We start from the raw sequence: 57,098 nt of genomic DNA, 5'->3' as shown, positions 1-57,098 counted from the left end.
AACCAAGTGATCGCCAGTCCTACCCGATCCGCGCACCGGCCGCCAGGAGGCGTTTGACGTTCGAACACATCACATGTTCAGATGAACACCATGGATGTTGCAACGCGCCACGAGCTGATCCTCCAGCGGCTGCGCGGCGGCGAACGGGTCGCCGTCGGCGCGCTCGCGGAACTGGTCGGCGCGTCGGAGATGACCGTGCGCCGCGACCTGGACGCGCTGGAGCGCGACGGGCTGCTGCGCCGGGTGCGCGGGGCCGCGGTCAGCATGCTGACCGGCGAGGAGACCCCGTACGCGGCGCGGTCCCGGCAGCGCCTGGAGGCCAAGCGGCGCATCGGCGAGGCGGTCGCGGACCTGCTCGACGACGGCGAGACCGTGGTGCTCGACGGCGGCAGCACCACCCTGGAGGTCGCGCGGCGGCTCACCGACCGGCGGCTCACCGTGCTCCCGCTGTCCCTGCACGCCGCCGACGCGCTGCGCGGCGCCGAGAACGTGCGCATGGTCCTGCCCGGCGGCGACATCCGCCCCGGTGAGCTGGCGTTCGTCGGCCCGCTGACCGAGTACGCGTTCAAGGTCATGCGGTTCGACACGATGGTGCTCGGCAGTTGCGGCCTCAGCGCCCGCGACGGCGTCTCCGCCCACGACCTCGCCGAGGGCGCGGTGAAGAAGGCCGCCGTGGACGCCTCCGCCCGCATCGTCGCCGCCGTGGACAGCTCCAAGTTCGGGCGCACCGCGTTCGGCCGGGTGTGCGGCGCCGACGAGATCGACGTCCTGGTCACCGACCGGGACGCCCCGCGGGACGAGGTCGAGCGGCTGCGCGAGGCCGGCGTGGAGGTCCGCCTTGTCTGACACCGCCCTCGACGCTCCGCGCCGCGCACGGGTCGCCACGGCGCTCGTGTTCGCCCTGCACGCGGCCGTCTTCGCCGCGTGGACCCCGCACATCCCCGCGGTGAAGGAGGAGTTGGGCCTCAACGACGGCACCCTCGGCCTGACGCTGCTGGGCGCGCCCGTCGGGTCCGTCGTCGCGATGCTCCTGGTGGGCAACGCCGTCGCCAAGTGGGGCAGCCGGCGGGTCGTCCTGCTGATGTTCCTGGGCTACGGCCTGACCTCGCCGCTGCTGGGCATCGCGTGGACGGCGTGGGCGCTGTTCGTGGCGCTGGCGCTGTGGGGCGCGTTCCAGGGCGCGCTGGACGTGGCGATGAACTCGCAGGGCATCGCCGTGGAGAACGCCTACGGCCGCCCGATCCTGTCCAGCTTCCACGCCTGGTGGAGCTTCGGCGGGTTCATCGGCGTCGGCCTGGGCGCGGTCGCCATCAGCTTCGGCGTGGACCTGACCGGCCAGATGGTCGCCGTCACGGTCCTGGTCGCGCTGGTCGCGTGGCCGCTGTCGCGGGCCATGCTCGGCGACGACCACGCGGTGGACGAGCACAAGCTCGGCCTGCCGTGGCGGGACAAGCGCGTGCTGGTGCTCGGCGCGATCATGTTCGCCGGCCTGCTGTGCGAGGGCGCGGTCGGCGACTGGGCGGCGCTGTACCTCAAGGAGACCGTCGGGGTGTCGGCGGAGGCGGCGGGCTGGGGCTACGCGGTGTTCGCGATGCTGATGTTCGTCGGCCGGGTCATGGGCGACCGGTGGGTGCTGCGCTTCGGGCCCGCCCGCGTGGTGGCGTCCCTGGCCGCCGTCGGCGCGGTGGGTCTGGGCGTGGCCCTGGTGGTCGGCCAGTTCGGCGTGGCGCTGGTCGGGTTCGGCCTGTTCGGGCTGGGCCTGGCGTGCATCGTGCCGGTGGCGTTCAGCTCGGCCGCGGCCCAGTCCGACGCCCACGCCGCGCAGGCCATCGCCGGGGTCGCCACGGCCGGCTGGGCGGGCTTCCTGCTGGGTCCGCCGCTGATCGGCCTGCTGGCCCACGCCACGTCGCAGAGCCTGGCCCTGGGCATCCTGCCCGTGCTGTGCCTGGGGGTGGTCCTCAGCGCCCGTGCGCTCAAACGGTGACGAGCCGAAGCCGACACCCGAGGGCAACCGCCTCAACGGCTGGTGCACGGATCACGGCAGGTCCTCGGGCCGGTCCACGTCGCGGCCGTCCGCCACGTCGTCGCACGGCACGGCCACCGCCCCGTGCGCCTTGAGGTAGTCCCGGGCCCCGGCGTCACCGGTCGCGCAGTCCGACACACCGCGCCAGTGGTCCCTGCCGATGAGCACCGGGTGGCCCGGCGCGCCGCCGTACTCCGCGCGGGCCAGCGCGGACGGGGTGGCGCGCGCGGCGAAACGGCGCACCGCCGCGACCGTGACGCCCGGGGTGTCCACCGGCAGCACGACGACCGCGTCCGCCGAAGCGTCCAAGGCCGCCAGGCCGACCCGGAGGGACGACCCCATGCCGGACGCCCAGTCGTCGTTCACGACCACGTCCGCACCGTCCAGCACGGCCCTCGCGCGCACCTCCTCGGAACGCGCCCCGAGCACCACGACCACCGGCGCGCACCCCGCGTCGCGCAGCACCGCCAAGGTCGAGTCGACCCACAGCGCACCGGCGTGCGACACCAGGGCCTTGGGCCGGCCGAACCTGCGCCCGCCGCCCGCGGCCAGCAACAACCCCGCGACCCGCATGGGGTCACACTAGGGCTTGGTGCCCCTTCAGCTCGGCCCGGCTGGAGACGGCCAGCTTGCGGTACACCCGCGTCAGGTGCTGTTCCACGGTGCTCACGGTGATGTGCAGGCGCATCGCGATAGCCCGGTTGCTGTGGCCACACGCGGCGAGGGTCGCGACCCTGCGCTCCGAGTAGGTCAACTCCGTCATACGCCAGAACACGTGCCACGCCGGGGGCGCGGTTCAACGATCACGGACAAATCACGAAAGATGCTCCAGCAGCAGGGCCGTCAACGCCTCGGGCACCTGCTCCGGCACCCAGTGCGACACGTCCTCCAGCATCTCGAACCGGTACGGCCCCTTGACCCACTTGCCGGTGTCCAGCGCGGCGGTCGAGCCGAACGCCACGTCCTCCGTGCTCCACACGTACATCGTGGGCACCGTGACGTGCTCGATCCGCCCGCCCGGACGGCCCGCGCGGTACCAGTTGAGCGCCGCGGTCAGCGCGCCCGGCTCGGACAGCCGCCGCACGTACTCGTCCACCCGCGACGGCGGCACCTTCCACTCGAACATCCGGCGCAGCGCGTCCGCGTTGTCGGCCAGCATCCGCTTCTCGGTGGTCGAGGAGCGCCACTCGGTCATGTACGCCGAGCGCATGTGCTGGTCCTCGTCGGTCTTCATGGCGTCCGCCAGCGCACGCGGGTGCGGCGTCGAGACCGCGGTCAGCGTCCGCAGCCGCTCCGGGTGCTCGTAGGCCGTCCACCACGCCACCGCGCCGCCCCAGTCGTGCCCGACCAGGTCGAACCGGCCGAACCCGAGCGCGTCCGCGACCGCGAGCACGTCGCCGACCAGCGAGTCCACGCCGTACTCCGCGGGCCGCTCGGGCCGCACGCCGGGGGAGTAGCCGCGCTGGTCGAACGCCACCGCCCGGTACCCGTTGCGCCCGAGCACGTGCACCGGGTGCTCCCAGGCCACCGCCGCCTGCGGGAAGCCGTGCAGCAGCAGCACCGGCCGCCCGTCCGCCGGTCCGGCCGCGATCGCGTCGAAGACGCCCTCGCCCGTCTCCACCGCAAGCTGTTCGATCACTGTGATCCAGGTCCCATCCGTGATCCGGTCGTGGTCCTCGCCCGAACATTCAACCGTGCCGCCCGCGCTCCACGCCCTCGCGCCCGCCGGACCCGTCCGCGCCGCCGTCCTGGTGCTGCACGGCGGTCGGGCCAACGGTTACGGCCCGGTGCACCGCGCCCGGCTCACGTACCTGCGGATGCTGCCGTTCGCCAAGGCCCTGCGCCGTGACGGCGTCGCCGTCCACGTCCTGCGCTACCGCTACCAGGGCTGGAACGCGCCGCACCTGCACCCCGTGGAGGACGCACGGTGGGCGTTGTCGCAAATGCCCGATGTTCCCACGGCTCTCGTGGGCCACTCCATGGGCGGCCGAACCGCACTACGCGTGGCCGACGACCCTCAAGTGGTCGCCGTGTGCGCACTCGCGCCGTGGATCGAGCCGGGTGAACCCGTGGCACAGCTCGCCGGACGGTCACTCCTGATCGCACACGGCGACCGTGAGCGCTACACCGACCCCGCGAAGTCCTACCGGTACGCCGTGCGCGCCCGTGGCGTCACGGAACGCGTGGCGCGCTTCGCCGTGCACGGCGACGGCCACGCCATGCTGCGCCGCGCCGCCGACTGGACCCGTCTGGTCAAGGACTACGTCTTCGGCGAACTGAATGTCGAACCGGTCGCCCCGTACATCACGAACGCCATGTGCTCGTCGGAGGGTCTCGACGTCCCACTAGGAGGAACACGTGGTGCAAACCGGTGAACGACCGCGCGTGGCGGTCGTCGGCAGCGGGGTGGCCGGGCTGACCGCCGCCTACCTGTTGGCGCGCCGCTACGAGGTGGTGCTGTTCGAACAGGACGACCGGCTCGGCGGTCACGCGCACACCCACGAGCTGCCCACCGAGGACGGCGGCACCACCCACGTGGACAGCGGGTTCATCGTCCACAACGAACGCACCTACCCGAACCTGGTCCGCCTGTTCCGTGAACTGGGCGTGTCCACTCAGGACTCCGAGATGTCCATGAGCGTGCGGTGCGACGGGTGCGGCCTGGAGTACGCCGGGGCCCGCAAGCTCGCCGGGCTGTTCGCGCAGCCCGCCAACCTCGCCCGACCCGCCTACCTGCGCATGCTCGCCGAGGTGGCCCGGTTCCACCGGCACGCCAAGCGCCTGCTCGCCCTCGGCGACGACCACGACACCACGCTCGGCGCGTTCCTGGCCATCGGCGGCTACTCGCGGTACTTCGTGGACCACTTCGTCCTGCCGCTGGTGTCGGCCGTGTGGTCGGCCGGTCCCGACGTCAGCCGGCGCTACCCCGCGCGGTACCTGTTCGAGTTCCTGGCCAACCACGGAATGCTGTCCGTCGGTGGCTCGCCGCAGTGGAAGACGGTGGTCGGCGGGTCGCGCGCGTACGTGGAGAAGGTCGTGAAGGACCTGACCGCCGTGCACGTGTCCACCCCGATCCGGGCCGTGAACCGCACCGCCGACGGCGTGGAGCTGCGCGACGACGCCGGTCAGCGGCACCGCGCCGACAAGGTCGTCATCGCCACGCACCCCGACCAGGCCCTGGCCCTGCTCGCCGACCCGACCCCCGACGAACGCGCGGTGCTCGGCGCGTTCCGCTACTCGCGCAACGAGACCTGGCTGCACCACGACGCCCGCGTCCTGCCCGCGTCGGCCGGCGCGAAGGCCTCCTGGAACGTGCGCAAACCCGCCTGCCACGAACGCGGCGGGCCCGTCCTGGTCAGCTACCACATGAACCGGCTCATGCGCCTGGCCGAGCCCCTTGACTACGTGGTGACACTGAACGCGACCGATCTTGTCGACCAAGGCTCGGTGATCGCCCGGATGGTGTACGAACACCCCGTCTACACGCCGGAATCCCTTGCGGCCCAAAGACGGCTGCCCTCCCTGGACACCGCGGTGACAACCTACGCCGGCGCCTACCACGGGTGGGGTTTCCACGAGGACGGGTGCGCGTCGGGGGTGCGCGCGGCGGGCGTCTTCGGAGCGGCCTGGTGAACCTGTACGAGGTCGAGATCGGCCACGTGCGCCGGGAACGCCTGAACCGCTCGTTCACCCACCGCGCCTACGTGTGGCTGGTGGACCTGGACGCGCTACCCCGCCTGCCGTTCTGGCTGCGGCCGTTCGCGCGGTTCGACGCCCGTGACCACCTGGGGTCGCCGGAGCGGTCCATCAAGGAGAACGTGAACGCCTGGCTCGCCGCACGGGGCATCGACCTCGCGGGCGGGCGCGTGCTCATGCTCGCCAACGCGCGCCTGCTGGGACATGTGTTCAACCCGCTGTCCCTCTACTGGTGCTACAACGCGTTGGGCGCGCTTGAGTGCGTCATCGCCGAGGTACACAACACTTATGGCCAACGGCACGCGTACCTGGTGCGCCCGGACGACGCCGGCCGCGCACGGGTCGAAAAGGACTTCTACGTGTCGCCGTTCCTGGAGCTGTCCGGCGAGTACGTGATGCGCCTGCCCGAGCCGGACGAAGAACTCTCCGTGACCATCGCCCTGCGCCAGGGCGGCCACACGCCCTTCAGTGCCACGATGAAGGGGCACAGGCGGCCCGCGACACCGCGGGAGCTGGTCCGGCTGCTGGTCCGCCGACCGCTGGTGACCCACCGGGTGTCCGGGTTGATCCGCCGTCACGGCATCGCGTTGTGGGCGCGACGCGTGCCGATCGTCCCGAGGAGTGGCCGATGAGCACCATCGACGTACCCCGCCCGAACCAGGGCGTGTGGCCCGGACTGCACACCCCGCCCCGCTCGCCGTGGCGGGCCCGCCTCGCCGAGGCCCTGTTCCGCAACGCCGTGCGCGCCCTGCCCGTGCGGGTAGTGCTGCCCGGCGGCGCGCGGCTGGGCGCGGGCGGCCCCGACGCGCCGGTCATGCGCCTGCACCGGCCGGAGGCGTTCTTCCACCGGCTCGGCGTGGACGCCAAGATCGGGTTCGGCGAGGCGTACATGGTCGGCGACTGGACCTCCCACCGCCTGGCCGACCTGCTCACCGCGTTCGCCGCCCGCCTGACCACGCTCGTCCCGCCGAAGCTGCAACTGCTGCGCCGCTGGGCCGAGCGCCGCCACCCCGCGTCGGACAGCAACGACCTCACCGGGTCCCGGAGCAACATCCACCGGCACTACGACCTGTCCAACGACCTGTTCGCGGTGTTCCTCGACGAGACCATGACCTACTCGTCGGCCTGGTTCGAGCGCCGCGACCAGCCGCTGGAGGACGCCCAGCTGCGCAAGATCGACGGCGTGCTGGACTACGCGGGCGTGCGGTCGGGCTCGAACGTCCTGGAGATCGGCACCGGCTGGGGCGCCCTGGCCGTCCACGCCGCCCGGCGCGGCGCGACCGTCACCTCGCTGACCCTGTCCGCCGAGCAGAAGGCGCTGGCCGAGAAGCGGGTGGCGGCGGCCGGCGTGGGCGACCGGGTCACCGTGCACCTGCGCGACTACCGCGAGGAGACCGGCCGGTACGACGCCGTGGTCAGCGTGGAGATGATCGAGGCCGTGGGCGGCGAGTACTGGCCGGCCTACTTCTCCATGGTCGACCGGTCACTCGTGCCCGGCGGGCGGTTCGGGCTCCAGGCCATCACCATGCCGCACGACCGGATGCTGGCCAGCGCCGCCAGCTACTCGTGGATCCACAAGTACATCTTCCCCGGCGGCCTCATCCCGTCGGTGCGGTCGATCGAGGAGGCCGTGCGCGACCACACCGCGCTGCGCGTCGAGGCCTCCCGCGAGTTCGGCCCGGACTACGCCGAGACGCTGCGGCGGTGGCGCGAGCGGTTCCTGGACCGGTGGGACGAGGTGGCCGCCCTCGGGTTCGACGACACCTTCCGGCGGATGTGGGAGTTCTACCTGGCCTACTCCGAAGCGGGCTTCCGTGTCGGCTATCTGGGTGTCAGGCAGTTCGCCCTGGTGAAGTAGCGGCGCGGCTCATTGGGCCGAACGGTTCATTCCATCCCTCGCTCGGGTGCTGTTCCCACCACGTGGACCCCGTTCGTGGTCAGCTTTGGCGAATCCCGTATCAGGGGCCGCCCAGCGTCCTCCTCATCAATGAGCCGGGATGAGCCGGGAGGGAAGACGAGCGTGAGGAGGTCGCCGGATGGTGCAGCACGCATCCGTGCGAGCTGACGTCGAGATCGAGGTCGCCCCCGCGGCGCCCGGCCGCCCCGAGGTCACGCTGCTGGCCGGCGGGGCGTCGGTCCGGTCCGTGCGCTGGACCGCCGAGGTCGAGCTGGCCGACCTGGTCGACGCCGCCCTGGCGGGCGAGCCGCGCGCGGTGGAACACCTCCTCGCCCGCGTCCAGCCGCTGGTCCTGCGCTACTGCCGCGCCCGCGTGGGCACGCGCGAGCGCACGCTGGTGTCCGCGGAGGACATCGCGCAGGAGGTCTGCCTGGCCGTCGTCTCGGCGCTGGGCAAGTACAAGTACGAGCCCGGGTCGTTCCTGGCGTTCGTGTACGGCATCGCCGCGCACAAGGTCGCCGACGCGCGAAGACGCGCCGTGCGCAGCCGCAGCGAGGTCGTGCCCGAGCTGCCCGACACGCCGGCGCTGGAGGACGGGCCGGAGCAGCGGGCGATGAACGGCGAGATGATCGAGGCCGTCACCCAGCTGCTGCGCAAGCTGCCCGAGCGGCAGCGGGAGATCCTGGTGCTGCGGGTCGCGGTGGGGCTGTCGGCCGAGGAGACCGCGGCGGCCGTCGGCTCGACCCCCGGCGCGGTGCGCGTGGCCCAGCACCGGGCGCTGGCGCGGATGCGGGAGATGTTCGCGGCCGTGGAGGGCTGACCCTGGCATCGTGGGGGGATGACGACCGCCGACGAGCCCGCGTTCGACGTGCTGTTGTCCGGCACGGTGTTCCTGGACATCATCTTCACCGGCCTGCCCCGGCCGCCCGCGCCGGGCACCGAGGTGTGGGCCGAGGGCCTGGGCTCGTGCCCGGGCGGCATCGCCAACCTCGCCGTCGCGCTGTCGCGGTTGCAGCTGCGGACGGCGCTGTCCGCCGCGTTCGGGGAGGACGCGTACGGCGACTTCTGCTGGGAGGTGCTGGCGGAGCAGGAGGGCGTGGACCTCTCGTACTGCCGGCGGTTCTACGGGTGGCACACGCCGGTGACCGTGTCCATGGCGATGGACCGCGACCGGTCCATGGTCACCCACGGGCACCGGCCGCCGGTGTCCGCCGACGAGATGCTCGACCCGCCGCCGCGCACGCGCGCCTGCTTCGTGCACATCCAGCCGGAGGAGGAGCAGTGGGTGCGCACGGCGAAGGCCGCGGGGGCGCTGCTGTTCGCCGACATCGGGTGGGACCGGACCGGGGTGTGGGCGCCGGACCTGCTGCGCCGGCTGGACGGGTACGACGTGTTCCTGCCCAACGACGTCGAGGCGATGCGGTACACGCGGACCGAGTCCGCTCTTGATGCGGCGCGTGCGCTGTCCTCTCATGTGCCTGTGGTGGTGGTCACCCGCGGCGGTGGGGGAGCGGTGGCCGTGGACGCCTCGACCGGCGAGGTGGTGGACGTGCCCGGGTTGAACGTGGCGCCGCTGGACTCGACGGGGGCGGGGGACGTGTTCGGCGCCGGGTTCGTGCTGGGGACCCTGTCGGGGTGGTCGCTGGGGGACCGGGTGCGGTTCGCGAACCTGTGCGCGGCGCTGTCGGTTCAGCACTTCGGCGGGTCGCTGTCGGCTCCGGGGTGGATGGACATCGCGACCTGGTGGCGCACCGTGAACCGGCGGGTGGACGTGGACCCGGACTTGCGCGCGTACCGGTTCCTTGAGGACGTCGTGCCGCACCACGCGGGCGTCGAAGTGCGTCGGGCGAGCGCGACGATCAGGCTGCGCTCCTCCCGATGATCACCCGATCGTGATCTTGCGCTGATCGAACACCTGTTCGATCATGGGACCTGTACGGCCGCGAGCCGTGCGGCGCAGGGGGTTTCGCGGTCGCCCGAAAGGGGCAGGAGTAATTTCGGGTCCGCAAGCAACCTGAGGCGGTCGCCGCGCGACTCTATGTCCAGGGGGCTTTTCTTCGAGGGGATCCGGAAGGGGTTGTTCAGTGTTCGCCGCGCGTGCGACGGGTCTGGTGAAGTTGGCGGGGTTGTGCCTCATGGCGGGGGTCCTGGTGGCCGCCCTGCTGTTCCCGGTCGTGGGCGGGCTGGGCCTGGCGTCCAACCGCGCGGCGGACACGGTGGACCAGACCTCGGGTGAGCTGACCAAGGCGGAGCTGCCGCTGGTCACCACCGTGCTCGACATGAACAAGCAGCCGATCGCGTACCTGTACGACCAGTACCGCATCCCGGTGCCGTCCGAGGGCATCGCCGACACCATGAAGGCCGCGATCATCGCGATCGAGGACAAGCGGTTCTTCGAGCACAAGGGCGTCGACTGGCAGGGCATCGCGCGGGCGGCGGCCAAGGCCGGCGTCGAGGGCGAGACCTCGCAGGGCGCGTCCACGCTGACCCAGCAGTACGTCAAGAACTACCTGGCGTTCGTGGTCGGCAAGGGCGAGAAGGAGGCCTACGCGAAGGCCACCGAGGCCACCATCGGCCGCAAGATCAGCGAGGCGCGCATCGCCACGCAGCTCGAACAGAAGATGACCAAGGACGAGATCCTCACCGGGTACCTCAACATCGTCCCGTTCGGCAACGGCACCTACGGCGTCGGCGCGGCGGCCAAAACCTACTTCGGCACCACGCCCGACAAGCTGACCGTGCCGCAGGCGGCGATGCTGGCGGGCCTGGTCAACGAGCCGAGCCGGCTCAACCCGGGCGCGGCGGTGGAGCCCGCGATCAAGCGGCGCAACACCGTGATCGACAAGATGCGGGAGAACGGGGCGTTCGGCGCGGACCCGAAGGTGGCCGAGGAGAAGGCGGCGGAGTACAAGGCCGAGGGCATCGGCGTGGTGCCGGACCTGAAGCTGCTGCCCAACGGCTGCGTGGGCGCCGGCGACGGCCCGGTGTACGGGTTCTTCTGCCGGTACCTGATCGACTACCTGGAGAAGGCCGGGCTGTCGGCGGACGAGCTCAAGCGCGGCGGCTACACCATCCACACCACGATGGACCCGGTCGCCACCCGCCTGGCCAAGCAGGCGGCGGAGGACCAGGTGCCCAAGACCCAGGACGGCATCGCCAACGCGATGGCGATCGTGGAGCCGGGCGCCGAGAAGCACCGCGTCCGGGCGCTGGCGGCCAACCGCGACTTCGGCAACAACGCCGAAGCCGGGCAGAGCGCCTACCCGCTGCCGTCCGAGGTGACCAAGTTCGGCACGGGCTCGACGTACAAGGTGTTCACGGCGGCGGCGGCGCTGGAGGCCGGCGTGGCCCGCCTCGACAAGCAGATCGACACCCCGGCCACGTACACGTCCCGGATCTACAAGGGCGACCGCGGCGGGTACACCGTCAAGAACGCGAACACCGGCTACAAGGACAAGATGACGCTGACCGAGGCGCTCGCCACGTCGCCGAACACGGGCTTCGTCATCCTGGAGGAGCAGGTCGGCCTGGACAAGGTGGTCGACATGGCCTCGCGGCTGGGCCTGCGCGAGTCGATGAACGGCGTGACCACCAAGGGCGAGCCGGTGAAGCCGGGCGAGCGGTCGCAGGGCGAGACGATCAAGGCGGAGAACCGCGGCTCGTTCACCCTCGGCGTCGGCCCGACCAGCATCCTGGAGCTGGCGAACGTGGCGGCGACGATCATGAGCGCCGGCAAGTGGTGCCCGCCGACCCCGGTCGAGGGCGTGACCGACCGCAACGGCCGGCCGGTGGCGCTGAAGGAAGCGCCGTGCGACCAGGCTGTCGCTCCCGAGGTGGCGAACGCGCTGGCGAACGGCTTGGGCGCCGACACCAAGACCGGCGGCACCGCGGCGGGCGCCGCGGGCCGGGCCGGCTGGGACCGCCCGATGATCGGCAAGACGGGGACCACGGAAGACCACTGGTCGGTGGCCTTCATGGGCGCGACGGCGCACTACGCGGGCGCGGTGATGACCTTCACCGACGGCGTGGCCCCGCAGGTCATCTGCAACAGCACCCCGCCGAGGCTGTGCGGCAACGCCCCCGGCACGACGGGTGTCTTCGGCGGTTCGGTGGCGGCCCCGACGTGGTTCAACGCGATGAAACCCCTCCACGAGGGCAAGGACCCGACGCCGCTACCCCCGGTCGACCCCCGCTACCGCTAGCAGCCCACCCACCCCAGTCCCCCAGAGCCGTGGCCCCCACCCGGGAGCCACGGCTCTTCCTCACTCCCACACCTCTCGACCCACACCCACCACCCGCTCCGCTCCCCACCACCCACCCGCCGCGCCGCTTCGCGCCGCCCGCTTCGCGCCGCGCCGCTTCGCGCCGCCCGCTTCGCGCCGCCCGCTTCGCGCCGCCCGCTTCGCGCCGAACCCTCGCCCACGCCGCGCCCCTCGACCGAGCCCGCCAACCGCGCGTCCGCCGCCCGCCTCGCGCCGCGCGATCCCGCGCCCGCCCCGGCCCCGCCACCCCCACCCGCCGATCACAGCCGCCGAGCCCGCGCCGCGCCGAGCCTGGCCGCGCCGACCCGGCCGCGCCGAACCTGGCCGCCGAGGCGTGCTGACCGCGCGCCCGCCGACTCGCGCCGCCCCCACCGAGCCCGCGCCACCCCCGTCGAGCCCGCGCCGTCCCGCCGAGCCCGCGCCGCCCGCACCGAGCCCGCGCCGCGCCCTTGCCGACCGCGCGCCCGCCGACCCGCGCCCACACACACCGCGCGCCCGCACACCGCGCCCGCGCAGCCCCTCACATCCCCACCCAGGCCGCCAACGAGCCGCTCCATCTACCCGACTACCGCCCCGACCAAACCCAACTTGCTCGATCCAGTCCCCACCCACCCCAGAACCCACCACTGGTACCGCACCCGACCAGCCCAAACCCCCACCCTGACACCACTCCGACCCCCGCCACCCACCCTCACCCGCACCGCACCCAAACCCCGACCCGGTTACTCCGGCACCACCCCGCTGACCAGGCATTTATAACGACGCATTGCGGAACGCGCGCGTACTACATCACGCACAGTGACGATCAGTGGGTTATCTCACCAAATCGCGCTAGTCGCGGCCCGATGGGTTGCCTTCGCTCATCACCACGGGTTACGTTCCCCGCCGCATGTCACGGTTCGGTCACCAAAGGGACACGGCGTCGCTCCCCGAAAGCGCCGCCTCCTGGATCCCCCGCCAGGCGTCCCGACCGGGCTCCCCGATGCAAGGAAGGCATACCTTTGGCACGGCATACCAAGGCCCGTGGTCGCAGCGTGTTCAGCACGCGCCCGAGCGCCACCGGCAAGCGTGGTGCGCACCGCGCGGAGGATGAGAAGAAGCCGGTTTCCGGCAAGGTCGCGGCCGTCGTGGCGCTCGGCGCCCTGGCCAGTGTGGGCGCTTCCAGCGGCGGCACCGAGATCACGCCGTTGGCCGCCAGCACCGACCTGGCCGCGGCGATCGCGGTGTCCGGCGCTCCCGAGGCGGCGCACACCACGATCCTGACCCGGCACGAGATCGAGCCCGGCCTGGAGGCCGCGAAGCTCATGCGCTCCGAGGGCCTGATCGCCCGGCAGCACGTCGGCCAGGCCATCCAGCACGCCTCCAACGGCTACACGGCCCGCCAGGCGGAGCTCAAGCGCCAGCAGGAGGCCGCCGCGGCCGAGGCGGCGCGCGTCGCCGCCGAACAGGCCGCCCAGAAGGCCGCCGAGGAGGCCGCCCGCCGGCCCAAGGTGGCCAAGCCCGCCGAGGGCTCGTTCACCTCCGGCTTCGGCGCGCGGTGGGGCACCACGCACTACGGCGTGGACATCGCCAACTCCATCGGCACCCCGATCCTGTCCGCGATGGACGGCGTGGTCATCGAGGCCGGTCCGGCCAGCGGCTTCGGGCTGTGGGTCCGGGTCCAGCACGGCGACGGCACGGTCACCATCTACGGCCACGTCAACGAGATCCTGGTCAGCCAGGGCCAGCAGGTCGCCGCCGGCCAGCAGATCGCCACCATGGGCAACCGCGGTCAGTCCACCGGCCCGCACCTGCACTTCGAGGTGTGGCTGAACGGCTCGCAGAAGATCGACCCGGTCGGCTGGCTGAGCGAGCGCGGCATCTCCCTCTGACCACATACCGACTGGTCGGTACCTGAGGTACGGTGGGCCCCGTCACCCGAAGTGGACGGAGGCGAACCGTGAGCCGTTGGGGAATCACGCTGCCGTTGGTCGGCGTTCCCGTGCTCGACCACCGCGAGCTCGTGGCCGAGCTCGGCGACCTCGGCTACACCGACATCTGGTCGGCCGAGACGGCGGGCACCGACGCGTTCACCCCGCTGGCCCTGGCCGCGCAGTGGTCGGACCTGCGCCTGGGCACCGCGATCGCCCCCGTCTACACGCGGGGCCCCGCGACGCTCGCCATGACGGCGGCGACCCTGGCCGAGGTGTCGGGCAACCGGTTCGTGCTCGGCATCGGGTCGTCGTCGCCGGCGATCGTCCAGCGCTGGAACGCGGTCGAGTTCACCGAGCCGTTCAAGCGGACGCGGGACACGCTGCGCTTCCTCAAGGCGGCGCTCGCGGGCGAGAAGGTCACCGAGCAGTACGACACGTTCGCCGTGCGCGGGTTCCGGCTGGAACGCGTGCCGGAGCAGCGCGTGCCGATCATGCTCGCCGCCCTGCGCCCGAACATGCTCCGCCTCGCCGGCCGCGAGGCCGACGGCGCCATCACCAACTGGCTCGGCGCCGCCGACGTGCCGAAGGTCCGCGCCGAGCTGGGCGACGGCGAACTCGCGGCCCGCGTCTTCGTCTGCCCGACCGAGAACGCCGAAGCCGCGCGCGGTCTGGGCCGGATGCTCATCAGCACCTACCTCACCGTTCCCGCGTACGCCGCGTTCCACGACTGGCTCGGGCGCGGCGAGCTGCTGCGGCCCATGCACGAGGCGTGGCAGGCGGGCGACCGCCGCAAGGCCGCCGAGGTGATCCCCGACGAGGTGGTGGACGACCTGGTCGTGCACGGCAGCGTCGACCACTGCCGGGCGCGGGTCGCCGAGTACGCGGCCAACGGCGTGGACACGCCGGTCATCGCCGTGCTGCCCACGGGCGCCGACCAGCTCGACCTGGTGCGGGCCTTGGCGCCGGGAGCCTGACGTGGCCCGGAGGACGACGCCCGAGCGGATCGTCGACGCGGCGGTCCGCCTGTTCGCCGCGAAGGGGTTCGACGCGACCACCGTGCAGGAGGTGGTCGCGGCGGCCTCGGTGACCAAGGGCGCGCTCTACCACTACTTCGGCTCCAAGGACGACCTGCTGTTCGAGATCTACCGGTCGCTGATCGGCCGGCAGATGGCCGACCTGGACCGGATCGTCGCGGCGGGCGAGGACGCGGCGACGACCGTGCGGCGGATCATCGTGAGCCTGGTGGAGACCACGGCGGAGAGCGTGGACGAGACCGCCGTGTTCGTGCGCGAGATGCACCGGCTCGACGCCGAGCGGATGGCGGCTTTCCGGGCCGAACGCCGCCGTTACCACGAGACTTTCCGCGCGGTGGTCGAGAAAGCACAGGCGGACGGCAGTTTCAGTTCCCGCGTGCCCGCCGACACGGCGGTGTTGATCGCGTTGGGTGTGGTGAACCAATTGCCCACCTGGTACCGGCCGGACGGTCCGAAGTCGCCGGAGCGACTGGCCACCGAAATCGCCGAATTCGTGTTGGCGGGCCTGCGTCCTTGATGCTGCCGGATTTCTCGAACAGGGGTGCCGGATGAGCGTGAAGCGCGGGCCGGAACATTTGTCGCGGCAACGCGCCCTGGCCGAAGGGGCCGGGCTGGACCTTTCGGCGCCGGTCGCGGTGACGCAGTTCTTCTCGTCGCCGGGGCGGCACCCGGAGGCGATCGTGCGCGGGTTGAGCGACCTCGGGCTCGACGACGTCGTGGTGGACGAAGAGGTGACGGGCGACGGGTTCTGGCACGTCGCCGCGTTCACCGAGTACCGGCTGACGGCGGCCGACGTCGGCGCCGCCGAGTCGGAGATGCAGCGGATCGCCTCGGATGCGGGCGGGCGTTATGACGGCTGGAAGCTCACCTGGGTGCGGTGAGCTTCCAGCCCGGGAGATTCAGTCCTTGACGTGCGCCCGCAGGGTGGCCAGGGCTTTGTCCGCGTGGGCGGCCATGGCGAATTCGGACTTGATGACGTCCAGGACCGTGCGGTCGGTGTCGATGACGAAAGTGTGGCGCTTGAGCGGGAGCGGGCCGAACCGGCGTTTCACGCCGAAGTGTTCGGCCACCGTCCCGTCCTCGTCCGACAGGAGCGGGTAGTCGAACGTGTGCCGGGTCGCGAATTCCTTCTGCTTCGCCACCGGGTCGCGGCTGATGCCCACGCGTTGGGCGCCCACCTCCGCGAATTCCGCCGCCAGGTCGCGGAAGTGGCAGCTCTCCGCCGTGCAGCCCGCCGTCATCGCGGCCGGGTAGAAGAACAGGACCACCGGGCCGGACGAGAGCAGGTCGCCCAGGCTCGTCGGGGTGCCGTCCTGGTCCGGCAGGGTGAAGTCGGGCGCGGTGTCGCCTGGTCGCATGCTCGGTCCTTCCCGCGGGGTGTCGATCACGTTCCTCAGGGTGTTCGCCCGCGGTCCACCGTACGGTTCTCGCTAGGCTCGTAGCCAGGCCGGGAGGTGTGAGTTGACCAGCATGTCCGACGTGGCGCGGGCCGCCGGGGTGTCCGCGGCGACCGTGTCGCGGGCGTTGCGGGGCGAGCCCGGGGTGTCCGAGGCGACCCGCCGCTACGTCACCGAGGTGGCCAAGCGGATGCGGTACGCCATCGCGCGCGACGCCTCCAGCCTCGCCGGCGGGCGCAGGTACGCGGTCGCCGTGCTCACCGCCGACGTCGGGCGCGGGGACCTGCTGGCCGGGGCCGAGGGCGCGCTGCGCGCGGCCGGGTACGACGTCCTGCTCTACGTGCTGCGCGACGCCGAGGCGCGGGCGCGGTTCTTCGAGGAACTGCCGCCGCTCGGGCGTCGGGTGGACGGCGTGCTGGCGCTGTCGGTCACACTGACCGACGAAGAATCAGACGCGATCGGGGCACTGGACCTGCCGCTGGTCGCGGTGCGTGACGACGATCTGCGGGAGGCGCTGCGCCTGGCCGCCGGGCACGTGCTGGAGCTGGGCCACCGGGACGTCGCGCTGGTGCTGCCCGAGGACGTGGACGAGTCCTACGACGAGCTGCTGGTGGCCGAAGGGCTCAGCGTGCGTCCGGAGTGGACGTTGTGGTCGTCCTCGACGGTCGCGGGCGGTGAGCAGGTGGTGGACGTGCTGCTGGACGGCGACCGGCTGCCCACCGCCGTGGTGTGCGGGAGCGGGCAGGTGGCGCTGGGCGTGTTCCTGCGGCTGCGCCGCGACGGGCGGGACGTGCCCGGCGACGTGTCGATCGTCAGCCTGGACGGGCCGGACCTGGTCAGCGCCGTCGGCATCACCGCCGTCGAGGGCGCGTGGCGGGAACGCGGCGAGCACGCCGTCGGGCAGCTGCTGGCCGCGCTGCGCGGCGAGGCCGACGACGCGAAGCCGCCGTCGGTGCACCTGGTGGTCCGGGAATCGACCGCCCCGAGGTGAACCGCCTGCGACCATCGGGTGACCAGCCCCACCCCGCCTGGCCGGCGCGCACCGGGTGCGACGAAGCTGTCCCACGTGGACGACCAGCTTGCGGCACTGGCCGACGCGCACGGCGTGGCGACTTGGTACGAGGACGCGGAGCAGAAGCGGGCGGACGTCGATCCCGACGTCGTGGTGGCGGTGCTCGCCCAACTGGGTGTCGACGCCTCGACCCCGGAAGCGGTCCGAGCCGCCCTCGACGCGCCCAGACCCGCGCCGAAGACGGTCGTGCTGCGCGAAGGCGACCGCCTGGACGAGCCGGGCACCCTCACCCTGGAGGACGGCGGCACGCTCGACCTGCCCGCCGTACCCCCGTCGGGTTACCACCGACTGGGTGACCGCACGGTGATCGTCGCGCCGCGCGCCCTGCCGCCGGCGCCGAAGACGTGGGGCTGGATGCTCCAGCTCTACGCCATGCGCTCGGACGAGTCGTGGGGCATGGGCGACTTCGCCGACCTGGCCACCATCGCCCGCCGCAGCGCCGCCGAACTCGGCGCGGGCGTGCTGCTGGTCAACCCGGTGCAGGCGGTCAGCCCGACCGTCCCGGTGGAACGGTCGCCGTACTCGCCGTCGAGCCGCCGCTACGCCAACCCGCTCTACCTGCGGATCGCCGACACCGACGCCTACCGACGGGCCGACGAGGAGACCCGACGCCGCGTCGACGCCCTGCGCCCGGACAACGACACCGACCTGATCGACTACGACGCGGTGTGGACGGCGAAGAAGGCCGCCCTGGAGCTGCTGTGGGAGAGCCTGTCGCCCCTGGATGGGACACTGAGCCCCAGGGGCGGCTCAGGCGGGATGTCGCACCGGGATGGGACAATGAGCCCCGGGGGCGGCTCAGGGGAAATGTCGTACCCGGATGGGACAATGGAGACGGGGGCCGGAGGCCGCGAGCTGCGCGACTTCGCCCGGTTCTGCGCGTTGGCCGAGAAGCACGGCCCCGACTGGCGCACCTGGCCCGAGCAGGACCGCGACCCCGCCACCGCGCGGGCCGACCTCGACCGGGTCGCCTTCCACGCCTGGCTCCAGCACCTCTGCGAAGCCCAGCTCACCACCGCCCGCGAAGCCGCCGGCGACATGGCCGTCGGCATCGTCCACGACCTCCCCGTCGGCGTGCACCCCGGCGGCGCGGACACGTGGGCCGTCCGCGACGCCTTCGCCCCCGACGTCCGCGTCGGCGCGCCGCCGGACGCGTTCAGCCAGTTGGGCCAGGACTGGAACCTCCCGCCGTGGCGGCCCGACCGGCTCGCCGAGCAGGGCTACGAGCCGTTCCGCGCGGTCCTGCGCAGCGTGCTCAGGCACGGCGACGGCATCCGCATCGACCACGTCGCCGGCCTGTGGCGGCTCTGGTGGATCCCGCCCGGCGAACCGCCCAAGCGCGGCACCTACGTGCGCTACGACGCCGAGGCGATGCTGGCCGTCCTCACGCTCGAAGCGCACCGGGCGGGCGCCGTCGTCGTGGGGGAGGACCTCGGCACGGTCGAGCCCAAGGTCACCGAGCAGTTGCACGCGCACGGCATGCTCAGCTCCGCCGTCCTGTGGTTCCAGCGCGACTACAAGCAGCCCGGCCACCCGCTCAAGCCGCCGCGCACCTGGACCCCGACCGCGATGGCGAGCGTCTCCACCCACGACCTCCCCACGGCCGCCGGTTTCCTGCGCGCCGAACACGTTCGGGTGCGAGCCGAACTGGGGCAGTTTGAAGGTGACGTCGAGCGGGAATACCGGGCTGCCGCCGCCGAGCGCGCCGAACTCGAAGAACTGCTCAAGCGGGAGGGTGTCCCTGCCGATGACCTGGTTACCGCGCTCCACGCCCTACTAGCGAAGGCACCGTCCCTGCTGCTGCTCACATCGCCCCAGGACGCACTCGGCGAGGTCCGCCAGCCGAACCTCCCGGGCACCGTCGACCAGTACCCGAACTGGCGCATCCCGCTGCCGGTCCGGGTCGCCGGCCTGTTCACCGACGCGCGTGTCCTCCGGGTCGCGGAGGCGCTGCGCCGATGACCGGAAACACTCTCGTCACCGCGGTTCCCGCGACCGCGGGGTATCGTCAAGCCGTCACCCGCGCAACGGTTGGAGGTGGCATTCACCCGTGAACACCGAGCTGGTGTCCCGCACCGGGCTGGTGCCCGAACAGATGATCTCCCCGGCCCCCGCCGACGTCCTCGAACTCGCCGTCGAGCGCGTCCTGGCGGCCGTCCGCCCCTCGCACCTCACCGACCCGCTGGCCGGCGCCCACGCCGCCGAGAAATCCCTCCGCGAAGCCCTTCGGACGGTCGACGGCGCCAGCGCCGACGACGCCTACGGCAGGGCCGTGGCCTGCGCCGAGGCCGCCTGCGAGCACCTGCGGTACGCGGAGTTGCAGGAGGCGAGACTCCTGCTGGTCGCGGCCCGCGGTCAGCTCGTCCGGTCGCACTCCGGCAGGGCATGATCTAGAACGGTAGGGGTTGACCCGTTCGTCCCGGAGGAGCACCTGTGCGACCCTGGCCCGGAACGCCCTACCCGCTCGGCGCGGCCTACGACGGCGTCGGCACCAACTTCACCCTGTTCTCCGAGGTGGCGGAGTACGTCGAGCTGTGCCTGTTCGACGACGACGGCACCGAGGAGCGCGTGCGGCTGCCGGAGGTGGACGGCTTCGTCCACCACGGCTACCTGCTCGGCGTCGGCCCCGGCCAGCGCTACGGCTTCCGCGTGCACGGCCCGTACGACCCGGAGCAGGGGCTGCGGTGCAACCCGAACAAGCTGCTCATCGACCCCTACGCCAAGGCCATCACCGGCGGCGTCGACTGGCACGAGTCGCTGTTCGGCTACCCGTTCGGCGAGCCCGACGAGCGCAACGACCTCGACTCCGCCGGGCACGTCCCGCTGTCGGTCGTGGTCAACCCGTTCTTCGACTGGGCCAACGACCGGCCGCCCAAGACGCCGTACAACGAGTCGGTCATCTACGAGACCCACGTGCGCGGCCTGACCATGCTGCACCCCGAGGTGCCCGAACGGCTGCGCGGCACCTACGCGGGCCTCGCGCACCCGGCGGTGATCGAGCACCTGAAGTCGCTCGGCGTGACCGCGGTCGAACTGATGCCGGTGCACCAGTTCATCACCGACCACGGGCTGTCCGAGAAGGGACTGCGCAACTACTGGGGTTACAACACGATCGGGTTCTTCGCGCCGCACGCCGGTTACGCGGCGCTACCCGACCAGGCCGGCCAGGTGCAGGAGTTCAAGGGCATGGTCCGCGCCCTGCACGAGGCGGGCATCGAGGTCATCCTCGACGTGGTCTACAACCACACCGCCGAGGGCAACCACCTCGGTCCGACGATCTCCATGCGCGGCATCGACAACCAGGCCTACTACCGGCTGGTGGACGACGAGCCGAAGTACTACATGGACTACACCGGCACCGGCAACTCGCTCAACGTCCGCAGCCCGCACACCCTCCAGCTGATCATGGACAGCTTGCGCTACTGGGTGACCGAGATGCGCGTGGACGGGTTCCGGTTCGACCTCGCCGCCACCCTGGCCCGCGAGTTCTACGACGTGGACCGGCTGTCCACGTTCTTCGACCTGGTGCAGCAGGACCCGGTGGTCAGCCAGGTCAAGCTGATCGCCGAGCCGTGGGACGTCGGACCCGGCGGCTACCAGGTCGGCAACTTCCCGCCGTTGTGGACGGAGTGGAACGGCAAGTACCGCGACACCGTCCGCGACTTCTGGCGCGGCGAACCGGCGACGCTGGGCGAGTTCGCCTCGCGCGTCACCGGCTCGTCGGACCTGTACCAGGACGACGGCCGCCGCCCGTACGCGTCGGTCAACTTCGTCACCGCGCACGACGGGTTCACCCTCACCGACCTGGTGTCCTACAACCGCAAGCACAACGACGCCAACGGCGAGGACGGCCGCGACGGCGCGGACGACAACCGGTCGTGGAACTGCGGCGTCGAGGGGCCCACCGACGACCCCGAGGTGCTCGACCTGCGCGCCCGGCAGCGGCGCAACCTGCTCGCCACGCTGCTGCTGTCGCAGGGCGTCCCGATGATCCTGCACGGCGACGAGCTGGGCCGCACCCAGCAGGGCAACAACAACGCCTACTGCCAGGACAACGAGCTGTCCTGGGTCGACTGGACGCTGGTCGAGAAGAACAAGGACCTGGTCGACTTCACCTCCGCGCTCACCGCGTTCCGCCGGGCCCACCCGGTGCTGCGCCGGCGGCGGTTCTTCCAGGGCAAGCCCATCCGCAAGGGCGACGAGCTGCGCGACATCGCGTGGTTCACACCTTCGGGCGAAGAGATGACCGAGCAGAACTGGGAGGACGACTTCGGCCGCTGCGTCGTCGTCTTCCTCAACGGCGAGGGCATCCCGGACCTGGACCCGCGCGGCATGCGCGTGCTCGACGACTCGTTCCTGCTCGTGTTCAACGCCCACCACGGAGACATCGAAATCACTCTTCCGGATGACAGTTACGGTCCGCAGTGGACGGTCGTGGTGGACACCTTCGCCGGGGTGGTGCGCGAACCGGACACCGGCGAGCCGGTGCCCGCGGGCGGCACGGTGACCGTGCCCGCGCGGTCCCTGCTGGTGCTCCAGCGGACGGGCGTCGAATGACCGCCCCGGACCGGGGAGCGCCCGCCTCGACCTACCGCATCCAGTTCACCCCCGACTTCACCTTCGCCGACGCCGAGGCCGTCGTGGACTACCTCGACGCGCTCGGCGTGGGCGCGCTCTACGCGTCGCCGCTGCTGGAGGCCGTGCCGGGCTCGACGCACGGCTACGACGTGGTGGACCCGACCAGGGCGCGCGAGGAGTTCGGCGGCGAGGCCGGCCGGCAGGCGCTGGGCAAGGCGCTGCGGCGCGCCGGGCTCGGGCTGGTGGTGGACATCGTGCCCAACCACATGGCCACCGGACCGGAGAACCCGTGGTGGTCCGACCTGCTCGCCCGCGGGCGGGAGTCGAGGTACGCGAAGTACTTCGACGTGGACTGGTCCTCCGGCAAGCTGCTGCTGCCCTTCGCGGGCTCGCCCGAGGAGGAAGAGGAGCACGAGCACTACCGGCTGGTGTTCTGGCGGCGCGGCAACGCCGCGCTGAACTACCGGCGGTTCTTCGACATCACCACGCTGGCGGCCGTGCGGGTGGAGGACCCGGAGGTCTTCGAGGCCACGCACGGCGAGGTGCTGCGCTGGGTCGCGGCGGGCGAGGTCACCGGCCTGCGCGTGGACCACCCCGACGGGCTGGCCGACCCCGGCGCGTACATGCGGCTGCTCAAGCAGCGCGCCGGGTGCTGGGTGGTCGTGGAGAAGATCCTGGGCGTGGACGAGGCGCTGCCCGCGTCCTGGCCCGTCGAGGGCACCACCGGCTACGACGCGCTGCGCGAGGTGTGCGGGCTGTTCGTGGACCCGGCGGGCGAAGCCGCGCTCACCGCGCTGGCGGCCGAGTCGGGCGTGGCGACGGACTTCGCGGCCGTCGAGCACGAGTGCCGGGACCTGGTGGCGCGCGGCATCCTGCGCGCCGAGGTCAAGCGGATCGCCGCGCTGGTGGACCACCCGGACCGGGCGCTGGCCGAGGAGGCCGTGGCCCAGCTGATGGTCGCCTTCCCGGTCTACCGGTCCTACCTGCCGGAGGGGCGCGACGCGTGGGACGCGGCGGTGGCCGCGTGCACCTGCCCCGCGGTGCGGGCGTTGGACGAGCAGGTCCGGGCCGACCCGCACGGCGAGCTGGCGACGCGCATCCAGCAGACCTCCGGCATGGTCGTCGCCAAGGGCACCGAGGACACCGCGTTCTACCGGTACAGCCGGTTCGTGGCGCTCAACGAGGTCGGCGGCGCGCCGGACCGGTTCGGCGTGCCGGTCGAGGAGTTCCACCGGCGGGCGGCGGCGCGCGAGGCCGGGTCGCCGGCGGCGATGACCGCGCTGTCCACGCACGACACCAAGCGGTCGGAGGACGTGCGGGCGCGGCTCGCGGTGCTGGCCGAGATCCCCGACGAGTTCGCCGACGCGGTGCGCCGGTGGACCGCCGAGTGCGGCATCGACGAACCCGCGCTGAACATGCTGGCCTGGCAGTCGCTGGTGGGCGCGTGGCCGATCACCGCCGACCGGATGGCCGCCTACCTGGACAAGGCGGCCAAGGAGTCCAAGGTCCGCACCACGTGGATCGACCACGACGAGGAGTTCGAGGCGGCGGTCGCGGCCTGGCCGGCGCGGGTGCTGGACAGCCCGCTGGGCGGGGACGTGGCGGCGTTCGCCGAGCGGGTCGTCGCGCCGGGCTGGTCCAACGCGCTGGGCCAGAAGCTGGTGCAGCTGGTCGCGCCGGGTGTGCCGGACGTCTACCAGGGCTCGGAGCTGTGGGACCTGTCCCTGGTCGATCCCGACAACCGGCGGCCGGTGGACTACGAGGTGCGGCGGCGGTTGCTCGCGCGCATCCGGGACGGGTGGCTGCCCGCGGTGGACGACTCGGGCGCGGCCAAGCTGCTGGTGGTGCACCGGGCGTTGACCCTGCGGCGGGAGCGGCCGGAGCTGTTCCGCGGCTACCGGCCGTTGCGGGCCTCCGGGCCCGCGGCGAAGCACGTCGTGGCGTTCGAACGGACCGGGCTGGTCGCGGTGGCGACGCGGTTGCCGGTGGGACTGGCCGCGGGCGGCGGGTGGCGCGACACCGTGCTGCCGCTGCCGCCCGGCGACTGGACCGACGTGCTGACGTCCCGGCCCGTGCGCGGGCCCCTGGGCGAGATGCTGGACCACTACCCCGTGGCACTGCTGGTGCGAGGAGATTCGTGACGTTCTCGGTGTGGGCGCCTGCTCGTGATCGTGTTCAGGTGCGGGTGGACGGGCAGGACCACGAGATGACCGCCGGGGACGGGGGGTGGTGGTTCTCGGACGTCGAGGGCACGGACTACGCGTTCGTGCTCGACGGCGAGGCGCTGCCCGACCCCCGGTCGCGGTGGCAGCCCAACGGGGTGCACGAGGCGTCCCGCGTCTACGACCACTCGGCCTTCGAGTGGACGGACTCGGCGTGGACCGGCCGGCCGTTGCAGGGCGCGGTGATCTACGAGCTGCACATCGGCACGTTCACCCCGGGCGGCACGTTCGACTCGGCGCTGGAGAAGCTCGACCACCTGGTGGACCTGGGCGTCACGCACGTCGAGGTGATGCCGGTGAACGCGTTCGACGGCACGGCCGGGTGGGGCTACGACGGCGTCCTGTGGGGCGCGGTGCACGAGCCGTACGGCGGGCCGGACGGGTTCAAGCGGTTCGTGGACGCCTGCCACGGGCGCGGGTTGGCCGTGCTGCTGGACGTGGTCTACAACCACCTGGGGCCGTCGGGCGCGTACCTCGACCGGTTCGGGCCGTACTTCGCGGGCCGCAACGACTGGGGTCCGGGGTTGAACCTCGACGGGCCCGACTCCGACGAGGTGCGCCGGTACGTCGTGGACAACGCGGTGAGCTGGTTGCGCGACTACCACGTGGACGGGTTGCGGCTGGACGCCGTGCACGCGTTGGTGGACCGCAGCGCCGTGCACGTGCTGGAGCAGCTGGCGTCCGAGGTGGACGCGCTGTCGGCCGGGCTGGGCCGGCCGTTGACGTTGATCGCCGAGTCGGACCTCAACGACGCGCGGCTGGTGACGGCGCGCGAGGCGGGCGGGTACGGGCTGGACGCCCAGTGGGCCGACGACCTGCACCACGCGCTGCACGTGGCGTTGAGCGGCGAGACGTTCGGGTACTACCCGGACTTCGAGGGCCGCTTGGCGCAGACCCTGGAGGGCGTCTTCCTGCACGCGGGCACGTGGTCGTCGTTCCGGCACCGCCACCACGGGCGGCCGGTGGACAAGCGGCTGCCCGGCTACCGGTTCCTGGCCTACCTGCAGAACCACGACCAGATCGGCAACCGGGCGGTCGGGGACCGGCTGTCCGCGTCGGTGTCGCCGGGGCGGCTCGCGGTGGGCGCGGCGCTGGTGTTCTGCTCGCCGTTCACGCCGATGCTGTTCATGGGGGAGGAGTGGGCGGCGGGCACGCCGTGGCAGTTCTTCGCGTCCTTCCCCGACCCGGAGCTGGCCGAGGCGGTGCGGACGGGCCGGCGGCGGGAGTTCGCGCGGCACGGGTGGGGCGAGTCGGAGGTGCCCGACCCGATGGACCCGGCCACCGTCGAGCGGTCCACCCTGCGGTGGGAGGAACTCGGGGTTGACCAGCACCGGCGGGTGTTGGAGCTGTACCGGTCGCTGATCGCGCTGCGCCGGTCCCGGCCGGAGCTGGCGGACCCCCGGTTGGACCGCTTCCGGGTCGACGTCGTCGGCGACGCGCTGGTCCTGCACCGGGGGTCGTTGCGCGTGGTGGGCAACCTCGGCGGCGCCGCGGAGGTCGAGCTGCCCGCACCGGGCGAGGTGCTGCTCGCCTCGGCCGAGGCGAAGGTCGTCGGGCAGGTCGCGCACCTGCCCGCCGAGTCGTTCGCGGTGGTTCAGTTGTCCGGTTGACGCGTGCGGTGTTCCGGGAGCCAGCCGACCTCGGCCAGTTTCTCCGCGAGCAGCCGGCCGGCCAGGCTGACCTGGTCGGCCAGGTGTCTTCGCACCTCCGGCAACGGCGCCACCGCGTCGTTCGCGGCGTCGTAGGCCGCGACGAGGCTCCGCGCGGCCTGCACCACCTCCTCCACCCCGGGCCACTCGGAGTGCTCGGGCTGCCCGTTCGGCAACGCGGTCCGGTGCACCGCCCGGACCGCCCGACGCGCGCCCAGTTCGGCGGCCAGGTCGATCAACTGCACGGCGATGGTGTGCAACTTGACGTTGTGGTGTTGCGACATGCTGACCAGCAGTCGGAAGCCCTCCTGGGGCGTGCACCCCTGGACGGCCGCGATCAGGCCCGTGGCCTGTCCGATCACGGTGCGGGTCTGCACGGCTCGGCGCAGTCCCGCCACTTCCGCTTCCAGGCTGGCGATCCGCGCGGCGAGCGTGTTGTCCAGTCCGTCGTCCCCGACCACGGTCGGGCTCCTCTCGCACGTCGAAACTCGTGGTCAGCGCGTGCGACGGACATGCGGTGCCAGCCCCGCAAGCCCACAGCTGTAACGCTGACCAGGCGCCTCGGGGGTGCCGGGCGCCGGTTGGCTTGCGGCTGGCTTTTCAACCGCGTAGACGATCACCGTAGTAGAGGCCGGGCTTACGCGAAAACCGGAGGGTCCTCCTTCACTTTGACCTGCGGTTTTTCAACGCTCCGCTGGTCTCTGATGCTCTCCGCTCTCTCTAGCAGGACGCGCTTCGCTCTCTCGGGCATGACGCGCTTCGCGCTCTCGGGCGTTGCGCGCTGACGCGCTCTCAAGATCAAAAGCGCCTCGCCGGCGGGCAGGCCCCCGGGGGTGGAAGGGCGTCGGTTCGTTCCCCGCACGGCCTGCCGGAGGCAACCACCCTTCACCCTTCTTGGCAACCGGTGAAGCGTGGTTGCCAAGAAGGGTGAAGCGCGGTTGGGCTGCGCCCAGGCCGTACGGGGAACGAACCGAGGCCCTTCCTTGGCTTGGCAGCCCGAGCGAGCCGCGCTTCGCGCGGATAAGCAGTGTGGTGGGGGGTGGGGTGAGCGGGGCCAGCGAGCTGGCGAGCGGTGGGCGGCGGGGGCGGGGCTGGCGAGCGGTGGGCGGCGGGGCGCTGGCGAGCGGTGGGCGCGGGCGAGCCGGGCGGGCGAGTGGGGGCGGGCGAGTGGGGCGGGCGAGCCGGGCGGGCGAGTGCGGGAGGGCGAGTGGGGGAGGGCGAGCGGCGGGGGCTGTGGTGTCGCGGGGCTGTGGCGCGGGGAGTTTCGGCCAGTTGGCCCGGCCCACCCCGGCCCGGTCCGGCCCACCCCGGCCCGGTCCGGCCCGGTCGGTCCAACTCGGCCCGGTGCGGGTCCGCTTTCCGCGCCGCAGGCGCGCCCATTGGGCTATCAGCCACAGGAAGGGCCTCGGTTCGTTCCCCGTACGGCCTGGGCGCAGCCCAACCGCGCTTCGTCCTTCTCCGCAACCACGCTTCACCGGTTGCGGAGAAGGACGAAGGGTGGTTGCCTCCGGCAGGCCGTGCGGGGGACGGACCGACGCCCTTCCACCCCCGGGGGCCTGCCCGCCGGCGAGGCGCTTTTGATCTTGAGAGCGCGCCAGCGCGTCATGCCCGAGAGAGCGAGAGCGTCGTCCGAACCCAGCGGGAAGCGAGTGGAAGAAAGCAACTAGCGAGGAGGAAGAACACAAAACTCGTTGCCGGCGGGGTCGGCGAGAACGACCCAAGGCAACTCGGGGTCATCGGCGACGACGGTGGCGCCGAAGCCGACCAACCTCGCCACCTCGGCATCGCGGTCCCGGTCGGCCACCACGTCCAGGTGCAGCCGGTTCTTCCCCTTCTTGGGCTCGGTCACCGGCTGGAGCAGCAGCATCGGCCCGTCACCGGTCAGTTCCGTGTACTCCAGGCCCTTGGCGTCGGTCCACGTCCTGGTCTCCCGGTAGCCCAGCGCCGCGCACCAGAAGGCGCGCAGGTCCGCGTGGTCGGGTGGGGTGTCGATGGCCACGGCGAGGATGCGGCTCGTCATGGTGTCGGTTTTCCCGGTCGCCGCCCCGGGTATGCGTGGGGTGGACCTGATGTCGATCGAAAGGGACCGTCATGGGTGCCGACGACAAGCTCAACAACAAGGCCGAGGAGATGAAGGGTCGGGCCAAGGAGGCCCTCGGCGACGCCACCGACAACGAGCAGTGGCAGGCGGAGGGCAAGGCCGAGCGGGCCAAGGGCGCGCTCAAGGAAGCCGGCGAGAAGGTCAAGGACGCCTTCCGGCCCAACGACCGCTGACGCTCCGTCCGCTGTCGCCGTGATGGCCGCGCGCAGTGCCGCCCCGTTCGTGCCGGAAGGCGCGGACCTGGCGGCGCTGCGCGCTGCCGCGCGCGGGTGCGAGGGGTGCGACCTCTACCGGCCCGCCACCCAGACGGTGTTCGGCGCCGGGCCGCCCGACGCGCGGCTGGTGCTGGTCGGTGAGCAGCCCGGCGACCAGGAGGACCGCGCGGGGGAGCCGTTCGTCGGGCCCGCCGGGAAGCTGCTGGACCGGGCGCTCGCCGAGGCGGACCTGCTGCGCGAGGGCGTCTACGTGACCAACGCGGTGAAGCACTTCAAGTTCGTCCCGGCCGAGCGGGGGAAGCGGCGCATCCACAAGTCGCCCGCGCGGGGCGAGGTCGTGGCCTGCCTGCCGTGGTTGCACGCCGAGCTGGCGGAGGTGCGGCCGGACCTGGTCGTGTGCCTGGGCGCGACGGCCGCCAAGGCGATCATGGGCACCGACTACAAGGTCACCGAGCGGCGGGGCCGGGTCGAGCAGGCCGCGGACTTCCGCGTCATCAGCACGGTGCACCCCTCGGCGGTCCTGCGGGCGCCCGACCGGGACGAGGCGTACGCGGCGTTCGTGGCCGACCTGCGCACGGTCCGCGACCACCTCTAGATCACCGTGCGTGACCAGCCGTGGAGGTGGAGCGGCCCCCTGACCGCTTCCCGCGTGCGGGCCGAGCTGGACTGGGCTCGGAGTCAGGGGGCCGGGTGGCCGCCTGGTTTTCGCCAGGCCCACCCCTGAAGACGGGTAGGTCCTAGCGGACGGTCACCTCACGACGAGTCCTACAGCTACACAACTTCGGACCACCTCCTTCCTCGTGTACGGCGAACTTATGTCGTCCCCGGGAGGCCTCGCAACGGATTTCTTGATCCGCGAACGCGGTGTCCGTTTGCCGCCGGACTTCCGCCGCGGCGGTCGCCAAGATCGTTGTCATGAACATGGAAGGCAAGGTCGCTCTGGTCACTGGTGGTAGCCGCGGCATCGGGGCGGCGGTGGCGCTCCGGCTCGCGCGGGAGGGCGCGGACGTCGCGCTGACCTACCGGAACGACGCGGGCGACGTGGTGGAGCGGATCAAGGAGACGGGTCGCCGCGTGGTGGCGGTCCGGGCGGACAGCGGGGACGCCGCGGCGGTGGCCGCCGCCGTGGACGAGGCGGCGGGGACGCTGGGTCGGTTGGACGTCCTGGTGAACAACGTGGGCGAGTTCATCGTGGGACCGGTGGAGGAACTGGACGTCGAGGCGTTCGACCGGACGTTCGCGGTGAACGTGCGGGCCCCGTTCGTGGCGGTCCGGGCGGCGCTGCCGCACATGGGCGACGGCGGGCGGATCATCAGCATCGGCAGCAACGTCGCCGTGCGCGCGGTGTTCCCCGGCTTCTCGCTGTACTCGGCGAGCAAGTCGGCGCTGGTCGGCCTGACCAAGGCGCTGGGCCGGGAACTCGGGCCGCGCGGGATCACGGTCAACCTGGTGCACCCCGGACCCACCGACACCGACGCGAACCCGGCGGAGGGCCCGATGGCCGAGGCGATCAACGGGTTCACGGCGTTGGGCCGCTACGGCACGCCCGACGAGGTGGCCTCGGCGGTGGCCTACCTGGCTTCGGAAGAGGCCCGGTACGTGACCGGCGCGCAGTGGCACGTGGACGGCGGTTTCACCATCTAGGAGCGGGGGTGGGGCCGTGCCCACAGGTTCGGCACGGCCCCACTTGGCCCGCTCTCAGCCGACGTTGACGTCGATGCAGGCGTAGAACGCGTTGGCGGTGTCGCCGATGTTCCAGATCGCCAGCACCTTCTGGCGGCCGGTCGCACCCAGGTTCACGGTGTGCGAGACGGTCGAGGGCGGTTGCACGTTGCCCCCGTCGAAGTAGCCCACGCGGCGGCTGCCGACGTAGTACTCGTAGCTGGCGGTGCGGTGCCGGGCGGTGAAGACCCAGTTGAACGTGACGGTCTGCCCGACGCTGGTGACCTTCCAACCCTTGCTGTCGTTGTTGAGCTCGGCGAACCGCGCCACGCCGCCGTGGCAGCTGCGCAGGCCCTTGGGACCTTCGACGCTCTGCGGTTCGTACTTGATGTCACCGCACTGCACGAGACCCCGGGCGCACTGGGCCTGCCGGCTGGGCGGTGACGACACGTAGCCGTGGGCGAACGCCTGTGCCGTCGGCAGGGCGACGACGACCAGCGGCGCGGCGAGGACGCCGGCCGCCAAAGCGGCGATCCTGCGGCGAAGTGCCATGGTCAGCTCCTTTCGGGTGGGGCGGAGACGTCGTTGGGCACGCCTACCCGGGAGCAGCCTTCGCCGCTTCGGGCTGACGTTCACCCAACGCGGCGGCAGGTCTAGACCATACTCTCTGTGATTGCCCCGTGACAACCGTCCGTCGGTCCGGGCTTCGCGGTTTCGGGGCGGAGATCCGGATGGGGCAGCACCAACGCACACGTCTACATCCGGATCGGGTCGTCTCGGAGGGCGCATAGGGTGGCCACCATGAGCGAGATCGAGTTCTCCACGCCGCCGACGTTGCCCCAGCCCAACGGGTACAGCCACGTGGCCTCCGTCGGCGCGGGCCGCCGGCTGGTCTGGACCTCGGGTCAGGTGCCCATCGCCGCGGACGGCACGGTCGCCCCCGCCGGCGACTGGGAAGCCCAGACCCGCCAGGTGATGCACAACGTCGGCGCCGCCCTCGCCGCCGCCGGCGCGACCTGGCGGGACGTCTTCAAGCTGACCTTCTACGTCGTGGACACCTCGGCGCTGGCGACCGTCCGGGCGGTGCGGGACGAGTTCATCGACGTCGAGCGCCCACCGACCAGTTCGCTGGTCCAGGTGGCCGGACTGTTCCGGCCGGACCTGTTGATCGAGGTCGAGGCGGTCGCCGCGGTCGCCTGAAAAGGCCGGTGCCCCGCCGCGAGGACGACGGGGCACCGGACCAACCTCTAAGGCTCCGGAGTCCGGGAACCGCCCGTTCGCTCCCGGCGGTCCCGCCGCAACCAGTGCTCGAACATCGTCGGCACCACGAGCAACTCCACGATCAGGGTGACCAGGAAAGCGTCACCGTCGACCACGAACCGCACCGCGATGGCGATCAGGACCGCCACAGCCACCATGAGAGCGGCGCGGACGAGCCATCGGACGAGCATCGGCTGCAACTCCTTCACGCGCGTTGCCACCACCCTACTTCCACTTCACCCACCAACCCCTGCGGGTCTTGGGGCGCAACGCGTGCTTGCCGGCCGCCTTCCGCACGTTGACCCGCCAGCCCGAGCGCAGGTTGCCCACGAAGCGCGAGGCGCCCTGCCGCAGACCACCCGCCGCCGCGGCGATCGCGAGGTCCCGTCGGCGGTACTGCGGGGTGTTGCCCCTGGCCACCGCGTAACCCACCGCGCCGCCCACCGCGCCGACCGCGACCGCGCACACGACGCTCAGCGTGCACGCGGCGGCGGCGACCACGGCGAACCCGATCGCCACGCCGAAGCCCAACATCTCCCGCGAGATGCCGATCCGGCGGCTGACCCGCTCGGCCTGGCGGCCGATCCAGTGCGCGCCGCGGTCCACCTGCTTGCCGACCCACGAGCACAGGCCCCACAGGCAACGCCCGTCGAGGTCGGTGTTGTTGACCGGGTCGCCGATGACGTAGTCGTAGTCGTTGGCGCTGCCGCCCTCGACCGGGTCGACGGACAGGAACCGGCCGAACAGCGGGCTGTACGGGCGTGCGCCCATCTGGACGACCGACAACGCCCCGGCGTGCTCGTACGGGCGCTGGTGCTGCCCGAGCCAACCGTGGTCCATCTGGCCGGGCTGGTTGTCCGGGACGTTGTCCGCGTCCACCGCGCCCGCCGCCGTCAACGGTTCGCCGAACGGCGTGAACGTGCGCAGCGCCCCCACCTGCTTGCCGTCCGCACCCGTGGTCAGGACCAGGTCCCCGCGCACGGAGGCGTGGTCGAAGGTGCTCTGGCCGGCCGCGGGCCGCCACGTGTGCAGGACGCCGCCGGGAAGGCTGATGCTGCGGGTGAGCACCTTGTTGTCCGCGTCCAGCGCGATGTCGGAGGTGTCGCCGCTGCCGGTGTAGCCGTAGCGCACCTCGCTCACGCCGTCGCCCGCGGCGGCGTGCCGGCGGATGATCCGGTCGGTCGCGTCGCGGACGTAGGACACGTCGGCCGGGTCGGACCCGGTGGTGCGCAGGGCGATGTTGCGGTCCGCCCCGTCCCACGACAGGTGCGTCGTGGCACCACCGGCGGTGTACTGGGTGGTGTTGCCGTTGGCGTCGTAGCGCACGTCGGTCACCGCGTTCGCGCCGACGGTGCCCAGCAACCGGTCCGCGGCGTCGTAGCAGTACGCCGTCTGCGCCACGCCCGCGGCGGTCTCGTCCAGCAGTCGCACCCGGTTGGTGTTCAGCCCCGCGTTGGCCTGGGTGCCCGTCGGGCACGCCGCGTCCGCAGCCGAGGTGAAGTCGTAGGTGTAGTGGTGCCCCACCACCCACGCCTCGGTCAACCGGCCCGCCGGGTCGTAGACGTAGTTCGCCGCCGACGGCCGCGCGTCCACACCGCCCAGGGCCTCGTCGACGATGGTGCCCGACCGCGTGCGGCCCACCGTCGCGTCCACCGCGACGCCGTCACCGGTCCGCCACGAGTGCCGGACCACCCGGCCCGCCGCGTCCCGGCCGACCGAGGTCAGCGCGCTGCCGTTGGCGTAGTCCGCCGACGCCAGCTCACCCGCCGCGTCGTACCCGACCGTGGCCAGCGCCGTGCCGTCCAGCGACACGGTCCGCACGCGCCCGGCGTCGTCGTAGGTGTAGGTCGTGACCTGCGCCGGGTCGGCGGGCGGCGTCACCTTCTCCGACAGCACCCGGCCGGCCAGGTCGTAGCCGGTCTCGGTGCGCACGCCGGTGGCGTCGGTGAACTCCACCACGCGCCCGAGGAGGTCCACCCGGGTCGTGACGGTGCCGTTGTTGTCGGACACCGAGGTGACCAGCGGGTCGCCGTTCACGGCGTAGTTCGTCGTGACGGTCCGCTCCGCCGCCGACGCGGTGGCCGGGTACTTCACCGCGGTCGGCCGGTCGCGGTCGTCGTAGGTCGTGCAGGTCCACGAACCGCCGGCGCCCTTGGCCACGACCCGCCCGGAGGCGTCGTAGACCTGCTCGTCCTCCCGGGCCTGGCCGGAGGCCGGCACGGGCAGCCGGGTCAGCTTCGCCAGACCCGCCTGGTTGACCGACTCGGTCGCGGCGGTGCACGGGTTGTCCCGCGCCTCCGTGTCCCCGTAGTAGACCGTGGTCGTCTGCGCGCCGGTCGGCATGGTCTTGCCGGTTTTGCGCAAGTATCCGCTGCCGACCGGCTCGTAGGCCACGCGCGTGGTCATGCCGCCGGTGGTGGTGGACGTGGCCAGGCCGTACGTCGCGTCCACGCCGCCGTCGGTGAAGCTGGTGGTGTTGACGGAGTTCGGCACGCCGTCGGACTCGTGGTTCACCGTGGACGTGGCCAGGCCGTAGTTCGGCTTGAGGTATTGCCCGGGGATCGGCTCGTACACGCCGTCGGGGGCGCGTCGCCAGTTCAGGTGCAGTTGGCCCGGCCCCTGGCCGTTGTAGTAGTCGATGCGGATGCGGTGGACGGACCCGGCGACGGTGTTGTTGTAGTCGCCCTTGGCCGGCCGCGGTCCGCCGTCGGACCAGTGGTCGATGACGAGCTTGTCGTCGATCCACAGCCGAGCGCCGTCGTCGACGTGCGTCTCCAGGTTGTAGTTGCCCGCGTTGGGGAAGGTGATCTCGCCGGTGAGCCGGATCGAGAAGCGCCCGGCGGGCACGCCGGGGGCGGGCGAGGCGGTGTCGGTCCAGTCCGACCGCACGGTGCCGTCGGTCGAGCCCAGGCCGGTCCGCGAGACCTTCGGCGTGCCGGACAGCGTCGCGTTGTCGTAGATCGCCGCCGCCAGCCCTTGCAGGCCTTCGTCGTAGTTGGTGCGCGTGTGCGGCACCGTGCCGGCGCACGCCGCCGTCGGCACCTGGCCCGCGAAGCAGCTCGCCGGCGCCGGCCCGTACTTGTCGGTGGGCCGGTCGTTGTGGTCGTAGACCGTGGTGGACACCCGCCCGGCGGCGTCGGTGCCGGTCAGCTGGAGGTCCTTGCTGTTCCAGGTGGTCGACGTGGTCCGGCCGGTGGCGTCGGTCGAGGTGAGCTGCCGGTCGGCGTCGTCGTAGGTCACCTTCACCGCGTGGCCGGAGACCGGGCTCAGCCCGGCCACGTCCACGAAGGTCTGCCGGTTGGCCTGGTCGTAGCGGTAGGCGTGCCACGGCCGCTGCGCGCCGGCCTGGCCGTTGGGCGCCGGGGCCAGCACGTTCACCGCGCCCCGCCGGGCGCCCACGTCGCCGTAGTTCACGACGGTGTAGGTCTCGGCGGTGTTGCGGTTGGCCGGGTCCTGGGTCGCCCAGTCCACCGCGAGGCTGTCGCGGACGCCGGCGAGGGTGCCGTCGGCGTTGAACCCGTAGTCGGTGTTCGCGCCGCCGGGGTTCTCGACGCGCGCGATGACCCCGTTGCGGTACCACAGGTAGGTCTGCGAGCCGTCCCAGTACTGGACGCGGCACAGCATCTGCGACGGGGGCAGCGCGTCCGACCCCGCCGAGGGCGTGCGGCCCCCGTAGCAGTCGTCACCGGCGCGGTTGTAGAACAACCGGTGCGAGCGCTGGGAGACCGGGTCGGTGATCTGCGCCAGCCGCGACGGCGACCCGCTCCACGACATGACGTTCGCCGCGGGCTTGCGGCTGTCGAGGACCGAGGACTCCGAGGCGAGCGTGCCGTCGGCGTTGAACGTGTAGACCTCGCTGCCCTCGTGCAGGGTGATCTTGCCGCCGGTGTCCAGGCCGAGCACGCCGGTCTCGCCCGCGGGCGGCGTGTACGTGCCGGTCGCGGACTTGGTCCAGGTGTGCTTGGCGCCCGTGGCGTCGGTGAGCACGATGGACTGGTCCTGCACCTGCGCCTTGGTGTAGGACGCGCCGTCACCGGTCAGGTTGGCGTTGAGCTGCCAACCGGTCGGCAGCGCGGGCAGGTCCTGCGTGTAGAGCCACGACGCCGGGACGACCTGCGGCGGCACGGCCTTGCTCCCGGCCTCGTTGGTCTGGACGAACAGCTTCATCCGCGCCGGACCGGTGGAGTGGTACAGCTCGGCCTTGATCGGCACCCGCTGCCCCGCGGTCAGGGCGATCTCGGTGACCGGGCCGTTCTGGCCCGTCAGCGCGAAGTTGACGTCGGAGGCGTTGGGGTTGTTGTAGACCAACGTGTTGTTGACCCAGATCTTCGCGCCGTTCGCGTGGACGCCGGCGAAGTGGTACGTGCCGGTGGCCGGGACCTGGAAGTAGCCCTCCCAGCGGCCCACGAACCAGTCCGCGCCCAGCGCGGGGCCGAAGACCGACTCCGCGCCCCAGTCGGCGTTGACCTGCGACTCGTTGCGCACCAGCACGGGGTTCGCGTCGGGCGTGCCGGAGCGGGTGGTGTCGTTGAAGTACGACGCGCGCAACCCGAAGGGCTCCTTGGCCTGCGAGTTGTAGCTGAACGCCAGGCCCGACGAGCCGCCGACGGTGGTGAAGGTCGGACCGGCGACCTGCGTGTGGACGTTGCCGTTGGCCAGGTTCACCGTGACCGGCCCGACCGTGTCCTTGGGCGCGGGGCCGGTGTCGCCGATGCGCTGGTCCACCTTGAAGCGGCCCACCCAGCCCGGGTTCGTGGTCGTCACGCCGCCGCTGAGCGCGGTCAGCACCGTCCACGTGTAGCTCGTGCCGTCGGTGAGCACCCCCGGCGGGACGGTCCAGGACGTGCCGGTGATGCAGCCGGAGTCGACCACGATGCCGGACAGCGCGTCCGGGCCGGTGGCGACCTTGAAGCAGTACAGCGTGCCGTCACCGGACGGGTTGGCCACCGGGCTGACCGACAGCGTCGGCGTCAGGTTGGTGACGACGCTCCCGGTCGCCGGGCTCACCAGCGACGTCGCGGGCGGCGCGCTGCCGTGGTCGACGATCAGGTTGATCTGCATGTTCTTGTAGGACCAGGCGTCGGTCTCGCCGCCGGTCACCATGAACCAGGCGCTGTTGTCCCGGGCCGCCACGCGGGCGGCGATGAAGTCGGTGAACTCCTTGGACTGCATGGAGCCGCGGTCGCCGATCGGCGCGGACGCCAGGTGCTGGCCGACGCCGTTGAAGTCCAGCGCGGTCGCGTGGAACAGGTGCGAGTCCCACGACAGCATGGAGCCGGTCTGGGCGTTGCGCCAGAAGTCCAGCCGCGCGCCGACGACGTTCTTGCCGAACAGCGGCGTGTAGTCGTACCGGAAAGCCGTGCGCCAGAACGTGTTGGCGCCGCCGGCGCCCGAGCGCGAGTTGCCCACCGCGACGCCGCAGTTGGTGCACTGGTAGCCGTCGGACTTGTAGGCCCTCGACTCGTCGTCGTTGTTGAACCCGTAGGTGTAGGTCGGGTCCACGACGACCGGGTACACGCGCGCCTTGTCGTCCAGCCACGCCTTGTCCACGGAGACGGTGAGCAGCCAGGACTTCCCGTCCTGCGCCAGGCCGTAGGCGCCGCCGGTCTGCGCGGGCGGCTCGTTCTTCTCCGCGCTGCCCGCGGAGTCCCACGCCACGATCGGCGGCAGCGCCGCGACGACCGCGCCCGACGGGTCCTTGACCACGACCCCGTCGTCCTTGAGCTCCGGCGTGAGCTTGCCCAGGTCCATCCGGAAGACCCAGCTGCCCTTGGCCGCCGAAGCCTTCTTGACGACGATGGACTCCTTGACGCCGCCCGGTTCGACCTCGTACTCCAGGTCGGTGTCCGGCAGCACGTCCACGTAGGTCGCCTTGGAGTCCTTGACCTGCCGCGACGCGCGGCGCGCGCCCTCCAGCCCGACCGCGATGCGGGAGCCGGCGCGGTCCAGCGTCACCAGGCCCGGGTCGTCGGCGGACGCCGCGAACTCCGGCCGCAGCCCGTGCGCCTCGACCTTGGCCCGCTTGGACCCCTTGTCCTCCGACAACCGGGTGTCCACGGGCTTCCACGCGCCCTTGTCGTCCCGCACGCTCAAGGGAACCCTCGACAGCACGGTGGACCGGCTGCCGTCGGGGTTGACGTAGTCGACCGACTTCTCCGCCCGCGCGACCTCGCGCGAGGACTTCGCGTCGAACTTCGAGCTCACCCGGCCGGCCTCGGCGCCCATCAGCGGCCGGAAGTCACCGGCGGCCGTCGGCGAGGCGTGCTCGCGCCCCTGCTGCGGCGGGCTCGGCCACGACGACAGGGACCGCGAGTCCCGCGCCGCGGCCGGTTCGGCGGCCGCCACCGCGGGCGCCGCCTCCATCAGGGAGGCGACGAGTGCCGCGGTCAGCACCACGGCGACCGGCGATCTCCCGCGAGTTCTCCGCGCGGGTCTGTCCCGCCTGGCACCAGACAGTTCCATGCAAAACTCCCGGACACGTGAAATGACACGACACATCGGCTCATTGCCGACGGCAAGGGGCCGTGAGCCGGCATGAACGGACGTCGAACAATGGTCGACGCCTGTTCGTCGCGCAGGCACACGGAAAAGACCCGAGGAGAATCCACGGGTGAAAGGGTGGGATCAGGTGGTCAGCCGGACACCGGGACCGGTGTGGGCGTGAACGCCTCGACTACGCCTCGGCGGGCAAAACCCCCACCATTGATCGGCCAAGCGGGCTCAAGACACGCAACACGACATGCCCCCTCACATCGCCGCCGGGTGGTGACCACGCCCCCCGTGATCATCCGACTACCCGACGTACGCAGGGGGAACGCTAACCAACGGCCACCACACACCACAGACGCCGAACGGAGCAATTGAAAGGCACCGGACCCCGGCCCGGCCGGTTGCCGATTTTCCGGCCGCGGATCGTGGTTTCGGCCGGCGGCTCAATTCGACTCGCGGGCGGCGGCGGCTCGGGCGGCGCGTTCGACTTCGGTTCGCCGGTTCGCCCAGAAAGTCGCGTCCTGGCCGCGGCGGGCCAGGGTCGCCGGGTCCATTTCCACCGCGCCGTCCAGTTGCTCGCGCAGGATGTCGGCGTGGCCCGCGTGACGGCTCGTTCCGGTGAGCACGTGGACCACCGCGTGGACCCGGACCCGTTGGTAGCGGGCGGTGATCTCGGCGCGGGACTCGTGCTCGGTCGCCCACATGTCCTTGCCGCGCTGCGCCAGGTCAGGGCGGATGTCGTGTTCGGACAGTCCGTCGAGCTTGCGCAGCACCGCCTCGCGGGCCTCCCGCAGATCGGTGTGCAGGTACCGCTTCGCGAAGTCGTCGATCAACCCACCAGCGTGCCCGAAACCGGCCCAAGATCACCTTCGCGGCGCGTGAGCGGGCGGTTGTGCCAGCATGGGGCGCATGCCTGTCACTCCCGAGAGCACGACCGAGGTCGTGGCCAACGACTACGACTCCTTCGGCGAGGCGTACGCGGTCGAGAACGAGACCAGCCTCCTCAACGCCTACTACACCCGGCCCGCGGTCCTCGCCCTGGCCGGGGACGTCGCGGGGCGGCGGGTCCTCGACGCGGGCTGCGGTTCCGGCACGATCTTCGAGCCGCTGCGCGACCGGGGCGCGCTCGTGACGGGCTTCGACTCCAGCGCCACGATGGTGGAGGTGGCCCGGCGCAGGCTCGGTCCCGACGCCGACCTCCGGGTCGCCGACCTCGGCGCCCCGCTCCCGTTCGCGGACAACGCCTTCGACGACGTGGTCGCCGCGCTGGTGCTGCACTACCTGGAGGACTGGTCCGCGCCGCTGGCCGAACTGCGCCGCGTGCTGCGGCCGGGCGGACGGCTGATCCTCGCCGTGAACCACCCGATCCTCTACAAGATGATGAACCCCGCGGGCGACTACTTCGCGACCGTCAAGTGGTCCGCGGAGCACGACTTCGCCGGCCGGAAGGCCGTGCTGGAGTACTGGCACCGGCCGCTGCACGCGATGACCGACGCCTTCACCGCCGCCGGCTTCCGCACCGCCGTCGTCAGCGAGCCGCCGCCCGCGCCCGAGGCCCGGGAACTGTTCGCCGACGAGCTGGCCCGGTACCCCTCCGGATCGTTCCTGAGCTTCCTGTTCTTCGTCCTGGAGGCCGTCTAAGTGCAGGCGCGGATCGACGTGTCGCGCCTGCCCGCGGAACTCGTGGCGCTGATCGACCGCCTCCGTCCCGGTGACGAACTGGTCCTCACGCGCGACGGCCACGACATCGCGACGATCTCCGGCACGGGCGGCGCGCCCGAGGACGTCGTCCCCACCGCGACGGACGACGACTACGGCGGCGTCACGGTCGTCGCCACGGCGATGAAGCTGTCCGCGTCGGCCCGGTCGGCGTTGTCCGCCCAGCTCGGCCCGGACTACATCGTCCTGGACATGCACAAGGCGCCGAGGACGGCGGACGTGCTGCTGGTGCCGCCGTCCAGCCCGCAGCTGATCGGGAGCCTGCGCGGCCTGTACCCCAAGGCGCGCGTGGTGATCGCCGAGATCGAGGACCGCGAGCTGGGGATCAGCTACCAGGGCCCGATCCGGCGCATGCTGGCGGCCGGCGCGGAGACCTACCTGATGTCGAGCACCATCCCCGTGCTGGCCCGGCAGCTCGAAGCCGTCACGCGGCAGACCGAGCTGACCGGCGGCACGACCACGCGCCTGGTGATCGAGGCCGGGCCGGCGGAGGACTGACCGGGCCGTCAGGTCCCGACCACGGCCAGGCACCCGGTGACCGGCTCGCCGTCCGGCCCGTCCGGGCGCCACGTCCCGACGACCACGCCGGCGGCGTCCGGCGGCGGTCCGGGCGTCAGCACGCGCACGACCTCCACCCCGTCGGCCGGCAGGGGACGCCGGGCGACCCCGCGCGCCTCCGCCGGGCCGACGCCGGACCGGTCGGCGGGGTCGGACACGCCGCCCGTGCGGACCAGGTCCAGGACGCGGGCCCGGAAGGTCGGGTCGTGCTGCCCGTCGTAGATCCAGCGCGTGCCCAGGACGCTGTGCTCCGGCGTGGCCAGGAGGGCCTCGGGCGGGACGTCGGGCAGGGCAGCGCCCCGGTAGGTGAGGGGCACGTGGTAGAGGTCCGAGCCGTCGGAGACCAGGTGCGCCTCCATGCCGACCTCGCCGTCCGGGTCTTCCAGGCGGTAGAAGCCGATCGGGCGCAGCGCGGGGACTCCGGCGCCCCGGTACCAGGGCTGTCGTGCCACCCACTGCGGGAGGAACTCGCGGAAACCGGGGATCAGCGTCGCGCCGCGGTGGATCTTCGCCATTCGCCGCACGCTACCGCGCCGGACCCGCCGACGTGACCCGTTCGCCGCGGCGGCACGGGAACCCGTTCGCCAGAGGGGCGCGGCGGGCGGATTGGCCCTAGGCTCGGGTGATGGAGCTGCCCAGGGGACTGGTGGTGCTGCTGGGGATGGCCGCCGCGGTCGTCACCGGAGCCGGGATCATGGCCTTGTCGTGGTTCATCGGGCCGGTGTTCCTGGCCCTGGTGCTGGTGATCGCCGTCAGTCCGGTGCACTCCTGGTTGCGCCGCAAGGGATTGCCGACCTGGGTGGCCGCCACCGCGCTCATCCTCGGTGTGTACGCGATCCTGTTGTCGCTGGTGGTCGTCCTGGTCGTGTCGGTGGCGCAACTGGCCACCCAGCTGCCCCAGTACGCCGGCCGCGCCCGCGCTCTCGCCGACACCGTGGTGGGGCAGCTCGCCGGGTTCGGGGTCGGGGTGGACGAGCTGCGGCGGGTCGCGGAGGGGCTGGACCTCGGGCGCGTCGCCGGGGTGCTCGGCACGGTGCTGAGCAGCGTGGGCGGACTGGCGTCCAACATCGTGTTCCTGTTGTCGCTGCTGGTGTTCCTGTCCGTGGACGCGGGCAGCGCGGGCGCGCGGATGGCCATCATCGCCAAGGACCGGCCGGACGTGGCCGCGGCGTTGGGGCGGTTCGCCTCGGCCACCCGCAAGTACCTCGTCGTGTCCACGGTGTTCGGGTTGATCGTGGCGGTGCTCGACGGCGTCGCGTTGGCGATCATGGGCATCCCGCTGCCGATCCTGTGGGCGCTGCTGGCGTTCATCACCAACTACATCCCCAACGTCGGGTTCGTCCTGGGCCTGGTGCCCCCGGTGCTGCTGGCCCTGCTGGAGAGCGGGTGGGAACTGGCGTTGTGGGTGGTCGTCGTCTACAGCGTGCTGAACTTCGTGGTGCAGACGCTGATCCAGCCCCGGTTCGTCGGCGACTCGGTCGGCCTGTCCACCACGGTGACCTTCCTGACGCTGCTGTTCTGGGCGTGGCTGATCGGACCGCTGGGCGCGATCCTCGCCATCCCGCTCACCCTGCTGGCCAAGCTGCTGCTGGTGGACGTCGACCCACGCGCGCGGTGGGCCGACGCCTTCCTCACCTCGACACCGAAACCGGCGAAACCCGCGAAACCGCCGAAATCCGCGGAATTGGCGGAACCCGGGTCATAGCTCCACACCGGTCAGCACCAGCACGTGCTGCTCGGTCAGGTCGTCCATCGCCGCCCGCACGCCCTCGCGACCGGTGCCGGACTCCTTCACGCCGCCGTAGGGCATCTGGTCGGCGCGGAAGCTCGGGACGTCGCCGACGATCACCCCGCCCACCGCCAACCGCGCGGACGCCTTGAACGCCAGCCGCACGTCGTGGGTGAACAGCCCCGCCTGCAACCCGAACCGGGACGCGTTGACCTTGTCGAACGCCTCCTCCACCGAGTCCACCGGCGCGAGGACGACGACCGGCCCGAAGACCTCCTCCGCCACCACCTTGCACCCCTCCGGCACGTCGGCCAGCACGGTCGGCGCGTACACCGCGCCCTCGCGCGTCCCGCCGGTCAGCACCCGCGCCCCGGCCTCGACGGCCTCGGCCACCCACGCCTCGACCCGTTCCGCCGCCGCCTCGTTGATCAGCGGGCCGACGTCGGTGGCCGGGTCCCGCGGCACGCCCGTCCCCAACTTGCGAACGTGCGCCACAACAGCGTCGGCGACGGCGTCGTACACGTCCCGGTGCACGTAAACGCGCTGCACGGAGATGCACGACTGCCCGCCCTGGTACATGGCGAACGTCGCGATCCGCTGCGCCGCCCAGTCCAGGTCCGTCCAATCAGGACAGACGATGGCCGCCGCGTTGCCGCCCAGCTCCAGCACGACGTGCTTGCGAGGCACCGTCTCCAGGATCGAGTACCCGACCGGGCCGGACCCGGTGAACGACACGACCGGCAGCTGCGGGTCGGCGACCAGGCCGCCCGCCGCCGAGTTGGGCACCGGCAGCACCGACCACGACCCGGCGGGCAGGTCGGTCTCCGCCAGCAGGGAACCCAGCAGCAGCGCCACCAACGGCGTCGCCGGCGCGGGCTTGACGATGATCGGCGCGCCCACCGCGATCGCCGGCGCGACCTTGTGCGCCACCAGGTTCAGCGGGAAGTTGAACGGCGAGATGCCCAGCACCGGTCCGCGCGGCGCGCGGCGCACCAGGGCCAGCCGGCCGGTCGCGCCCGGGTCGGTGTCCAGGCGCTGGAGGTCGCCGGAGAACCGCCGCGCCTCCTCCGCCGCCCACCGGAACGTCGACACGGCCCGGTTGACCTCGATGCGCGACCACTTCACCGGCTTGCCGGACTCGGCGGTGATCAGCGCGGCCACCTCGTCGGCGCGCTCGGCCAGCCGCCGCGACACGTGGTCCAGCGCCGCCGCGCGGGCGTGCGCGGGCAGCACGGCGAACTCCGGCGCGACCGCGTGCGCCGCCGCCACCGCGCGCTCCACGTCCTGCGGCGTGGCCCAGGAGGTGGTGCCGGCGAGCGCCCCGTCGTGGGGCGACCGCACCTCCACCACGTCCCCGCTCGACGCGGCCTGCCCGGCTACCCAGTAGTTCATCGTGCGACTCCTTCGGTTATGGCCCGCTCCAGCACGGCGACCCCCTCGGCCAGCAGGTCGTCCGGGATGACCAGGGGTGGCAGCAGGCGCAGGACGTTGCCGGACGTCCCGCACGTCAGCACCACCACGCCCGCCGCGTGGCACGCCGCCGCCACCCGCCCCGCCACGGCGGGGGTGCGCTCGGCGAACTCCACGGCCAGCATCGCGCCCCGCCCGCGCACCTCGCCGCGCCCGCCCAGCGCGGCCCGCAGCCGGGGCGCGGCGAACTCCTCGATGCGCCGAGCGGCGGCGTTCAAGTCCTTGTCCACCATGGTGTCGATCGCGCCCAGCGCGGCGGCGCACGCGACCGGGTTCCCGCCGTACGTGCCGCCCAGCCCGCCGACGTGCACGGCGTCCATCAGGTCCGCGCGCCCGGTGACACCGGCCAGCGGCAGGCCGCCCGCGATGCCCTTGGCGGTGGTGACCAGGTCCGGCACGACCCCCTCGTGGTCGCTGGCGAACCAGGAGCCGGTGCGGCAGAAGCCGGTCTGGATCTCGTCGGCGACCAGCACCACGCCCCGCTCGCGGCACCACGCGGCCAGCGCCGGCAGGAACCCGGGCGCGGGCACGATGAACCCGCCCTCGCCCTGGATCGGCTCGATCACCACGCACGCCGTGTCGTCCGCGCCGACCTGCTTCTCGATCGCCTCGACGGCTCGCGCGGCGGCCTGCTCGCCGGTCAGCCCGTCGCGCAGCGGGTAGGACGCCGGCACCCGGTACACCTCGGGCGCGAACGGCCCGAACCCGTGCTTGTACGGCATGTTCTTGGCGGTCAGCGCCATCGTCAGGTTGGTGCGCCCGTGGTAGCCGTGGTCGAACACGACCACCGCCTGGCGACCGGTGGCGTGCCGGGCGACCTTCACCGCGTTCTCCACGGCCTCCGCGCCGGAGTTGAACAGCGCCGACCGCTTCTCGTGCGCGCCGGGCGTGAGGTCGTTGAGCCGCTCGCACACCTCCACGTACCCCTCGTACGGGGTGACCATGAAGCAGGTGTGGCTGAACCGGTCGATCTGCCGGTGCACGGCCTCGGCGACGCGCGGCGCGGGGTTGCCCACGCCGGTGACCGCGATGCCCGAGCCCAGGTCGATGAGCCGGTTGCCGTCCACGTCGACGAGCAGCCCGTCCTCGGCGTGGTCGATGAACACGGGCAGGGTCGAGCCGACGGCCGCCGACACCGCGCCCTTGCGCCGGGCGGTCAGTTCCTGGGAACGCGGTCCGGGGATCTGGGTGCGGAGTCGGGTCATGCGACGAGCATCCGTTGTCGGCGGGGTTGGCGCACAGTGCCCGAAATGGCCAATACCGGGTCGGGACGTATACAAAGTGTAGATGCCGTTGACGCTGGCGCGCCTGGCCCGCGAGGTGGGGCTGACCGTGCACGTCGACACCGGGCTGGACCGGCCGGTGTCGTGGGTGCACAGCACCGAGCTGGCCGACCCGACGCCGTTCCTGGAGGGCGGCGAGCTGCTGCTGACCACCGGCATCGCGCTCGGCCCGTACCCGGCGTACGCGCGGCGGCTGGCGGACGCGGGCGTGGTCGGCCTGGGGTTCGGCACCGGGCTCAGCCACGCCGCCGTGCCGGGGGAGCTGGTCGAGGCGGCGCGGTCGGCGGGGCTGGCGGTGCTGGAGGTGCCGCGGGCGGTGCCGTTCATCGCGATCACCAAGGCGGTGTCGCGGGCGGTCGCGGCCGACGAGTACGCGGCCCTGACCCGGACCAGCGAGGCGCAGCGGGCGTTGACCCGGGCGGCGCTGACCTCGCCGGCGGCGGTCGTGCGGCGGCTGGCCGGGTTGCTCGGCGGCGCGGTCGCGTTGCTCGCCGCGACGGGGGAGTTCGTGCACGTCAGCGGCGACATGCCGGACCCGGCGCAGCTTCGGGCGGAGGCGGCGCGGCTGGGGCACGGGCCCGCCGGGTCGGCGTGGCGGGCGGGGGAGCGGCACCTGGCGCTTCAGGTGCTGGGTGGGCACGGCTACCTCGCGGTGGCGACGGCCGCGCCGCTGGCCGCGGTGGACCGGACCGTCGTGAACACCGCCGCATCCCTGCTCACGCTCGCGTTGGCCGGGTCGGACGCGGTGGACGTGGTGCACCGGGAGCTGCGGACGGCCCGGTTCCGCCTGCTGCTGGCCGGCCAGCCGGTGGAGGGCGTGCCGGCGGGGCCGTTCCGGGTGTTCCTGGTGCCGCGCCGGGACGCGTGCTGGGCGGAGCACGACGGCGACTTCGTGGTGCTGGGCGACCGGGTGGACGGGCCGTTCCACGCGTCGAGCCCGGTGGACGCGTCCGAGGTCGCGCGCGGGTACCGGGAGGCGTTGCGGGCGCGTGAGGAGCGGGTGCCGTTCTTCGAGGACGTGCCCGGGTCGGGCCTGCTGGCGGCGGACGCCGCGGCGCACGCCGCCACGCTGCTGGCCCCGTTGGACGAGCGGCTGCGGGAGTCGTTGCGGGTGTGGCTGGCCTGCCACGGGCAGTGGGACCCGGCGGCGGCGCGGCTGGGCGTGCACCGGCACACCATCCGCAACCGGATGCGGCGGGTGGAGGAGTTGTTGGGGGGCTCGCTGGATTCGCCGGGCCTGCGGGCGGAGTTGTGGTTCGCGTTGACCGTTGTTTGAGTGTCAACTGGCAACAAGCCGTTGTTTGTGACAGGAGTGCTACGGGTACGTGGACCCGAAATGTCGAACCGGGTAGCTAGTCGCGCTGACGTGGCGGTAGTTTCCCGGGCACGGCTCTGTCGGGGCAGCGGAGGTCAGCCGGATGTGGGACGGGGACCTGACCGGTGAGGTCGTCGACGGGCGGTACGCCCTGGGCGGTCTCTACGGGTCCGGCGGGATGGCCGAGGTCTACCGGGCCTACGACACCGAGTTGGACCGCAAGGTCGCGATCAAGGTGTTCCAGGGGACCGCGACGCCCGAGGACCAGATCCGCCTCGACCGCGAGGCGCAGATGCTGTCCGAGCTGGACTGCCCCGGAGTGGTGGCGGTGTACGGGACGGGGTCCTTCCGCGGGCGGCCGTTCTACGTGATGCAGGCCGTCGAGGGCGGCACCCTGCGGCGGCGGATGCGCGAGGCGCTGGCCCCGGAGGTCGTGGCGCGCATCGGGTCGCAGGTCGCCGAGATCCTCGGGCACGTGCACCGGCACGGCGTCGTGCACCGGGACGTGAAGCCGTCGAACATCCTGCTGGCCGTGGACGAGCGGCGGGCGTACCTCGCCGACTTCGGCCTGGCCATCCAGGCGCAGGTCACCCGCGTTACCCGGTCGGGTGTCCTGGTGGGGACGGCCGGCTACCTCGCGCCCGAGCAGGTGCGCGGCGCGGAGGTCGGCCCGGCGGCGGACGTCTACGCGCTGGGCCTGGTCCTGCTGGAGTGCCTGACCGGCCGGCCCGAGTACCCGGGCGGCGACACGGAAGCGGCCCTGGCCCGCCTGCACCGCGAGCCGCGCATCCCGGCCAACCTGCCGGCCGAGTGGGTGGACGCGCTGACCGCGATGACCCACACGCTGCCGAGCAAGCGCCCCACGGCGGCGGAGTGCGCCGCGCTCCTGGCCACGGCCGAGCGCGCGAGCACCGGCCTGCGCCCGCTGGTGGGCGTGGCGGTGGCCGAACGCGTCGCACCCGCCGACCAGCCCCCGCCCGAGCCGCAGCGCAACCGGCGGCGCACGGTCCTGCTGGTGGGCGCCGCCGCGGCCCTGCTGGGCGTCGTCGCCATGGTCCACGCGATCACGATCGGCTCCCGCTCGGACCCGTCCGACGTGCGCCAACAGCTGGACGCGCCGGCCCAGACCTCCGTCCCCGGCGCGCCACCGGGCGCCGTGGGGTCGGACCCCTCGACGGTGACCGTGGTCGAGTCGGGCAAGCCGGTGGCCGGGCCGCCCCAGGAGCCGCACACGGTCGTCGTGACCACGGTGACCACGACGGTGGTGGAGCAGCCCGGCGGCCAGCCGAAACCCACGACGGTCCACGAGGTCCCGGACCCCGTGCCCGGCGGGCCGACCGACACCACGACCGACACCACGACCCGCACCCGGCGGACCACGTCACCACCGACCCCGGAACCGCCCAAGCCCCGCGTGGGCGCGAAGGGCTGACGGCCGCCGGCGCAGGACGGATCGGCCGGCGCGGGGTGGGTCGGCTGGGGCGGCGCGGTTCGGCTGGGGCGGCGCGGTTCGGCTGGGGCGGCGCGGTTCGGCTGGCGCGGGGTGGGTCGGCTGGCGCGGGGCGGGTTGGCCGGCGCAGGGCGGGTTGGCCGGCGCGGCACGCGAGCGGGTCCGCCGGCATGGGGCGGGTCGGCTGGCGCGGTGCGGGTCGGCTGGTGCGGTGCGGGTCGGCGGGCGCGGGGCGGCGCGGTTCGGTTAGCGCAGGGCCGGGAGCAGGTCGGATTGGGCGAAGTCCAGGAACTCGTCCTGCTGCTCGCCGCCGATCTGGACCAGGGCCAGGTCGGTGAACCCGGCCTCCTCGAAGCTCCGGACCGCCTCCACGATCGGGCCCACGTCCGGGCCGCACGGGATCTGCTCGGCCACGTCCGACGGCCGCACGAACCGGGTAGCCCCCGCGAAGCCCGCAGGCCCCGGCAGCTCCGAGTTGACCTTCCACCCGCCGGCGAACCAGCGGAACTGGTCGTGGGCGCGCTTGACCGCCTCGTCCTCCGACGGGTCCCAGCACACCGGCACCTGGCCGATCTTGCGGGCCGTCCGGCCCTGGAAGACGTCCCAGTTCTGGCACAGCTCCGCGTTCGGCTCGGTGGCCACCATGGCGTCGGCCAGGGGCGCGAACGTTTGCACCGACTGGTTGCCCGACACGGCCACCGCGATCGGCACCCGCTTCTCCGGCAGGTCCCACAACTTCGCCGAGTCCACCCGGAAGTGTGAACCCGGGTAGTTGACGTACCCGCCGTCGAACAGCTGGGAGATGATCTCCACCGCCTCGCGCAGCAGCTCGTGCCGCACGTTCACCGGCGGCCACCCGCGGCCCACGACGTGCTCGTTCAGGTTCTCCCCGGCGCCGAGGCCGAGCGTGAACCGGTCGTCGGACAGCAGCTGCACCGTCGCCGCCTTCTGCGCCACCACGGCCGGGTGATAACGCATCGTCGGGCACGTCACGTACGTCATCAGCTCGACCCGCTCGGTCACCTGCGCCACCGCGCCCAGCACGCTCCACGCGTACGGCGCGTGGCCCTGCTCGTCCAGCCACGGGAAGTAGTGGTCGCTCATGACCTCGAAGTCGAAGCCGGCCCGTTCGGCGCGCGCGGCGTGCGCGACCAGCGCCTTCGGTCCGGCCTGCTCGGTCATCAGGGTGTAGCCGATCCGCACGGTCCCCTCCTAGGCCATCGGCAGGTCGGTCAGGTCCGCCCGCAACTGGTCGAGTTCGTCGTAGACGGCGGACGCGCCGTGCTCGCGCAGCTCGGCCTCGCCGAACCCGCCGGTCCGCAGGCCCACCACGGGCAGCCCCGCGCGGCGGGCCGCGTCGCAGTCCCACACGGAGTCGCCGATCACGACCGCCCGCCCGGACGAGTCGACCCGCTGGAGCGCGACCTCGATCAGGTCCGGCGCGGGCTTGGACTCCTCCACGTCGTCCGACGACGTGGAGACCACGCCCTGCGCGTCGATCAGCTTGATGTAGTGGTCGACGTGGTGGCGCTTGCCGGAACTGGCCAGCACCACGGCGAAGTCCTGCTCCAGCGCGGCGCCGACCAGCCGGTGCGCGCCCTCCAGCGGGCGCACCTCGGCCAGCATCGGCTCGAACGCGGCCTCCCACGCCTTGCGGATGCCGTCGCCGTGCTCGTCCTCGACGTGCTGCCCGGCGACGGCGGCGACCAGCTTGTCGCCGCCCATGCCGATGGCGCGGTGCAGCTTCCACGTGGGCACGGTGATGTCGAACCGGCGGAACGCGCGGAACCAGGCGACGGCGTGGTGGTAGTTGGTGTCCACGAGGGTGCCGTCCACGTCCAGGACCAGCGTGTTGCTCATACCGCCGTGGTTAGCCCGGCCGGGGCGCCGGCAAACCGGCGCGCCGGCCGCGCCAGCCGATCAGGTCGGCGTCCGCGCGGCTAGCCCAGGAACTCCTCCACCAGCCGGATCCACTCGGTCGGGGCTTCCAGCGACGGCGCGTGGCCGCTGTCCAGTTCGGCCCACCGCGCGCCCGGGATCGCGTCGGCCAGGGCGCGGGTGGACGACGGTGTGATCAGGCGGTCGTGCTTGGTGCCGACGACCAGGGTCGGCACGCCGATCTTCGGCACGTCGTCGCCCAGGTCCACCCGTTGCACCAGGTCGATCTGCTGGTCGGTGCCCGGCGGCACGGTCAGCGACATCAGCTCCAGGAACCCCTCGCGCTGCGCCGCGGGCATGGCGCGTTCGAACGGTTCGCCCAGCACCACCGACATCTGGAAGCGCGCCAGCCGCATCGGGTCGCCCGCCGCCAACAGCCGCCGCCACGTGTCGATGCGCGCCCGCGTCTCGTCGTCCACCCGGACGAACCCCGACGTCAGCACCAGCCCGGTCACGCGTTCGGGGTGCCGAACCGCCGCGCGCACCGCGACCGCGCAGCCCAGCGAGTACCCGAGCACGGCGAAGGTCGGCGTGTCGCCCGCCGCCGCCACCACCCGGTCGGCCAGGTCGTCGAGGGACAGGGGACCGGTGGCGCGCGGCGTGCTGCCGGAACCGGGGTAGTCCACCGAGAACACCCGGCGGGTGCGGGACAGGACGGGGATCAGCGGGCTGAAGTTCGCGCGCACGGAGCCGCCGGCGCCGTGGGCGAGCACGAGAGCTGAGGTCACCCCCGCGATTCTGCCGGGATACGGCGGTGCAGCGCCGCGAGTTCGCCGCGCAGCGCCTGCGGCAACCAGCGCCGCTCGGCCAGCCACGGCTGGTTCGTGTGCAGGCAAACGTGCAGTCCAGACCGGTAGGACGACAGCGCGACCCCCACCGCGTGCCCGGCCGCGACCGGCGCCACGGGGTACACCTCGCGCAGCTCCGCACCATCCAGGCGCAAGGCGACCGCCGGCAGCGGCACGCTGGTCACCAGCGCGTCGAACAGCAGCGGCGCGCACCGGCCCGCCAGGGGCGCGGCGATCCGGTGCACCACCGGCGGGATCCGCTCGGCCAGCAACGGCAACGCGCCCGCGCCCCGCCCGGACCCGGCCGCCTTGTGCCGCGCCATCTCCTCGCGCACGAGCCGCAGCCGCGCCACCGGGTCGCCCTCGCCGACGGGCAGCGCGCACAGGTACCCCGAGATCCGGTTGCCCTGCCCGCCCGCACCGCGGCGGGCCACCGGCACCAGCGCCCGCAACGTGCTGCCCTCCTCCGCGCACCCGTGCGCCAGCAGCCACCGCCGCAACGCCCCGGTCACCAGCGCCAGCGCCACGTCGTTGACCGTCCCGCCGTACACCCGCCGGACGCGGTGCACCTCGTCCACCCCGAGCCGGGCCATCACCACCTGCCGCCGCCGCGCCGACAGCGACACCACGGGCGAGCGCCGCGCCGGCGGCCGGGCGCCGCGCACCACGTCGGAGGCGATGGACGCCGCCCGGGCGACCTCCTTGACCGACTCGACGACGCCGCCGCGCCGCGTCGTCCCCACCGGCACGTCGAGCGCCGCCATGCCGTCCATCAGCCGCAGGCCCAGCCCCACGGCCTTCATCCCGTCGCACAGGGCGTGGTGCAGCTTGACCACCACCGCGAACCGCCCGCCGCCGATCCCCGTGACCACGTGCACCTCCCAGGGCGGCCGGTCGAGGTCCAGGGGCCGGGCCAGCACCCGGGAGACGACGTCCGCGAAGTCGCCGCCGCGCAGGTGGTGCCCGACCACGTGGTCCTCGACGGCGAACGCGGGGTCCTCCACCCAGGCGGCCCCGCCGGGCGGCACCCAGGAGAACCGGACCCGCCGCCGCAGCGCCGCCACCTCCCGCGCCCGTTCGCACAGCAGGCCGACGATCCGGGCGGGGTGCACGGGCGTGCGCGGCACGAAGGTGGCCACCGCGCCGAGGTGCATGGGGTTGGCGGCGTCCTCCATGCACAGGAACGCCACGTCCAAGGAGCTCAACCGGGTCATGGCCGCCCAGGCAACCAGCCCGGGATGACGCCCGCGTGACACCCGGTGAAGAGCGGGGTCAGCCCATGTAAACGCGGATGGTGGTGCCGTCGGACCGCGAGTGCAGCCGCACCAGGTCGCACAGCAGGTTCACCAGCATCACCCCGAACCCGCCGCGCGACCGCGGCCCCGGGTTCCCGCGCCCGACCATCGGGTTGGCGATCCGGCCCCGGTCGCGCACCTCGCACACCACCGCCGGGCCCTCGCGCCACAGCAGCAGCGTCCCCCGGCCGCCCGCGTGCACCACGCTGTTGGTGGCCAGCTCGTTCACCGCCAGCACCAGGTCCTCGACCTGGTCGGCGGTCAACGCGGCCTCCACCGCGTACGCCGCGACCAGTTGCCGCGCCTCGGCCAGCGTGTCCAGGTCGAACCCGCGGACCACCGCGTCCGGCGGGGGCGGCGGCAGCGGCAGGTTGAAGTCCTCGGCGGTCAGGAACGGCTCGCGGTAGCCGTGGCTGGGGCGGCGGCGCGTGCCCTCCAGGACCACGGGGTGGGTGGTCTCGGCGTCGCCCAGCACGTCCGGGGCCAGCGCGCTCGCGTCGTAGGGGCACAGGATCCACGCCGGACGGTCTTCGAAAGCCGTGTTGATCAGCGCTTCGTGCTGCACGCAGGCCGGGTACTCCAGCTCGGTCCGGCCGGCCCACACCGGTTCGCCGATGATGCGGACCGGGTCGCCGCGGGCGGTGTCGGCGAAGGCGGACAGCACGCCGGGGATGATGCGCCCCGGGTTGCGGCCGGCGGTGCGCATGTCCAGGAACTCGACCTGGTCGGCGGCGTCGGACAGGGCGGCGCGCAGCAGGTCGATGCCGCGTTGCGGCACGGCGACCAGGACCGGCTCGCCGGCGGCCAGGCCGGCGCGCACGAACGGCACCGTGCCTTCGAGGAACTGCTCCGCGTCGCGGTAGAGCAGCGCCTCGTGCACGAAATCGACCACCGGGGGAACCTCCGAACGGCTGCGGTGGGAGGTCTGCCCGTTCAGTATCGCTCTCAAACCCCGCCGCGAGGACCCCGCACGAGGCAGATCCGCGCGGTCGGGTCCAGTCCGCGGGCCGCCTCGGCCGCCACGATCGCCGCCAGGCCCGGCGACGGGTCGCCGACCTCCCGGAAGCCGAGGCGTTCGTAGTAAGGGGCGTTCCAGGGGACGTCGCGGAACGTGGTGAGGGTCAGGCCGGCCAGGCCGCGGGCGGTGGCCCAGGTCTCGACGTGGTCGAGCAGCGCCGCGCCGATGCCGCGCCGGGCGTGGTCGGGGTGGACGCTGATCTGCTCGACGTGCGCGTACCCGTCGACCTCGACCGCGGCGACCCAGGCGACCGGGTCGGGGTCGGCGGCCACCCACACGTGGGCGTGCTCCAGGGCGGCCAGGGGCAGCGGGTCGTCGTCGGCGATCTCGGGCATCCCGATGGCGCGGAACGGCTCCCCGGAGGCCACCTCGATGGCCTGTAGCAGCGGGAACTCGTCGGGACGGGCGGGGCGCAGGTGCACGCCGCCATGATCAGCCGGCGGTGAAGGTGGCCTCAACTTCTTTCGCGAGGGCGTCGAGGAGGCGGTTCGCGAACTCCTCGTCCTCGGGTTCGACCTCCAGCTCCGCGACGCTGTTGCCCACGCCCAGCGGGCTCACGGTCAGGCTGCCCCGGCGGGTCGGGTCGGCCAGCGACTCCCAGGTCAGGCGGAGGTGGTCGAAGTCGGCGGCCAGGCGCACCTGGGTGAGCCTGCCGTCGTCGCGCAGGATCAGGATGTCCTCGGCCAGCCCGACGACGTCCAGCGGCGGTGGCAACCAGTCGGCGAGCCGCTGGGGTTCCACGGCCGCCGCGAACACCAGGTCGGGCAGCGCCGGGATGTCACGTCTGTGCGTGGTCACTCGGGCGGGTTACCCGGTGAGCGCCGCTCGTATGCCGGGTGGGGCCCGCTGCGCTGCTCGGGCACCGCCCGCCCGGCCGCCGCCGACGCCACGTCCGGGAAGTGCGGGAACAGCCGGTCGAGGTCGGTCTTGCCGAACACCCGCCGCACGTGCGGCGGCACCGCGGCCAGCCGCAGCCACCCGCCCGCCCGCTGGGCCCGCGCCCGGGTCCGCACCAGCGCGCTCATCGCCTGCGCGCCGCAGAACGCCACCCCGGACATGTCCAGCACGATCCGGTCCCGGCCCTCGGTCACCAGCCGGTCGAGCTTGTCCAGGACGCGGCGGGCGCCCGCCAGGTCCAACTCCCCGGTCGCCACGACCACCGCGCACCCCGTCCGGTGGGCCTCGACCGACAACGCCAGCATCCCCCGCCAGTCCTTTCAGGCCACCCGACACTTCTTGCCGGAGCCCGCGGCGTCCAGGAGGGTGAGCAGCAGCCCCTCCCGACTCGACCACGGGCAGATCACCACCTCGTCGTGTCCGGTCGCCCGCATGAGGGTCTCGGCCACCACCGCGCCCGCGTGCGCCTGCCCGGCGCGGTGCCGCGAGATCCCCGGGAGGGCGGCGCGCTTCGCGGGCGGCATCGACTCCAGGCGCGGGATCCAGCGGCGCAGGTCGGTCACGTTCAGCGAGCGCGGCACGGCCACGCCGTTGCGCTGCGAACGCGCCCCGGCCAGCCGCGCGAGCTGCTCGAACACCTTCGAGCAGCCGACCGCCCGGTGCCCGCGAACGTCCCCGAGCAGGTCGGCGACCTGCCGGCGCACCTTCTTCATCGGCACCGGCCGCCTGCTCACCGTCCGCGCGCCGTAGGGCAGCGACCCGACCACCGCCGGCTCCGCCGCGTCACCGGCCGCCAGCTCCACCGTGCCGCCGCCGATGTCGAGCACCAGCAGGGGGCCCGCGCCGAACCAGCGCCGGGCCGCCAGGTAGGACAGCCGCGCCTCCTCGGCGCCGGACAGCACGTGCAGCGCCACGCCGGTCCCGGCCGCGATCTCGGCGAACACCTCGGCGGCGTTGGGCGCGTCCCGCAGGACGGACGTGGCGTAGGGCAGGACGTGCTTGACCCCGGCCCGCTCGGCGACCGCCAGCGACTCCCGCACGGCCGCCACGACCTGCTCTATCCCCTTGCGGCGCACCCGGGCGGTGTCGTCCAGGGCCTGGTCCAGGCGCAGCCGGACCTTGTGGTTGAGCACGGGTTTGAGCTCGTGGTCGCCGACCACGAGCAGGTGAGCGCTGAAGCAGCCGACGTCCAGGACGCCGAGCTGTCTTCCACCTTCGGACATTGCGCTACCGCCAACCACGACTCGACGAGGTACCGGGGGATGCCCACCGCGACATCGGGTGAAACCCCGCTTAGTTTGCGTAGCCCTACGTAGTACTACCCGGATTGTTCACGCTCCCGCGTCGCCCGAAGGTGGGTTCCACGTGGCCGCCGGTCTTCACAACCCCTGCTGGGCGGCCGAGTGGAACGGAGAACCCCCGATGCGACAAGATCGCTCGACCCGGCGACGGGTCGTCACCGCCTGCCTGGCGGCGTCGGCGTTGACGCTGTACGGCTACGGCTACGGCTACGCCGCCGCGCCGGAGGGCACGATCCGCGGCGCGAACGAGCCGGGCACGGTGAAGGACGCCTACATCGTGGTCTTGAAGGACAGCGCGGTCGACGCGCAGCGGACCCCCGACAAGGCGAGCGAACTGGCCCGCAGGTACGGCGGCGCGCTCAAGCTCACCTACACCGCCGCGCTGCGGGGCTTCTCGGTCACGCTGTCCGAGGCGCAGGCCCGCCGGCTGGCCGCCGACCCGGCGGTGGACTACGTCGAGCAGGACGGCATCGCGCAGGCCACCGGCACCCAGGACAACCCGACCTGGGGCCTGGACCGGGTGGACCAGAAGAACTTGCCGTTGGACAAGAAGTACAACTACGCCGGCACCGCGTCCAACGTCACCGCGTACGTCGTCGACACCGGCATCCACAAGGCGCACAGCGACTTCGGGGGCCGCGCGGTCGACGGCTACGACTTCATCGACAACGACTCGGTCGCGCAGGACTGCAACGGCCACGGCACGCACGTCGCCGGCACCATCGGCAGCACCACCTACGGGGTCGCGAAGGACGTCAAGCTGGTCGGCGTCCGGGTGCTGAACTGCCAGGGCTCGGGCCAGTGGTCGCAGATCATCGGCGGCGTCGACTGGGTGGCCAAGAACGCCGTCAAGCCCGCCGTGGCGAACATGAGCCTCGGCGGGTCGGCCGACTCGTCCGTGGACGACGCGGTGCGGCGCGCCGTCGCCTCCGGGGTCACCTTCGCCGTGGCCTCGGGCAACGACAACAAGGACGCGTGCTCGACGTCCCCCGCGCGGACGGCCGAGGCCATCACCGTCAACGCCACGGACAGCTCCGACACCCGGTCGACGTTCTCCAACTACGGGTCGTGCACGGACATCTTCGCGCCGGGCACCAGCATCACCTCCACCTGGCACAACGGCGGCACCAACTCCATCAGCGGCACGTCGATGGCGACCCCGCACGTGGCCGGCGCGGCGGCGCTGTACCTGTCGGGCAACACCGCCGCCACGCCCGCCCAGGTGGCCAAGGCCCTGACCGACAACGCCACCGCCGGCGTGGTGAAGAACGCCGGCACGGGTTCGCCGAACAAGCTGCTCTACACGGGGTTCATCGGCGGCCCGCCGGCCACCTGCGCCGGCGGTTCGAACACCGACGACGTGGCGATCCCGGACGCGGGCGCGGCGGTGACGTCGTCCATCGCGGTGTCCAACTGCGACGGCGTGGGCACGGCGTCCACGCAGGTGAAGGTGGACATCAACCACACGTACACGGGTGACCTGGCCATCGACCTGGTGGGTCCGTCGGGTGCGGTGATCGTGTTGCGCAAGGCCGGCGGCGTGGGCTCCTCGGCGGGGGTCCACGAGACCTTCTCGGTGAACACGTCGGCGGAGAACAAGAACGGCACGTGGAAGCTGCGCGTGACCGACGTGTACTCCTACGACACCGGCACCGTCGACGGCTGGTCCCTCTCCTTCTGATTTCCCTGCGATCGTTGGAGGCACAGCGAGATGAAGGCACGACTGACGGCCGCGTCGGCGATCGCCGCCCTGGCCGCCCTGGGTCTGGCGCCCCCGGCGTCCGCCCAGGCCGAAGCCGACTACGTCCCGGCCAAGCGCCCGTTCGCGGGCAGCTTCCTGGTGTCGCTCAAGGACGTCCCGCGCACCCAGGCGCAGATCCAGACCGAGTCCGAGGCGCTGGTCGGCCGGTACGGCGGGCAGCTGAAGTCGGTGTTCACCGTGGCGATGCGCGGTTTCCTGGTGCGTGACCTGTCCGACCGGCAGGCGCGGCGGCTCGCCGCCGACCCGGCGGTGGCGAAGGTGTACCAGGACGGCACGGCCCGGGTGGCCGACACCCAGAGCAACGCGACCTACGGCATCGACCGGGTGGACCAGCGCAACCTGCCGCTGGACACCAAGTACACCTACAACACCACGGCGTCCAACGTGACCACGTACGTCCTGGACACCGGCATCCGCAAGTCGCACGCGGAGTTCGAGGGCCGGGCGGCCGACGGCTACGACTTCGTCGACGAGGACCCGGAGGCCCAGGACTGCAACGGCCACGGCACCCACGTGTCCGGCACGATCGGCGGCAAGACCTGGGGCGTGGCCAAGAAGACCAAGCTGGTCGCGGTGCGCATCCTGGGCTGCGGCGGCAGCGCGCCGGACTCCGACGGCGTCGAGGGCATCGAGTGGATCGCGAAGAACGCGGTCAAGCCCGCGGTGGTCAACGGCAGCTTCACCTTCGACACCCCCGGCATCGGCGACGAGGCGATCTCGCGCCTGACCGCCGCGGGCGTCCCGTTCGTGGTGGCGGCGGGCAACAGCTCGGCCGACGCCTGCGGCACCGGTCCCGCGCGCAACACCAACGTGATCGCGGTCGGCGCCACGGACAACCAGGACAACCGGGCGTCGTTCTCGAACTACGGCTCGTGCGTGGACATCTTCGCGCCCGGCAACAACATCACGTCGGCGAGCCACTCCAGCGACACCGGCAGCACCAACATGAGCGGCACGTCCATGGCGTCGCCGCACGTGGCGGGCGGTGCGGCGCTGTACCTGGCGGGCAACCCGTCGGCGACGCCCGCGCAGGTGCTGAAGGCGTTGGTGGACAACGCTACCAGCGGCGTGGTGAAGAACCCGGGCACGGGTTCGCCGAACAAGC

53 protein-coding genes (1 of these 53 cut by a window edge) are annotated in these 57,098 nt (G+C 72.6%); 30 read left to right on the top strand and 23 right to left on the bottom strand.

From position 1 onward, the window contains the following. The first annotated feature begins 90 nt into the window (after positions 1-90). Positions 91-846 carry a DeoR/GlpR family DNA-binding transcription regulator gene (locus ABD126_RS17655; protein ID WP_343934945.1) on the top strand — a complete coding sequence of 252 codons (756 nt, stop codon included), beginning with the start codon at positions 91-93 and terminating at the stop codon, positions 844-846. Then, positions 839-1,984 carry an MFS transporter gene (locus tag ABD126_RS17650; protein WP_343934944.1) on the top strand — a complete coding sequence of 382 codons (1,146 nt, stop codon included), beginning with the start codon at positions 839-841 and terminating at the stop codon, positions 1,982-1,984. The genes ABD126_RS17655 and ABD126_RS17650 overlap by 8 nt, the downstream gene beginning before the upstream one ends. 51 nt (positions 1,985-2,035) lie before the next feature. Here ABD126_RS17650 and ABD126_RS17645 read toward each other — a convergent pair whose 3' ends face one another. From ABD126_RS17645 to ABD126_RS17635, 3 genes are read right to left on the bottom strand one after another with little or no spacing between them, the layout of a single operon-like run. After that, on the bottom strand, positions 2,036-2,596 hold the full coding sequence (locus ABD126_RS17645) for a nucleotidyltransferase family protein (protein WP_343934943.1): 561 nt from the start codon (positions 2,594-2,596) through the stop codon (positions 2,036-2,038). A gap of 4 nt (positions 2,597-2,600) precedes the next feature. Then, positions 2,601-2,786: a helix-turn-helix domain-containing protein gene (locus ABD126_RS17640; protein ID WP_121228113.1), complete on the bottom strand. Its 186-nt coding sequence runs from the start codon at positions 2,784-2,786 to the stop codon at positions 2,601-2,603. Between the two features lie 51 nt (positions 2,787-2,837). After that, positions 2,838-3,662 (bottom strand): alpha/beta fold hydrolase, encoded by an 825-nt coding sequence (locus ABD126_RS17635; RefSeq protein WP_343934942.1) that lies wholly within the window; start codon positions 3,660-3,662, stop codon positions 2,838-2,840. Between the two features lie 55 nt (positions 3,663-3,717). Here ABD126_RS17635 and ABD126_RS17630 point away from each other — a divergent pair, with 55 nt between their 5' ends. The 7 genes from ABD126_RS17630 (at position 3,718) to ABD126_RS17600 (ending at position 11,818) form a co-directional block, all read left to right on the top strand. Continuing rightward, positions 3,718-4,398 (top strand): alpha/beta hydrolase, encoded by a 681-nt coding sequence (locus ABD126_RS17630; RefSeq protein WP_343934941.1) that lies wholly within the window; start codon positions 3,718-3,720, stop codon positions 4,396-4,398. Further along, entirely contained in the window at positions 4,382-5,656 is a 1,275-nt protein-coding gene (locus tag ABD126_RS17625; protein WP_343934940.1) for an NAD(P)/FAD-dependent oxidoreductase, read from the top strand. Before ABD126_RS17630 ends, ABD126_RS17625 begins: the two co-directional genes overlap by 17 nt. Further along, complete coding sequence (locus ABD126_RS17620; RefSeq protein ID WP_343934969.1) at positions 5,650-6,351, top strand: DUF1365 domain-containing protein; 702 nt, start codon at positions 5,650-5,652, stop codon at positions 6,349-6,351. Before ABD126_RS17625 ends, ABD126_RS17620 begins: the two co-directional genes overlap by 7 nt. Then, the gene (locus tag ABD126_RS17615) at positions 6,348-7,577 is read left to right on the top strand and encodes a class I SAM-dependent methyltransferase (RefSeq protein WP_343934939.1); all 1,230 of its coding nucleotides are present in this window, start codon (positions 6,348-6,350) and stop codon (positions 7,575-7,577) included. The genes ABD126_RS17620 and ABD126_RS17615 overlap by 4 nt, the downstream gene beginning before the upstream one ends. A 178-nt stretch (positions 7,578-7,755) precedes the next feature. Continuing rightward, positions 7,756-8,436 carry an RNA polymerase sigma factor ShbA gene (gene shbA, locus ABD126_RS17610; RefSeq protein ID WP_343934938.1) on the top strand — a complete coding sequence of 227 codons (681 nt, stop codon included), beginning with the start codon at positions 7,756-7,758 and terminating at the stop codon, positions 8,434-8,436. An 18-nt stretch (positions 8,437-8,454) separates the two neighbouring features. Then, positions 8,455-9,498 (top strand): PfkB family carbohydrate kinase, encoded by a 1,044-nt coding sequence (locus ABD126_RS17605; RefSeq protein ID WP_343934937.1) that lies wholly within the window; start codon positions 8,455-8,457, stop codon positions 9,496-9,498. Positions 9,499-9,700: 202 nt separating this feature from the next. Next, positions 9,701-11,818, top strand: coding sequence for a transglycosylase domain-containing protein (locus ABD126_RS17600; RefSeq protein WP_343934936.1), 2,118 nt, complete (start codon positions 9,701-9,703; stop codon positions 11,816-11,818). Between the two features lie 320 nt (positions 11,819-12,138). Here the strand turns inward: ABD126_RS17600 and ABD126_RS17595 are convergent, their stop codons facing one another. Continuing rightward, the gene (locus tag ABD126_RS17595; protein ID WP_343934935.1) at positions 12,139-12,435 is read right to left on the bottom strand and encodes a hypothetical protein; all 297 of its coding nucleotides are present in this window, start codon (positions 12,433-12,435) and stop codon (positions 12,139-12,141) included. A gap of 477 nt (positions 12,436-12,912) precedes the next feature. Between ABD126_RS17595 and ABD126_RS17590 the strand changes: the two genes are divergently transcribed. The 4 genes from ABD126_RS17590 to ABD126_RS17575 all read left to right on the top strand — a co-directional run bounded on the left by ABD126_RS17590 (position 12,913) and on the right by ABD126_RS17575 (position 15,706). Further along, positions 12,913-13,749 carry a M23 family metallopeptidase gene (locus ABD126_RS17590; protein WP_343934934.1) on the top strand — a complete coding sequence of 279 codons (837 nt, stop codon included), beginning with the start codon at positions 12,913-12,915 and terminating at the stop codon, positions 13,747-13,749. Positions 13,750-13,817: 68 nt separating this feature from the next. Beyond that, positions 13,818-14,765, top strand: coding sequence for an LLM class F420-dependent oxidoreductase (locus tag ABD126_RS17585; protein ID WP_343934933.1), 948 nt, complete (start codon positions 13,818-13,820; stop codon positions 14,763-14,765). A gap of 1 nt (position 14,766) precedes the next feature. Next, positions 14,767-15,342 carry a TetR/AcrR family transcriptional regulator gene (locus ABD126_RS17580; protein WP_343934932.1) on the top strand — a complete coding sequence of 192 codons (576 nt, stop codon included), beginning with the start codon at positions 14,767-14,769 and terminating at the stop codon, positions 15,340-15,342. Between the two features lie 31 nt (positions 15,343-15,373). Then, positions 15,374-15,706: a ribonuclease E inhibitor RraB gene (locus tag ABD126_RS17575; protein WP_343934931.1), complete on the top strand. Its 333-nt coding sequence runs from the start codon at positions 15,374-15,376 to the stop codon at positions 15,704-15,706. An 18-nt stretch (positions 15,707-15,724) separates the two neighbouring features. Here the strand turns inward: ABD126_RS17575 and ABD126_RS17570 are convergent, their stop codons facing one another. Further along, on the bottom strand, positions 15,725-16,183 hold the full coding sequence (locus ABD126_RS17570; RefSeq protein WP_343934930.1) for a peroxiredoxin: 459 nt from the start codon (positions 16,181-16,183) through the stop codon (positions 15,725-15,727). A 112-nt stretch (positions 16,184-16,295) separates the two neighbouring features. Here ABD126_RS17570 and ABD126_RS17565 point away from each other — a divergent pair, with 112 nt between their 5' ends. The 6 genes from ABD126_RS17565 (at position 16,296) to treZ (ending at position 25,704) form a co-directional block, all read left to right on the top strand. Further along, on the top strand, positions 16,296-17,213 hold the full coding sequence (locus ABD126_RS17565) for a LacI family DNA-binding transcriptional regulator (protein ID WP_343934968.1): 918 nt from the start codon (positions 16,296-16,298) through the stop codon (positions 17,211-17,213). Positions 17,214-17,288: 75 nt separating this feature from the next. After that, positions 17,289-19,256: a 4-alpha-glucanotransferase gene (locus tag ABD126_RS17560; protein ID WP_343934929.1), complete on the top strand. Its 1,968-nt coding sequence runs from the start codon at positions 17,289-17,291 to the stop codon at positions 19,254-19,256. An 88-nt stretch (positions 19,257-19,344) separates the two neighbouring features. Then, entirely contained in the window at positions 19,345-19,683 is a 339-nt protein-coding gene (locus ABD126_RS17555; protein ID WP_343934928.1) for a hypothetical protein, read from the top strand. Positions 19,684-19,727: 44 nt separating this feature from the next. Then, positions 19,728-21,851 carry a glycogen debranching protein GlgX gene (gene glgX, locus ABD126_RS17550; RefSeq protein WP_343934927.1) on the top strand — a complete coding sequence of 708 codons (2,124 nt, stop codon included), beginning with the start codon at positions 19,728-19,730 and terminating at the stop codon, positions 21,849-21,851. Then, a complete protein-coding gene (gene treY / locus ABD126_RS17545; RefSeq protein ID WP_343934926.1) occupies positions 21,848-24,013 on the top strand; it encodes a malto-oligosyltrehalose synthase in 2,166 nt (721 codons plus the stop codon). Before glgX ends, treY begins: the two co-directional genes overlap by 4 nt. Then, positions 24,010-25,704, top strand: coding sequence for a malto-oligosyltrehalose trehalohydrolase (gene treZ, locus ABD126_RS17540; RefSeq protein ID WP_343934925.1), 1,695 nt, complete (start codon positions 24,010-24,012; stop codon positions 25,702-25,704). The genes treY and treZ overlap by 4 nt, the downstream gene beginning before the upstream one ends. Here treZ and ABD126_RS17535 read toward each other — a convergent pair. After that, a complete protein-coding gene (locus tag ABD126_RS17535; protein ID WP_343934924.1) occupies positions 25,689-26,204 on the bottom strand; it encodes an ANTAR domain-containing protein in 516 nt (171 codons plus the stop codon). The two genes, treZ and ABD126_RS17535, sit on opposite strands and share 16 nt — an antisense overlap. A gap of 1,202 nt (positions 26,205-27,406) precedes the next feature. Beyond that, positions 27,407-27,763, bottom strand: a complete 357-nt coding sequence (locus ABD126_RS17530) for a VOC family protein (RefSeq protein WP_343934923.1) — start codon at positions 27,761-27,763, stop codon at positions 27,407-27,409. A gap of 71 nt (positions 27,764-27,834) precedes the next feature. Between ABD126_RS17530 and ABD126_RS17525 the strand changes: the two genes are divergently transcribed. From ABD126_RS17525 to ABD126_RS17515, 3 genes are all read left to right on the top strand, one after another. Then, positions 27,835-28,017 carry a CsbD family protein gene (locus tag ABD126_RS17525; protein WP_343934922.1) on the top strand — a complete coding sequence of 61 codons (183 nt, stop codon included), beginning with the start codon at positions 27,835-27,837 and terminating at the stop codon, positions 28,015-28,017. Between the two features lie 22 nt (positions 28,018-28,039). Beyond that, positions 28,040-28,654 carry a UdgX family uracil-DNA binding protein gene (locus ABD126_RS17520; RefSeq protein ID WP_343934921.1) on the top strand — a complete coding sequence of 205 codons (615 nt, stop codon included), beginning with the start codon at positions 28,040-28,042 and terminating at the stop codon, positions 28,652-28,654. Between the two features lie 320 nt (positions 28,655-28,974). After that, a complete protein-coding gene (locus ABD126_RS17515) occupies positions 28,975-29,703 on the top strand; it encodes an SDR family NAD(P)-dependent oxidoreductase (RefSeq protein WP_343934920.1) in 729 nt (242 codons plus the stop codon). A 54-nt stretch (positions 29,704-29,757) separates the two neighbouring features. Here the strand turns inward: ABD126_RS17515 and ABD126_RS17510 are convergent, their stop codons facing one another. Next, positions 29,758-30,273: a lytic polysaccharide monooxygenase auxiliary activity family 9 protein gene (locus ABD126_RS17510; RefSeq protein ID WP_343934919.1), complete on the bottom strand. Its 516-nt coding sequence runs from the start codon at positions 30,271-30,273 to the stop codon at positions 29,758-29,760. A 249-nt stretch (positions 30,274-30,522) separates the two neighbouring features. Here ABD126_RS17510 and ABD126_RS17505 point away from each other — a divergent pair, with 249 nt between their 5' ends. Continuing rightward, positions 30,523-30,921: a RidA family protein gene (locus ABD126_RS17505; RefSeq protein ID WP_343934918.1), complete on the top strand. Its 399-nt coding sequence runs from the start codon at positions 30,523-30,525 to the stop codon at positions 30,919-30,921. A gap of 47 nt (positions 30,922-30,968) precedes the next feature. Here ABD126_RS17505 and ABD126_RS17500 read toward each other — a convergent pair whose 3' ends face one another. From ABD126_RS17500 to ABD126_RS17490, 3 genes are all read right to left on the bottom strand, one after another. Beyond that, a complete protein-coding gene (locus ABD126_RS17500) occupies positions 30,969-31,202 on the bottom strand; it encodes a hypothetical protein (protein WP_343934917.1) in 234 nt (77 codons plus the stop codon). Positions 31,203-31,206: 4 nt separating this feature from the next. Next, positions 31,207-37,377 carry a PA14 domain-containing protein gene (locus tag ABD126_RS17495; RefSeq protein WP_343934916.1) on the bottom strand — a complete coding sequence of 2,057 codons (6,171 nt, stop codon included), beginning with the start codon at positions 37,375-37,377 and terminating at the stop codon, positions 31,207-31,209. Between the two features lie 536 nt (positions 37,378-37,913). Further along, complete coding sequence (locus ABD126_RS17490; protein ID WP_343934915.1) at positions 37,914-38,303, bottom strand: mycothiol transferase; 390 nt, start codon at positions 38,301-38,303, stop codon at positions 37,914-37,916. A gap of 76 nt (positions 38,304-38,379) precedes the next feature. Between ABD126_RS17490 and ABD126_RS17485 the strand changes: the two genes are divergently transcribed. After that, positions 38,380-39,111, top strand: coding sequence for a class I SAM-dependent methyltransferase (locus ABD126_RS17485; protein ID WP_343934914.1), 732 nt, complete (start codon positions 38,380-38,382; stop codon positions 39,109-39,111). Then, the gene (locus ABD126_RS17480) at positions 39,112-39,687 is read left to right on the top strand and encodes a hypothetical protein (protein WP_343934913.1); all 576 of its coding nucleotides are present in this window, start codon (positions 39,112-39,114) and stop codon (positions 39,685-39,687) included. It abuts the gene before it with no gap. An 8-nt stretch (positions 39,688-39,695) separates the two neighbouring features. Here ABD126_RS17480 and ABD126_RS17475 read toward each other — a convergent pair whose 3' ends face one another. Next, positions 39,696-40,262 carry a maltokinase N-terminal cap-like domain-containing protein gene (locus ABD126_RS17475; RefSeq protein WP_343934912.1) on the bottom strand — a complete coding sequence of 189 codons (567 nt, stop codon included), beginning with the start codon at positions 40,260-40,262 and terminating at the stop codon, positions 39,696-39,698. A gap of 110 nt (positions 40,263-40,372) precedes the next feature. On the opposite strand from ABD126_RS17475, the gene ABD126_RS17470 reads away from it, so the two are divergent. After that, entirely contained in the window at positions 40,373-41,452 is a 1,080-nt protein-coding gene (locus ABD126_RS17470) for an AI-2E family transporter (RefSeq protein WP_343934911.1), read from the top strand. Here ABD126_RS17470 and ABD126_RS17465 read toward each other — a convergent pair. Together ABD126_RS17465 and gabT are read right to left on the bottom strand one after the other, a co-directional pair. Continuing rightward, on the bottom strand, positions 41,447-42,868 hold the full coding sequence (locus tag ABD126_RS17465; protein WP_343934910.1) for an aldehyde dehydrogenase family protein: 1,422 nt from the start codon (positions 42,866-42,868) through the stop codon (positions 41,447-41,449). The two genes, ABD126_RS17470 and ABD126_RS17465, sit on opposite strands and share 6 nt — an antisense overlap. Further along, entirely contained in the window at positions 42,865-44,151 is a 1,287-nt protein-coding gene (gene gabT / locus ABD126_RS17460) for a 4-aminobutyrate--2-oxoglutarate transaminase (RefSeq protein ID WP_343934909.1), read from the bottom strand. Before gabT ends, ABD126_RS17465 begins: the two co-directional genes overlap by 4 nt. Before the next feature lie 82 nt (positions 44,152-44,233). Between gabT and ABD126_RS17455 the strand changes: the two genes are divergently transcribed. Beyond that, positions 44,234-45,505 (top strand): PucR family transcriptional regulator, encoded by a 1,272-nt coding sequence (locus ABD126_RS17455; protein WP_343934908.1) that lies wholly within the window; start codon positions 44,234-44,236, stop codon positions 45,503-45,505. A gap of 142 nt (positions 45,506-45,647) precedes the next feature. Beyond that, positions 45,648-46,976, top strand: coding sequence for a serine/threonine-protein kinase (locus ABD126_RS17450; RefSeq protein ID WP_343934907.1), 1,329 nt, complete (start codon positions 45,648-45,650; stop codon positions 46,974-46,976). A gap of 264 nt (positions 46,977-47,240) precedes the next feature. On the opposite strand, the gene ABD126_RS17445 is transcribed toward ABD126_RS17450, so the two are convergent. From ABD126_RS17445 to ABD126_RS17405, 9 genes are all read right to left on the bottom strand, one after another. Then, positions 47,241-48,197, bottom strand: coding sequence for an LLM class F420-dependent oxidoreductase (locus tag ABD126_RS17445; RefSeq protein WP_343934906.1), 957 nt, complete (start codon positions 48,195-48,197; stop codon positions 47,241-47,243). Positions 48,198-48,206: 9 nt separating this feature from the next. Beyond that, a complete protein-coding gene (locus ABD126_RS17440) occupies positions 48,207-48,854 on the bottom strand; it encodes an HAD family hydrolase (protein WP_343934905.1) in 648 nt (215 codons plus the stop codon). An 80-nt stretch (positions 48,855-48,934) separates the two neighbouring features. Continuing rightward, positions 48,935-49,660, bottom strand: coding sequence for an alpha/beta fold hydrolase (locus tag ABD126_RS17435; RefSeq protein ID WP_343934904.1), 726 nt, complete (start codon positions 49,658-49,660; stop codon positions 48,935-48,937). Beyond that, positions 49,657-50,934, bottom strand: coding sequence for a wax ester/triacylglycerol synthase domain-containing protein (locus ABD126_RS17430; protein ID WP_343934903.1), 1,278 nt, complete (start codon positions 50,932-50,934; stop codon positions 49,657-49,659). The genes ABD126_RS17435 and ABD126_RS17430 overlap by 4 nt, the downstream gene beginning before the upstream one ends. 58 nt (positions 50,935-50,992) lie before the next feature. Then, on the bottom strand, positions 50,993-51,907 hold the full coding sequence (locus ABD126_RS17425; RefSeq protein ID WP_343934902.1) for an anti-sigma factor RsbA family regulatory protein: 915 nt from the start codon (positions 51,905-51,907) through the stop codon (positions 50,993-50,995). Between the two features lie 53 nt (positions 51,908-51,960). Then, positions 51,961-52,455, bottom strand: coding sequence for a GNAT family N-acetyltransferase (locus tag ABD126_RS17420; protein ID WP_343934901.1), 495 nt, complete (start codon positions 52,453-52,455; stop codon positions 51,961-51,963). A 10-nt stretch (positions 52,456-52,465) separates the two neighbouring features. Then, positions 52,466-52,831: a hypothetical protein gene (locus ABD126_RS17415; RefSeq protein WP_343934900.1), complete on the bottom strand. Its 366-nt coding sequence runs from the start codon at positions 52,829-52,831 to the stop codon at positions 52,466-52,468. Beyond that, positions 52,828-53,235 (bottom strand): STAS domain-containing protein, encoded by a 408-nt coding sequence (locus ABD126_RS17410; RefSeq protein WP_343934899.1) that lies wholly within the window; start codon positions 53,233-53,235, stop codon positions 52,828-52,830. The genes ABD126_RS17415 and ABD126_RS17410 overlap by 4 nt, the downstream gene beginning before the upstream one ends. 15 nt (positions 53,236-53,250) lie before the next feature. Further along, the gene (locus tag ABD126_RS17405; protein WP_343934898.1) at positions 53,251-54,153 is read right to left on the bottom strand and encodes a Ppx/GppA phosphatase family protein; all 903 of its coding nucleotides are present in this window, start codon (positions 54,151-54,153) and stop codon (positions 53,251-53,253) included. A gap of 199 nt (positions 54,154-54,352) precedes the next feature. Here ABD126_RS17405 and ABD126_RS17400 point away from each other — a divergent pair, with 199 nt between their 5' ends. Next, on the top strand, positions 54,353-55,912 hold the full coding sequence (locus tag ABD126_RS17400) for a S8 family peptidase (protein WP_343934897.1): 1,560 nt from the start codon (positions 54,353-54,355) through the stop codon (positions 55,910-55,912). A 30-nt stretch (positions 55,913-55,942) separates the two neighbouring features. Beyond that, positions 55,943-57,098 carry the 5' portion of a S8 family serine peptidase gene (locus ABD126_RS17395; protein ID WP_343934896.1) on the top strand. 389 nt of this gene lie beyond the right edge of the window, so only the first 1,156 of its 1,545 coding nucleotides appear in the window; it begins with the start codon at positions 55,943-55,945; its stop codon lies beyond the right edge, outside the window.

Origin of the sequence: Saccharothrix mutabilis subsp. mutabilis (genome assembly GCF_039521145.1) — a bacterium.
GTDB lineage: Bacteria > Actinomycetota > Actinomycetes > Mycobacteriales > Pseudonocardiaceae > Actinosynnema > Actinosynnema mutabilis.
This window is presented reverse-complemented; position numbering and strand designations above follow the sequence as displayed.

Bases quoted from the DNA above. Each gene is read 5' to 3' on its own strand.
- ABD126_RS17455 (WP_343934908.1), top strand. From the start codon at position 44,234: ATGCCGTTGACGCTGGCGCGCCTGGCCCGCGAGGTGGGGCTGACCGTG.
- ABD126_RS17595 (WP_343934935.1), bottom strand. From the start codon at position 12,435: ATGGAGCGGCTCGTTGGCGGCCTGGGTGGGGATGTGAGGGGCTGCGCG.
- ABD126_RS17400 (WP_343934897.1), top strand. From the start codon at position 54,353: ATGCGACAAGATCGCTCGACCCGGCGACGGGTCGTCACCGCCTGCCTG.
- ABD126_RS17470 (WP_343934911.1), top strand. From the start codon at position 40,373: ATGGAGCTGCCCAGGGGACTGGTGGTGCTGCTGGGGATGGCCGCCGCG.
- ABD126_RS17525 (WP_343934922.1), top strand. From the start codon at position 27,835: ATGGGTGCCGACGACAAGCTCAACAACAAGGCCGAGGAGATGAAGGGT.
- ABD126_RS17405 (WP_343934898.1), bottom strand. From the start codon at position 54,153: ATGTCCGAAGGTGGAAGACAGCTCGGCGTCCTGGACGTCGGCTGCTTC.
- ABD126_RS17605 (WP_343934937.1), top strand. From the start codon at position 8,455: ATGACGACCGCCGACGAGCCCGCGTTCGACGTGCTGTTGTCCGGCACG.
- ABD126_RS17575 (WP_343934931.1), top strand. From the start codon at position 15,374: ATGAGCGTGAAGCGCGGGCCGGAACATTTGTCGCGGCAACGCGCCCTG.
- ABD126_RS17530 (WP_343934923.1), bottom strand. From the start codon at position 27,763: ATGACGAGCCGCATCCTCGCCGTGGCCATCGACACCCCACCCGACCAC.
- shbA (WP_343934938.1), top strand. From the start codon at position 7,756: ATGGTGCAGCACGCATCCGTGCGAGCTGACGTCGAGATCGAGGTCGCC.
- ABD126_RS17655 (WP_343934945.1), top strand. From the start codon at position 91: ATGGATGTTGCAACGCGCCACGAGCTGATCCTCCAGCGGCTGCGCGGC.
- treY (WP_343934926.1), top strand. From the start codon at position 21,848: ATGACCGCCCCGGACCGGGGAGCGCCCGCCTCGACCTACCGCATCCAG.
- ABD126_RS17475 (WP_343934912.1), bottom strand. From the start codon at position 40,262: ATGGCGAAGATCCACCGCGGCGCGACGCTGATCCCCGGTTTCCGCGAG.
- ABD126_RS17570 (WP_343934930.1), bottom strand. From the start codon at position 16,183: ATGCGACCAGGCGACACCGCGCCCGACTTCACCCTGCCGGACCAGGAC.
- ABD126_RS17515 (WP_343934920.1), top strand. From the start codon at position 28,975: ATGAACATGGAAGGCAAGGTCGCTCTGGTCACTGGTGGTAGCCGCGGC.
- ABD126_RS17430 (WP_343934903.1), bottom strand. From the start codon at position 50,934: ATGACCCGGTTGAGCTCCTTGGACGTGGCGTTCCTGTGCATGGAGGAC.
- ABD126_RS17615 (WP_343934939.1), top strand. From the start codon at position 6,348: ATGAGCACCATCGACGTACCCCGCCCGAACCAGGGCGTGTGGCCCGGA.
- ABD126_RS17640 (WP_121228113.1), bottom strand. From the start codon at position 2,786: ATGACGGAGTTGACCTACTCGGAGCGCAGGGTCGCGACCCTCGCCGCG.
- ABD126_RS17485 (WP_343934914.1), top strand. From the start codon at position 38,380: ATGCCTGTCACTCCCGAGAGCACGACCGAGGTCGTGGCCAACGACTAC.
- ABD126_RS17505 (WP_343934918.1), top strand. From the start codon at position 30,523: ATGAGCGAGATCGAGTTCTCCACGCCGCCGACGTTGCCCCAGCCCAAC.
- ABD126_RS17440 (WP_343934905.1), bottom strand. From the start codon at position 48,854: ATGAGCAACACGCTGGTCCTGGACGTGGACGGCACCCTCGTGGACACC.
- ABD126_RS17510 (WP_343934919.1), bottom strand. From the start codon at position 30,273: ATGGCACTTCGCCGCAGGATCGCCGCTTTGGCGGCCGGCGTCCTCGCC.
- ABD126_RS17410 (WP_343934899.1), bottom strand. From the start codon at position 53,235: ATGCTGGCGTTGTCGGTCGAGGCCCACCGGACGGGGTGCGCGGTGGTC.
- ABD126_RS17450 (WP_343934907.1), top strand. From the start codon at position 45,648: ATGTGGGACGGGGACCTGACCGGTGAGGTCGTCGACGGGCGGTACGCC.
- gabT (WP_343934909.1), bottom strand. From the start codon at position 44,151: ATGACCCGACTCCGCACCCAGATCCCCGGACCGCGTTCCCAGGAACTG.
- ABD126_RS17565 (WP_343934968.1), top strand. From the start codon at position 16,296: ATGTCCGACGTGGCGCGGGCCGCCGGGGTGTCCGCGGCGACCGTGTCG.
- ABD126_RS17520 (WP_343934921.1), top strand. From the start codon at position 28,040: ATGGCCGCGCGCAGTGCCGCCCCGTTCGTGCCGGAAGGCGCGGACCTG.
- ABD126_RS17465 (WP_343934910.1), bottom strand. From the start codon at position 42,868: ATGAACTACTGGGTAGCCGGGCAGGCCGCGTCGAGCGGGGACGTGGTG.
- ABD126_RS17645 (WP_343934943.1), bottom strand. From the start codon at position 2,596: ATGCGGGTCGCGGGGTTGTTGCTGGCCGCGGGCGGCGGGCGCAGGTTC.